This window comes from Thermoactinospora rubra, assembly GCF_002093975.1.
In the GTDB taxonomy this organism is placed as follows: domain Bacteria; phylum Actinomycetota; class Actinomycetes; order Streptosporangiales; family Streptosporangiaceae; genus Nonomuraea; species Nonomuraea rubra_A.
Window position 1 is genome coordinate 1 of the sequence record NZ_MSZZ01000066.1, and the last position, 46,203, is coordinate 46,203.

Here is a 46,203-nt window from a genome sequence, read left to right on the forward strand (position 1 = left end):
CCTCTCCAGTCTCACAGTCCTCAAGCGTTCGGTGGTCTTGTGGGTCAAGGAGGCGATGGGCCGGTGAGCGTGGCGGCCTTCATCTGCTCCCAGAAGACCGACCACGGCATCGACCACGCGACCTCCTGCCGGGCACTGGGGGTCTCGCCATCGTGGTTTTACAAGTGGAAGGGCCGTATCGGCGTGGCGGCGCCGACCGGGCGCGAGCAGCGCCGGGCCCGGCTGGATGAGGAGATCAGACGCCTGTTTGCGGCCTCGGGCGGCACCTACGGCTCGCCGCGGATCACCGATGACCTGCGCGAACTCGGCTGGAAGGTGTCGCCCAACACGGTCGCCGCTCGGATGGTCGAGCTGGGCCTGGCCGGACGCCCGTCGAAGAAGCGCCGATCGCTGACTCGGCAGGGCAAACCAGCGGCCGCGCCGGACCTGGTCGGCCGCCGGTTCACCGCGGTCGCGCCGGATGTGCTGTGGGTTGGCGACGGCACCCAGATCGACACCGACGAGGGGCCGCTCTACCTGGCCACGGTGGAGGACCTGTTCGCCCGACGCCTGCTCGGCTACGCGATGTCCGAGCATCACGACGCCGCCCTGACGGCCGCCTCGCTGCAGATGGCGGTGGCCACCCGCGGCGGGAACGTGGACGGGGTGATCTTCCACTCCGACCGTGGCTCGGAATATACCGCCGCCCGTTACCAGGCCGCATGCCGCACGCATGGGGTGGTGCAGTCGATGGGCCGGGTCGGCTGCGCGCTCGACAACGCCGCGGCCGAGTCGTTCAACAGCACGCTGAAGGTGGAGTTCGTGCACCGCCACCACTTCGCCACCCGGGCCGAGGCCCGCCTGAAGATCGCAACCTGGATCACCGACTTCTACAACACCACGAGGAGGCATAGCGCCAACGACGGGCTGCCGCCTGTCACATTCGAGCGTCAGATGATCGAGAAGAGACAAGCATCAACGGCCCCGCTGAGGGCCGCTGTGGCATAGAACCGTCTCCACGCTTTCAGGGGATTGACAGCCCACATGCGCGGTCGCCTTCCCATCCTTGCGATCACCGCTGTCATCGATCATCAGCACACTCGGGCGTGCGGCGCGGTCACTGAATCGCCCAGCAGCAGCTCCAACGCCGTGCGTTGACCCGCTCGGGATCCCAGCACGACTCGGACAGGAAGTACTGCACCTGTTGCGCCGCCGCACTCTTGGACCCCGACCATCGGCTCCGCGCCGGCCAGCGCCGCAACGGTCTTGTTACGCTCCAAAGGCGCCAGCATCCCGGTCACATACTCCCGGAACCCTCGTCGCTGCCCCACATACGTGAACAGGTCATCAAAGCGAACGGCGTACGCCTCCAGAGGCTCTGGCGCGGGTGGAGGCGGCTTGGGTTTGGTCATCGCCTGGATCCCTGTCTCACAAGCCCGCGACCCACCTTTACCCCGTCAGTTCTTGATCTAACGGACTATCGGTACCGCAGTAACCCCGCCGACGGCCTTCAGCTACTCGGTTTCACAACATGAAAGCGCTTCGGCGTTGGCCGCGGCCGTCGGAGGAAGATTGACGTAGTTGTGGGTGTTTGTCCGGTAATTGAGAACCCTCTTCAAGATCATTTCGCGGGTAATCCGGAAATTGTCGTATCCAGCCTTTATCTTCATCCTGTCGTGAAAGCCGGTTAGAGGAGGTACAGGTTTGCTGTGGGGGCATAGTCGGAATCGCCTTGGGCGGCGACATCCGTTGGTAGAACATCTGCGGGGGACTGCGGAGCTTGCCGCATGGTTCGCGGAGCCGTTTGAGGCTGCGCGGCTGGCGTGGTGGCTCGGGCTTCTGCACGATGTCGGGAAGGCCTCGTGCGCATGGCAGGACCGGCTGCTTGTGGTCGAGGGGACCGGGGAGCGTGTGGGGCTCGATCACAAGATGCTGGGCGTCAAGCTGGCGGCCGAGCTGGGGTTGGGCAAGTTCGCGATGGCCATCCACGGGCATCATGGCGGGCTGACTTCCCCTGAGGATGTCGGTGGGCGGTTGAAGCCTGCGCTGAAGGATGACGCCCAGACGCTGGCGGACGCGCTGCGCAGGTGCGAGCGTTCGCTTCCCGAGCTCGCGGCGCGGGAGCGGGTGCCGTTGCCTGATGGATGGGATACGTGGCAGCAGGCCGAAATGGGGTTGCGGTTGGTTTTCAGCGCCCTGTGCGACGCGGACTATTTGGATACCTCTGCGCATTTTGCGGGACGTAGGTTTCCCGATGTGCGCTCGGACGCCGATTTTCGCGGGTTGCGGGATGGCTTTGAGGCGGCGCGACGCGCGATGCTCGAGGAGCGGCGGGAGTATGGAGCGTCGAAGATGGACGCCCCGCGGGAGAAGGTCTATCAGGCGTGTGTCGCGGCGGCTTCCAAGGCGCCAGGGGTGTATCGGCTCGCGTCTCCCACGGGCTCGGGGAAGACGATCGCCGGGGCTGGCTTTGCCCTGCACCACGCCGCCGAGCACGGCATGAGGCGGGTGATCGTGGCGGTGCCGTTCCTGACCATCACGGAGCAGAACGCCGCCGTGTATCGCAGATTGCTGGACCCCGACGGTCGCGGCGAAGTGGTCTTGGAGCACCACAGCGGGGTGGACTTCGACCGGCCGGGGCAGCGCTGGGCGCGCCTGGCCGCGGAGAACTGGGACGCGCCGTTCGTCATCACGACCATGGTGCGTCTGTTCGAGTCCTTGTTCGACCGGCGCCCGGCGGCGATGCGTCGGCTCCACCGGCTGGCCGGGTCGGTCATCGTGCTGGATGAGATCCAGGCGCTTCCGCATGCGCTGCTGGTTCCGATCCTGGATGCGTTGCGTACCTTGGTCCGGCACTTCAAGGTGACCGTTCTGCTGTCTTCAGCCACGCAACCCGACTTCTGGCACCTGAGCCCGTTCCGGGATCTGCCGGCGTGCGACATCGTCAGCGATGCGACAGCCCTCGTGGGCGAGCTGCGCCGGGTGGAGTTCACGTGGGAGCCCGAGGAGCTGACGATCGCCGAGATGGCCGCTCAAGCGGCCGAGGTCGAGGAGCGGCAGGCCCTGGTGGTGGTCAACACGACGGCCGACGCCAAGGCCGTCTTCGACATCTGGGCGAAGAGTGTGCCAAGAGGGGTCGCCTGGCACCTCTCGACGCGAATGTGCGCGGAGCATCGGCGTCGTGTCCTCACCGAGGTGAACGGACGGCTGATGAAGGGGCTTCCCGTGCTGCTGGTGTCGACGCAGCTCATCGAAGCCGGCGTCGACCTCGACTTCCCGGTGGTGTACCGGGTGCTGGCGCCGGCGGACTCGCTGCTTCAGGCGGCAGGACGGGCGAACCGTGAAGGCAACCTTCCCCGTCCCGGCCGAGTGGTCATCGTACGGCTCAGCGACGGCGGGCAGCCGCCGGCGTACAAGGCCCTGGTAGGAGTGACGCGGACGCACTTCGGCCTCGGCAAGGCCGACCCGGACGACCTGGCCGCGCTCACGGCGTACTACCAGGGCGTCTATGACGCGCTGAATCTGGAGCACCCTGACCACAGGGGCATGAAGATCCAGGAGGCTCGCAAGGTGCTGGACTTCGAGACCGTCGCTTCCGGGCCGCTGGATGTGCGGACGGGGAAGCGCGATCGCAAGCTGGCCTTCCGCATGATCGACAGCAGTGGCGTCACCGTCGTCACTCCCCAGGCCGCCGAGCAACCGGCTGAGGCAGAGGCCTTGATCGACCGGGTTCGGAAAGCTCCTCAGCCGCAACTGGCCGACGTGCGCGCTCTCCAGCCGTACATGACGGCGATCCACATCAGCGCACTACGCAAGCAGGGCGTGACCGCGCTGCTACGCCCCATCCTCGGCGCCCCGGCGGATCCATCGGACCCCTCGGCCTGGGACGGTGTGCTGGCCGAGTGGCTCGGCCATTACGACCCGGACACCGGCATCGACCTCGACCCGCGAACGGAGGAATTCGTGGCATGACGTTAGGGCGAACTCCTATTGCCGCTCCTCGAGACGCGTTTCACGCTCCGTTTCTTAATCGATCTCTACGTGAGGACAAGCAGGCCATCGAACGCCGCGATCTGCTCGACAGTCTGGAGCGCGTCCTGTGCCAGAGAGCGGCGATGGGAATCCGTGATGCTTCGACTAGCGAGGACGAAGATGGCGAGCACCGCGAGAGTCGCAACCGGTCGGACCACGGCCAAGATCGCTGCGGTTGCCAACACAAGGGTGAGTCCAGACATGGCGGGCCACCATGATTCTTCGCCCGACCCTACATTTCATCTAGGTTGACCGAACCACCAAAGAGAGTACGCTCAGCGATACGGCGGTGTCTCGCCCAGTGGTGGATCAAGGATCTTGTCGTGTATCGCCCACTTGGACGAACGGGGCCGAAGGGGCGAGACGCTACACCACTCTGCGGGGTGCCACCTCGTGAACAGCGGCGGCTTGGGCCGCCGAGGGTCTAAATGGTCATCCTAGGTGCCAAGGCGCAAGCCTTAGCAGGGTCGCGGAGGCTGCGACTTCGTTTCGCAGCCCCGCCATCGACTTGTGAGGTCTTTCATGATCGAAAAGGCTCTCTCGCTACCGCGTTCGCGTGATGGGGCACCCCCGGTAGTCGTCCAGGTACGTGGCGATGCGGCGCTGTTCTCCCGACCGGAGATGAAGGCCGAGCGGCTGACCTACCCGGTGATGACGCCCACGGCGGCGCGCGGCGTCCTGGAGGCGATCTTCTGGAAGCCGTACATGAGCTACCGGGTCGTGGCGATCGAGGTGCTCAAGCCCATCCGGCAGTTCACGGTGCGGCGGAACGAGACGCACCGCGTGGTTCCGCTCGAGGCGGCCTTGCGGGGTGAGCGGGTGGACACGGCGGCTCATCGCGATCAGCGCAACGCGGTGTGCCTGCGGGATGTGGCTTACCGCATTCACGCGCACATTGAGGTCAAGCCGGGGGCGAAGCACAACGCGGCCGCCTACCGGGATCAGGTGCGTCGCCGGGTCAGCCGGGGTGCCTGCTTCCACCAGCCGTTCCTCGGCACCAAGGAGTTCAGTGCCGAGTTCGGCGATCCCGACGACACGCCCCGAATCCGGCGTTCGGAGGACCTGGGAGTAATGATTCACACGATCCACTTCGGGCCGCCGGTTCGGATGGAATGGTTCACGGCGCGGCTGGAGGACGGGGTGCTGTACGTGCCCGAGCGCGGCATCGAGGCGCCTGTGCCGAGCGTGGGGGCGTGATGCTCCTCCAGCGTCTGGTGGCGTACGGCCGCGCCGATGAGCATGTCGTACCGGCGTACTACAAGGACAAGCCGGTGCGCTGGGTCCTGGAACTCAGCGAGGACGGCGCTCTTGCCTCACCCGAGCTGATCTCGCTCGCCGATCCGGCCGATCCGCGGTCGAAGAACGGCGCCGTGCACACCGTTCCCTCGATCGTCAAGACGTCGGGCATCGCCCCGACGCTGGCTGTCGACACCCCGGAGTACCTCTTCGGCTGGACCGACGCCACAACCAAGAATCCCGAGCGTGTGGCGCTGATGCATCAGCGCTTTCGCGAACTGGTCGACGCATGGGTCGAGGCCGATCCCTGCGGGCCAGGTCGCCCCCTGCAGCGGTTTCTCGCGGAAGGACATCTGGCTCGTCTCCCCAAGCCTTCGGGATGGTCGCGGGGCGATTTGGTCGCGGTTCGGGTGCAGGGCCGCTTTCTGCACGCCACCGAGTCGGCGCGAGAGTTCTGGGCGAAGGTCGCAGGCTCACGCAAGAGCACGGGCCGGCAGGGGGTGTGCCTGGTCTGCGGGCAGGTGGGGGACCTGTTGGCCACGATTCCGCAGCAGTTGCCGGCCCGGCTTGTGCCCAAGGCAACTCAGAGTGCCTCGTTGGTCAGCATCAACAAGGCCACGCACGGGTTCGCCCTGCAGGAGCAGCTCCTGCACGCGCCCATCTGCGCGCGGTGCGGGTTACTGGCGATGGGGGCGCTGGAGCGTCTCCTGAATGATCAGTGGCACAACATGATCACTGGCCAGGATACCCGGCTGGTCTGGTGGGTGACCGAGGATTCCCCGCTGGACATGGGAGTGCTGACCGATCCTCCCGGACCTCGCGATGTGGCGCGGCGCCTGTCCGATGCGCTCAGAGGGCGGCCCCTGCCTGATGAGGACGACGAGGACGGTGAGGAGTGGGAGCGGTTCTGCGCGCTGGCGATCGGCGGCAACGTTTCCCGGGTGATGGTCCGAGAATGGATCGAGAGCCCGCTGCCGCGCATCGTACGGAACCTGAAGGCGTGGTTCGACGACCACGAGATCGCCGACATGTGGACCGGCGAGCCGCGGCTGTTCGGACCTGGAAGGCTCGTGTACGCCGCGGGCCGCTGGATCCGCGGCAAGGAGCGCCGCGCGGGCGCGTACGCCAAGCTTGGCGCCCCTGGGGCTGATCGGCCCGACGGCCTGTACTGGGGGCTGATGCGCAGCGCGCTGCTGGGCTCGCCCCTGCCGCCCAAGCTGATGGCCCATCTGGTCCACCGGATCAGCACCGACGGCCGCGTGGATGCCGAGCGCGCAGCCCTGCTGCGGCTGGCGCTCCGGCGTCACCGCCACCTTCCGCGAGCGGAAAGAGAGCTGTACATGCCCACGCTGAACCCCGAGAACAACAAGCCCGCCTACCTGTCCGGCCGGATCTTCGCGGTGCTTGAGGACATCCAGCTGTCCGCGGCCCGCGCCAACAAGGAAGAGCCGCCGAACACCACCTTCGCCGACAAGTACTGGGGCCGTGCCAACACCAGTCCCGCAGTCGCCCTACGAGCAGGCGCCGAGAAGTCGCGCGCCTGGCTCAAGCGCATGAACCGCCACAAGCCGAGCTGGGCGGCGAGTGCTCAGTTCCGCCTTGAGAACCTGATGGGCGAACTCGCCCTCGCCGGCGGCCCCCCGCATGGCGCGACGCTCGCCGACAAGACCGCCTTCATCCTCGGCTACTACCAGCAGTGCGCCGAACTCCGCAGTCGGCGTAGCGGCGACAAGCCCGACACCCCCAACCCCGACCCGCAAGGAGAGGCCTCGTGAACCCCCACCTCGACCCGACCGTCCGGCACGACGTCGTGCTCCTCTTCGACGTCACCGACGGCAACCCCAACGGCGATCCGGACGCGGGCAACCAGCCGCGCATCGACGACGAGACCGGCCAGGGCCTGGTCACGGACGTGGCGCTCAAGCGGAAGATTCGCGACGCCGTCCCCGAGCTCAGGCCGGGCGACCCGCGCTACGGGATCTTCGTCGAGGCCGGGCACGCGCTCAACACCCGCATCGAGCAGGCCAAGGCCGCCACCCCCAACGGCAGCGTCGAAGAACGGCAAAACTGGCTGACTGAGCGGTACTTCGACATCCGCATGTTCGGCGCGGTGCTCAGCACCGGACAGAAGGAGGAGAACAAGAAGAGCGCGGGCGCCGGCCAGATCCGCGGCCCCTGGCAGTTCACCTTCGCCCGCAGCCTTGACCCGGTGCTGCCGGTCGACCACGCGATCACCCGCGTCACCCAGACCCGTCCCGAGGACATCGAGAAGGGCGAGACCACCGAGCTGGGCTCCAAGTGGACCGTGCCCTATGGCCTGTACCGTGCCCACGCCTACTACTCGGCCAGCCGCGGCGGCAAGACCAAGGTCACGAGCGAAGACCTGGAAACCCTGTGGACCGTGGTGGCCATGATGTTCGATCACGACCGCTCAGCCGCGCGGGGCCAGATGAAGATGTGCGGCCTCTACGTCTTCAGCCACCCCAACGCCTTCGGCGTCGCCCCCGCTGCGAGCCTGACCGACCGCGTCAAGCTCACCCGCATCGACCCCGACAAGCCCGCCCGCCACCACACTGACTACCAGCGGCACATTGACGCCGACGGTCTGCCCGAAGGAGTCACCCTGTGGCGAGGCGTCGACCTGTGGGCCTGACCGTACCCCCGGGACAGGGAGATGACGAAATCCCCAGCATCCCCCTGTCCGCCCTCGAACACGTCGCCTACTGTCGGCGCCAGGCAGCCCTCATCCACGTCGAGGCGACCTGGACCGAGAGCACGGACACTGTCCGAGGCGACCTCGTCCACAGCGCCGTCGACCTCCCCGGCACCCGGCGCCGCCACGGCCTGGCCTCGATCCGAGCCCTCCCCGTCGCCAGCCGCCAGTACGGCCTCCACGGCGTCTGCGACCTCGTCGAGATCCGCGGAACGACCGCCGCCCCCGTGGAGTACAAGGTTGGCCCCTACAAACTGGACGGTCCTGCCGATCTCCAGGTCGCGGGTCAAGCCGTCTGCCTGATCGAGGCCGGATACGACGTGCCTGTGGGCTACGTTTACTCGGCGGCCTCCCGCCGCCGCCACGAGGTCCCCATCACCGATGAACTGGTCGGTCGCATGCAGAGCGCCGCCGAGGACATGCGCGCCATCCTCGGCGAAGATCGCCTCCCGCTCGCGCACAACGACCGCCGCTGTCGGCGATGCTCTCTACGCGACGATTGCCTGCCCGACGTCACCGCCGCCCCGCTCCCCACCCTTAACCTGTTCGCCCCCCGGCCACTGGGGACATGGCATGACTGAACTCCTTAACACGCTCTACGTCCAAACCCCCGGAACCAGCCTGCATCTGGATGGCGACACCGTCCGCATCGTCCATCCCGACACACCCGGCCGTCGGATCCTGCCCCTGGCCCGCATCGACCACGTCGTACTCTTCGGCGGCGTCACCATCACCGACGACCTGCTCCTGCGCTGCGCCGATGACCGTCGTACCGTGAGCTGGCTGACCGTCAACGGACGCTTCCGCGCCCGCCTCGGTGGCCCCACTGCCGGCAACCCCTTGCTCCGCAAGGCCCAGCACCTGGCACACGAGAACCTGCAGCACCGGCTACGGATCGCTCAGCACATGGTCGCCGGCAAGATCCACAACGCCCGCCAGACACTCCTGCGCGCCGCCCGCGACGCCACCGACCCTCGCCAATCCCGGCTGCGCCACGCCGCCGAACGGCACGCCGACCTTCTTCAGCAGGCCGGCGGCGTTCCCGACATCGACAAGCTCATGGGCATCGAAGGCACCGCCGCCCGCGAGTACTTCGCCGCGCTCCCCGCGATGTGCTCCCTGGCGCCGGACCCCTTCGAACGCAACCGCCGGCCTCCCACCGACCCCGTCAACTGCCTGCTGTCCTTCCTGTACGGAATGCTGCGCGTCGCCGTACACGGAGCCCTCGAACAGGTGGGCCTCGACCCGTACATCGGCTACCTCCATGGCGTCCGCCCGGGAAAGCCCGCACTCGCCCTGGACCTCATGGAAGAGTTCCGGCCCCTCCTCGCGGACCGCGCCGCGCTGACCCTGCTCAACCGCAAAGAAGTCACCGACGGCGACTTCGAGCGACTACCCAACCGCGCACTACGCCTCACCGAAGACGGCCGCCGTACCGTCTTGAACGCCTGGCAACAGAGCCGTAGCCGACTATGGCCCCACGCCCACCTCCGGCGCGACGTCCCCACAGCACTGCTGCCCCTCATCCAAGCCCGTCTCCTGGCCCGCCACCTCCGCGGCGACCTCGACCACTACCTCCCCTGGACCGTGAACTAGTGGACCTCCTCATCACCTACGACGTCGAAACCGTCACCCCCGCAGGCCAAGCCCGCCTACGCCGCGTCGCCAAGATCTGCGAAGCCTACGGACACCGGGTCCAGAAGTCCGTCTTCGAGGTGGTCTGCCGAGAACAGGACAAGCTCAAGCTCGTAGCGGAACTGCACGAGGTCATCGACCCCAAGCTCGACAGCATCCGCATCTATCACCTCCCAGCCCACGCCCTCGACGCTGTTGAACACCTAGGCCGACCACGCGAGGTCGATCCAAGAGGCCCCTTAGTGATCTAGGAACCCCAAATAGACACGCGACACGCCATGTGCTCCAAACCAATAATCGGACAGACGGAGCAACGTTGCTCTGCGAGATTCAAGTGCATCATCACCATTAGTGATAGTCCCTGATCGCAGACCGCAGCACCGGCCCTCCACGGCCGGTGAGGATCGCAACCTGATGGTGATTGTGTCGGCTAGAAGCTCGGGGTCGGAAGCAGCACCGGCCCTCCACGGCCGGTGAGGATCGCAACCCCACCCGGTCGTGCCCCCCTTCCGGCCGGGTGGGGGCAGCACCGGCCCTCCACGGCCGGTGAGGATCGCAACGGTCTGGCGTCGCCATGCGGCGGGGTACATCTGGGCGCAGCACCGGCCCTCCACGGCCGGTGAGGATCGCAACTTGGGGTCGCGGACGTCCTCCACGATGCCCCACCACAGCAGCACCGGCCCTCCACGGCCGGTGAGGATCGCAACACCTCGGGGGCGACGTGGGCGCCCGGGAAGGCTCGCAGCACCGGCCCTCCACGGCCGGTGAGGATCGCAACGCCAGGTAGCCGACCCCGACCGCGTACGGCTGCGACCAGCAGCACCGGCCCTCCACGGCCGGTGAGGATCGCAACCCGCGAATCGGCGAAGGCAGCCGCCAGACGGGTTGTCCGCAGCACCGGCCCTCCACGGCCGGTGAGGATCGCAACTGGTCGTCGTCGACCGGGTCGAGGGAGTCGGCGAGGCAGCACCGGCCCTCCACGGCCGGTGAGGATCGCAACATCAGCCGACCCCCCGCTCTTGGATCTCGGCGAAGCAGCAGCACCGGCCCTCCACGGCCGGTGAGGATCGCAACTGGGGCTGGGTGGGTCTTCGTAACCACTCCTCGGCCCGGCAGCACCGGCCCTCCACGGCCGGTGAGGATCGCAACCTCGGGCGTCATGGTCATGGCTGGTCCTGGTGGTCGGGCAGCACCGGCCCTCCACGGCCGGTGAGGATCGCAACGAATCCGAGCGGAGGGTCCGCAAGGTCCCTCTGACGGCAGCACCGGCCCTCCACGGCCGGTGAGGATCGCAACGACGAGACCATCGGCGCCTGGAGCGACGCCGCTGAGGGCAGCACCGGCCCTCCACGGCCGGTGAGGATCGCAACGTCCGGTACGTACGCGCCAACCTCACCAACATCGGCGGGCAGCACCGGCCCTCCACGGCCGGTGAGGATCGCAACAACCCCGGCGACCGCGTCCCTGTCGAGCACGTCGAGGCAGCACCGGCCCTCCACGGCCGGTGAGGATCGCAACAACGTCCAGGCGTGCACCTGCTCCAGCCCGCCGGGCTGCAGCACCGGCCCTCCACGGCCGGTGAGGATCGCAACACGGCTCTCACACCGGCGCCGCGTGAGGCCGTGCTCGGCAGCACCGGCCCTCCACGGCCGGTGAGGATCGCAACCCCGACACGTACGGCGATGAGGACGGCTGGCGCACGGGCAGCACCGGCCCTCCACGGCCGGTGAGGATCGCAACACCAGCGCACCGCCTGGTTTGTCCGTTGACAGGGGGCAGCACCGGCCCTCCACGGCCGGTGAGGATCGCAACGACTGGAGATCGTGCGCCTCGGTGTACGGCCCGTCCGTACCGCAGCACCGGCCCTCCACGGCCGGTGAGGATCGCAACCAGGCCGTTCTTGCGGATGTCCGCCACCAGCTCGGCGCAGCACCGGCCCTCCACGGCCGGTGAGGATCGCAACGGCACCGGCTTGCCGGTACGGTCGGTGCGCACGAAGGCAGCACCGGCCCTCCACGGCCGGTGAGGATCGCAACGACAAGCCCACCGACGAGAGCGTGGCCTCCTCGACGGCAGCACCGGCCCTCCACGGCCGGTGAGGATCGCAACCAGGAGATCTGCCTCCGGACGGGTGTCCGCGCGGCCGTGCAGCACCGGCCCTCCACGGCCGGTGAGGATCGCAACCTGTCCAAGCCGAGCCGCGCCGACATGCCGCTCCCACCTGCAGCACCGGCCCTCCACGGCCGGTGAGGATCGCAACAGGTGGATGGCCACCTGGTGGACGCGGACCTTGCCGTCGCAGCACCGGCCCTCCACGGCCGGTGAGGATCGCAACCTCGACCCCGCTCCACCATCCATCCGCTCCCAGGAGGGCAGCACCGGCCCTCCACGGCCGGTGAGGATCGCAACATGATTCGCGAGACTGGTGCGCGGCCGGTCATCGTTATCAAGCAGCACCGGCCCTCCACGGCCGGTGAGGATCGCAACAGGTGGATGGCCACCTGGCCCGGCTCGTCGCGGCGCGGGGCAGCACCGGCCCTCCACGGCCGGTGAGGATCGCAACAGGTGGATGGCCACCTGGCCCGGCTCGTCGCGGCGCGGGGCAGCACCGGCCCTCCACGGCCGGTGAGGATCGCAACGGCGAGCGGCTGCGACAGGCGGAGTCGGACCGGCGGGCAGCACCGGCCCTCCACGGCCGGTGAGGATCGCAACCAGCTGGACCTGCGCTTCAGACATCGGAACGGCTCTCCTGCAGCACCGGCCCTCCACGGCCGGTGAGGATCGCAACGAGACCGAGGCCGCCGGCGTCGCCCGCGTCTACAGGCAGCACCGGCCCTCCACGGCCGGTGAGGATCGCAACGAGACCGAGGCCGCCGGCGTCGCCCGCGTCTACAGGCAGCACCGGCCCTCCACGGCCGGTGAGGATCGCAACTTCCTGCCAGCGGGCCGGATCGACGGCCTGGGCGGCGGCAGCACCGGCCCTCCACGGCCGGTGAGGATCGCAACTTTTCGGGGCGGATGGTGCTCACCGCGTTGAAGCGGTATGAGCAGCACCGGCCCTCCACGGCCGGTGAGGATCGCAACTCACTACAGACCAGGTGGACGTTGTCCACCCACAAGGCAGCACCGGCCCTCCACGGCCGGTGAGGATCGCAACGGGATCGTCACTCATAGTGAGCTCCTGCGGTGATGGCAGCACCGGCCCTCCACGGCCGGTGAGGATCGCAACCTGCAGTACGCCCTCGCCCATGAGGAGCCATTTCGCCAAGCAGCACCGGCCCTCCACGGCCGGTGAGGATCGCAACGCTGGGGGGTGTCGGGTCGCTCTCCCAACACCACCAAGCAGCACCGGCCCTCCACGGCCGGTGAGGATCGCAACGTCAACTCCATGGCCGACCTGTTCCACAAGGCGGTGCAGCACCGGCCCTCCACGGCCGGTGAGGATCGCAACAAGGCGGACGGCTCCACGGTGCGGATCGACCCGGAAAGCAGCACCGGCCCTCCACGGCCGGTGAGGATCGCAACTAAGGGGAAGGTCGGGGTTCGAGTCCCCGGCGACGCAGCAGCACCGGCCCTCCACGGCCGGTGAGGATCGCAACGAGGTGAACCGCGCGCTGTTGCGGCAGGTGACCGAGGCAGCACCGGCCCTCCACGGCCGGTGAGGATCGCAACGGTTGGCGGTGGGGCGTGTACGGACTGGAGATCGAAGCAGCACCGGCCCTCCACGGCCGGTGAGGATCGCAACGTGTGCGACGCTCAGGGGACGCCCGCGACGATCGGGGCAGCACCGGCCCTCCACGGCCGGTGAGGATCGCAACGCCTGGGCGCGGCCCCGGTTGTGCTCGACCATGCCGTGGCAGCACCGGCCCTCCACGGCCGGTGAGGATCGCAACCATCGAGGAGCTCACGGAGCTGCTGGGCGTCGGCGCCAGCAGCACCGGCCCTCCACGGCCGGTGAGGATCGCAACCTCTGGTCATCCCGCCTCCTTCGTAGCGATCCGGTGACAGCAGCACCGGCCCTCCACGGCCGGTGAGGATCGCAACTTCCAGGTGGCCACGACCTGGTCGCCGTGCTTGGGCAGCACCGGCCCTCCACGGCCGGTGAGGATCGCAACACGAGGCGAGGGCGGCGGGCCGGGCGGGTGGCCCTCGCAGCACCGGCCCTCCACGGCCGGTGAGGATCGCAACTTCGGCATGCCGAGCTGGTGTGAGCTGATGCTCCGCAGCAGCACCGGCCCTCCACGGCCGGTGAGGATCGCAACACCAGCGCCCTGGAGCAAGTCGGCCTGGTCGGCGTGGATGCAGCACCGGCCCTCCACGGCCGGTGAGGATCGCAACCCGTGGCGCCGCCCGCGCTGTCCGGACCAGCTCGGTGCAGCACCGGCCCTCCACGGCCGGTGAGGATCGCAACCGCTCGATGCGCGCCTGGCGCAGCATCGCCGCCAACGCAGCACCGGCCCTCCACGGCCGGTGAGGATCGCAACACCGGCGGATCCGGCAGGGACACCTCCGGCAGCTTGGGCAGCACCGGCCCTCCACGGCCGGTGAGGATCGCAACGATCACCACGTGCGTGGGCGCGTCGTCGACCGTCGCGGCAGCACCGGCCCTCCACGGCCGGTGAGGATCGCAACGACACGCCTGGCCTCACCCCGATCGGGACGGCCGACTAGCAGCACCGGCCCTCCACGGCCGGTGAGGATCGCAACTCCGCGATGGTGAACGCCGTACCGGAGGTGCCGCCCGGCAGCACCGGCCCTCCACGGCCGGTGAGGATCGCAACGACTCGGGCGGCACCCAGCTGTTCACCACCGGCAACATGCAGCACCGGCCCTCCACGGCCGGTGAGGATCGCAACGCCGGGTGGTGTCGCTGTTCACCGACGAGCGGGAGGCAGCACCGGCCCTCCACGGCCGGTGAGGATCGCAACCTCGAATGGAGCATTGTGGAGCAGTGTGAACCATGACGGCAGCACCGGCCCTCCACGGTCGGTGAGGATCGCAACAGGCCGCCGGGCAGGAGGCGCTGGCTGCGGAGTTGGGCAGCACCGGCCCTCCACGGCCGGTGAGGATCGCAACGTCCACCCCCACACGCCGATCGGGCTGATGGTCCGCGCAGCACCGGCCCTCCACGGCCGGTGAGGATCGCAACGCCCCCACCTCCGGGCTGGCGACGACGAGCGTGCGGGGCAGCACCGGCCCTCTACGGCCGGTGAGGATCGCAACGCTCCAGTTCGGGGCGCCGACGGCACAGGGACACGCCTGGCCGGGCCACGTCCTCCCCACGCCCGTGGGGTGAGCCGACGCTCTGGGTGAAGTGGCAAATGTTGGCGGCCATAGGACCAGATCACTCGTTCTTGTTGATCCGTACGCGCTGCGCACGCTATGAAGCGCCCGACTATGGCCGGTATTGGTGGTTATGGCCAGGAGATTTGCCCTTTCGTGATCAAGGTGAGGGCGTGTCGCCTCGAGCTCAAAGCGGTCTTGCTGGCAATCCTGAGAAATCTGGCAGCGCGAGCGCGCCGGTCTCTCGCAGGCGTGCCCTCTACTCGGTTTGGAGTGATAGGGACGTTGGGTGAAGAAGTGGCGCACATCGACAGGCAATCCGATACGATCAGGCGCGCTGGCTGCCGGGTGGGTTTCGCGGCGGTGGCTGTCGGAGTCATCGTTGGTGCCGCCATCCTGAGCTCGGCTCCTGCGGATGCGGCCGTGGATCGGCGCGGGTGTCCCGACTTGAAGGGTGCGGCGGCCGCGACGTTCGACGAGAACAAGCTGTGCAGGAACGTCGGCCAGCAGATGGGCGAGAACGGGCGGGTGGACTGGGGCAAGGCGCTCAGGGAATCCGCCCGCCACCAGGCCTCGCCTGAGAGCACAACCAGCCCAGCCGACAACAGCGCGGCAAAGCGTACGACCAAGCCGCTACCGACGCCTGATGCTGTCCGGCCCGTGAGCCCACCCCATCGCAGGACGCGACCGGAAAGGCCGGTCGTGCCTTCCGACGCCTTTGGGAGCAGCCGTAAGGCGGATATTGAACGGTGGTTCAACGATCCCACGGCTGATCACGGACGACGGAACAAACCAGCAGCCCCACCCGGGGCCACCCGCTCAGAGCGGGAAACGTCAGCCCGGACCACCGTGACACCGCCTGCCACGACACCCACCGCACCGGACCCCCACGGCCAGCGGGTTGCCCCGGCGACGCCGGCCGTCCAGAAGCCGACCGACGAATCCATCGACGCGTTCCCAGCAGGTGTGTGGGAGCGGTCCTCGGGGGTGATAGGCGGTGCTGTGGGGGTCGCTGTCGTGCTCCTGCTGGGCGTCTGGGCGCTGGCGAACCGAGTGAATCTCGCGATAGCCGCATCCGCAGGGGTACGGCGTCGCGCTCGAAGAGCGCACTCCACGATGCCGCCACTCTCGCCGGAGCCCACGCATCAGCCCGTGATGGCTACCTTGGGCGCCAAGGACGGCACGCCCGTTGCGATCGACCTGACGCGTACGCGCGGGCTGCGCTTGCTGGGGCACGGCGCGCAGGCCGCCGAGCGTGCCTTGCTGGCCCAGCTGCTGGTCAAGGCGGGCCGCGGCGACTGTCGCGTCATCGCCACCCAGGAAAATCTCCACCGGCTGCTCGGAACCGAGATCGCATCCCGCATCGGCGGGATCGCCGGGCTGTACGTCGCCGCCTCGGCCGAAGACGCGCTCAACCAACTGGGCGCCGAACTCGTCCAACGGTCGCGGGAGGTGGACGAGGACCGAACCTCTCGGGAGAGGACGCTGATGCCGTTGGTGTGCTTCCTCGACCCAGGCGAGCACCGGGAGCGGCTGAAGGCGGATCTCGGCCTGGGAGCCTCCCGCGCGGTCGGCGCCGTCGTCCTGGGCGACTGGCCCCACGGGACAACCCTGACGATCAACAGTGACGGCGTAGTGGCGGATGCCGTCGGCCTGAGCTGCGACGGCTTGATGAACCTCCAGGTGGATCGCCTCCAGGAGGCCGACGTTGCCGACCGGCTGGCCGCCATCATCCCGGCCACAAGCAAACAGCCCACGGCCGCAGAAAAGCTACCCGACCGGCAGGACGCGACGGTGCCCGGTCCCCGGCCCGTCGTTCCGAGCGGCCCGCCTGGCCTCATCCGGCTGATCGGCCGGTACGAGGTCAGCGGGCCAGCCGGAGCCTGCGGCGTCCAGGCCGCCGACATGAGGGCGCTGCTGGCGCTCCTGGCCGAAAACCGCACCACCCTGGTCACCCAGGCGGTGATCGAGGACAAGCTGTGGGACGGGGAGCCGCCTTCCCGTCACCGGTTCAAGGTGCTGGTGAAGGCGACGCGCGGCAAGCTGTGCGACGCGCTGGGACTGCCGTCCAGCCAGGGCACGGCCGTGATCCGCAACACCGGCGGGTACGGCTACGCGATCAACCCGGAGTTGTTCACCTGCGATGTGTGGCAGCTCCGGGACCTGCTGACCAAGGCCGCCGCGCTCGCCGACGCCGACAAGGCCGCGGCGCTGGAAGCAGCGGTCGATCTCTACGTGGGACCCTATCTTCCCGACCTGCCGTACGGCTGGGCACACCACGACGCCCGCAACCTCGTCCGGGATGTCGTCCAGGCGCTGAGCCAGCTCGCCACCCTCGCGGACACTCGAGAAAGAGGTGTGGCCTACCTGGAGCGGGCCACCGGCATCGACCCGGCTGCTGAACATCTCTATCGTGCGCGGATGCACGCCTATACCGACCTCGGCCAGCTCACCGCCATCCACAACTGCTACGACCAGCTGGTAGAAGTGCTCAAGGAGCGTGGCCGCAGGCCCGAGGCGCAAACTGTCCAGCTCTATCGGCGACTGACGGACCCGAATTGACCTGCATCGCAGCAGATCCATCGCTGAGATGCCGACGGTCAGCAGCCGAGGCCAGCGATGACACTGCCCCTCGGCCAGGTCAGGACTCCTCATCCACCTTGATCAAAGTACCGGTGGGGCCACGTTCGTAGCGGCGGGCCTCGTTCTTGACCATCTTGGCCTCCACCGCCGACGCAAGGTCGATGCCGGACATCTCCGCAATGCTGGTGAGGAAGAGCAGGACGTCGGCGAGTTCCTCCCCGAGCGTCTCGGGATGCTTGCGGGCTGCCTCGAACGCTTCGGCCAGCTCGCCGTGAGCGAGGGCGAACTCCAGCGGCAGATCAGTCGTGTTGAACCCCTTGGCCAGCTTGTTCTCCCAGGTCCGCTTCTGGATGTCTCGGAGGTGCACCGATTCTCCTGTGGCCGTGGAGCCGCACGTGCTCCGTGAGGACGCGAACGGCTGTGAGCCTAGCGGCCGTGACCTCACGCGGCAGAGGAATCCGCATTGTCCACGGTGAGGACCTCCACATGTCGGGCCAGATCCGAGAACACCACAAAGTATCGGGCGACGACCGCGCGAAGCTCGTCAAGGGTGGGTGCCGCTCCGTCGCGGGCGAGCAGGCGGGCATGGATGTGTTCGGGTGTGGCGTGCAGATGGACGAGCACGCCGTGGCGCGTGTTCACCATGCTCAGCAGCTCGGCGACCTGCGCCGAGGTGAGGCGGCAGCGGCCATGCAGTAAAGGGCCGTAGACCAGCTCGCTCACGAAGCTGCGATCCATGACCAGACGGCCGGGCAGGGTCAGAATGGATCGGTGGCGCTGGAAGAGATCCGTCCCCTCGGGCGTGCGGTCGGCATGCACCCGCTGGTAGCCGTACCCGGTGGCCAGGGCCGCGGCGTAGGTCGTCTTGCCCACGCCGTCGCACCCCTCCAGAATGATCACCTCGTAGCGGTCAGCCCACATGGCAAGGTCGGCTGGCATCAGACCTCCAGGTGTTTGACGAGTTCGTCCAGGTCGCTGAAGGTGCCGGTCAGGCCGTACTGGATCATGAGGTTGCGGTAGTTGGGCTCGCGGCCGTGGGCGAAGGTCCACCAGCAGCCGGGTTCGGGGGCGTAGACGGGGCGGCCGGTGGCGGTGCAGGCGCCGATGACCAGCGCGGCGCCGGGCGGTGTCTCGGGTCCGCGGAGGTCCACCACGGCCAGGTTCGCCTGCCCCAGGGCCGACCAGTCGCGGACGGCTGCCAGCGAGGCGAACCGTCCGGCGCGGTACACAGTGAAGCCGTGAACATGCAGCGCATCGGCGACACGGCCGGTCCAGTCGTCGGCCCCGTAGGGAGAAGGCTCTAGGTAGGCGAGCCTTCGGCTGGTGGGAGGCGGCAGGGCGGGGCCTGGCATCAGTGAACCTGTCAAGGCGAGGGCTGTCTCGGTGGCCGCCGCGGTGACGGCGTGCAGGTTCTGGACGATGAAGCGCTCGAACCGGTCGCCCCCGCCGGCCGAGGGGCCCAGGCGCGGGACGGAGACGACGCGGCTGACGACGTGCTGGAGCAGGGGGTCGGGGAAGAGCAGCCGCAGCGTCGTGCCGGCGGTGGGCCCGTAGGTCTGGAAGTCGGTGGTGACGGCGATGACGGGAACGCCCCGGCTGGCGGCGTAGCCGATCTCCATGCACACGCCGTCGTCGAGGCTGGGGCCGTGCAGGATGGCCACCATGGCGTCGATGTGGGCGAGGCGTTCGCTGTCCAGCTCGAACAGGCGTCGGCCCTTGCACGGATGGCTGAGGTTCTCCTCGTCGGTGTCGCAGAAGGGAAGGAACACGGCGTCCTGCCCGAAACGGCGGGCGATGTGGTGCGCGACGTAGGCCGCCAGGGCACGGTCATGGGCGGCGAACAGGCGGTGAGCCACGTAGTAGAGCGCCACGGCGGAGCCTTTCTGCGGTCACGGGGGTTCATAGAGCAGGCCGGGACAACGCGTCTGGCGGGTGGCCGCGGCGACAGCCGCCGCCAGCGCGTCCGGCTCAGAAGTTCCCTGAAGGATTTCCGCGAGGAAGGTGCCGGCCAGCGTGTCCCCGGCGCCGGTCACCTCGACGACCGGGCCGCCGGCTGGCGTTTCGGAGCCGACCACCTGGCCGCGGCGGAGCAGGGTCACCTTGCGTGGTCCGTCGGAGACGACCACGTGGGTCAGCTCGAGGCCGTTCAGGAGCCGGTATTCGGCGGCGTTGACGAACACCACCTCGGCGTACGGCAAAGCCGACGCGGCGGCCTTGATCTGCTCTGTGGCAGAGGCGAGATGGAAGTCGAGGCTGAAGCGCCGCCTCATCGCCACCAGACGGTCCAGGACCTGGCCGACAGCCAAGGGACGACGGCAGCACACGTGCCAGTGGTCGCATTCCGACTGGCTGAGCACGGCGAGCGCGTGCGAGGTGAGTGCCGTGGCCACGCCGTACGCGGCGGTCAACCCGCTGACCTGGCCGTCGGCGTCGTAGGTGATGTCGAACCGGCAGGAAGGACCGGCGACGCGAGCCACATGGGACAGATCGAACCCCTCGGGCCGGGGGGTAGCCCGTAAGGAGGCGAGATCGTCGCCGATCACCGCGACGGGGCGAGCGGTCACGCCTGCTGCGGCTGCGGCCAGGGCGACGTGCAACGCGGCCCCGCCGACTAGCGTGTAGGTGCGGCCATCCGGGTACCGGGTGGTGTCGATCGAGATGTTGCCGATGACGCCGAGGACGGTCACCTGCCTACCTCCATCGTCGGTGCGGTGGGTGGTCGCAGTCGAGCACGGTGGGGCAGACGGGCCTGTTGCGGCACACTCTCGGGCTGGCGGGTGGGTTGAGGAACAGGCGCTTGAAATAGATCAGGACCAGGTGCAGCCACCACGTGGGGACCCTCTGGGAGGGAATCGTGACCCTGTGCCCGCGGGCGGTGACGAGGTCCCGATACCGGGAGGCGTCGGCGGCGGCACACGCCTCCAGCAGGAGCCTCATGCGCTCGTGGGCGAGTGCCCCTCTACCCACTTCCATGCCGAGCAGGGGAGCGAGCTTGCTCACCATGCCGGAGTCCACGGGGATGACCCCGCAGTGGTAGCCGCGGGCGTAGAGGGCGGCGCACTGGGCGACCTTGTAGGAGGCGCCCCGTACTTCGGCGGCGAAGGTCTGGATGAACGCGTCAACCGGCATGTCGAGCAGGCGCCGGCCGAGGGCTCGCGAGGTGGCGAGGAAGGTCTCCAGGGACCGCAGGTAGCGGACACGTGTGTCGACCAGGCCGAGCGGACGGACGAGGTCGGTGACCTCGTGGTCGTGGAGGGCAGTCAGGGCGTCCCAGCCGTAAGCGTCGGCCTTTTTCACGACATCGGCATAGACGCCGACCATGGCGTACGACACGCGGGTGCTCCATCCAGCCACGAGCATCCGAATCCGCCAGTCGTCCACGTGCAGGGGCCACCACTGGTTGGTGTCGTGGTTGGCCTCGACCGCCGCCTTCACCTCCTCCTGCGCGCTGGCGGCCGAGACCAGGTCGTACAGGCGTGGAGCCAGGTCGCGCGTCTCATCGGTCGGGTTCACAGGCGCTCCTGAAGGGCGTGCAGGGCGATGGCGGCGTTCGAGGAGGTCACGAACCGTCCCAGCCGCCGCCGCAGGATCTTGATGGTGGTACGGGTGGACCAGCCCGTGCAGGACAGTACGACCGCGTCCGCCTGCCGTACCGCCTCCTTGCCCAATCGGTCCACGAGCGCGACCTGTTGGTTGAGGGTGACGTCGGCGTACCCGTCGGTCAGGCCGAGGCTCGCCGAGCCGGTGACGGTGATGCCGCGCTCGGCGAACCGGGTGGCCTCGGCTTGGGTGACCTCATGGGGGTACGGCGTGGCCAGCGCGACCTTCCGCACGCCGTACGCGCGGAGCTGTTCCAGGATCGCGTCGAACGCGCTGACCACGCGCACCGGCGTACTGGCCGTGATGTCCGCGAGGCGGTCGAGATGGGTGAAGGCGGCTGAGGTGCACGCCAGGTACACCTGGGTGAGCGGGAGCCGGGAGAGCTGGTGGAGCGCCTCCGGGACGGCCTCGATCAACCCGGACAGGAAGTCCTCGTCCAGCGCCGTGCCGCCGTGAGCGGGCACCAGCCGGGCGTAGTGCCAGATCGTCAGGCCGCGTCCCCACTGCGGCAGTTCGGCCTCGACGACCTGGTTGGCCCAGGGCACCAGCACCCCGCGATGCTCAGGCGCCTGCTGGAGCGTCATCGCGTTCTCCGTAGACGTAGCGGGGCGCGTGGCCGGTGATGGTCATGTCGGCGACCTCGTACAGCGGGCGGATGGTGCCGCGCTCCACGACCTGGATCGGGTAGGAGCCGAGGCGCCGGTGCCAGGTGCCGCGGCTGGTGACGAAGAAGGAGTGCAGATTCGTGATCCTGCGGCCGGTGGGGTAGACCCGCTGCTTCATCGGCTGGTCGAAGATGTGGTCGATGTCGGCCTTCCAGCTTGTGAAGTGTTCGGCCGAGGGGAGCGGTTCCTGCTCCTGCAGCGCGGCCAGCGGGGTGCCGGGGTAGGCGCGGGCCTGCCGTACGTTGACGCGGTGGCAGAGCAGCCCCGCGTCGAGGACTCGGGTCAGCCCGGCGAGGTTCTCGTAGTGGGTGCGGTGGGTCTCGCCCGGCAGGCCGTAGATCAGGTTGAGGCCGGGCAGCAACATGCTCAGCCCGCCGGGGCCGACGCGGGCGCCTGCCTCGTTCACGTGCTCGACGGCCCGGACTAGGATGTCGGGCGTGCAGGTGAGGTTGTTGCGCTTGATGACCGCCGGGTCGAAGGACTCGATGCCCATCGGCGCGCAGTTGCCCTCGCTGCAGTACGTGGCGACCAGGTGGGCGATCTTCGCTCCCGTCGGCGAGGCCACGGCGAGCGGGTCGGCGTTGTCGATGTGCAGCGTCGCCAGCTCGGGAGCAGCCGACTCGCGGATGCCGGCGAGCAACCTCTCGATCGCCCCGGCATCGCGGTTCAGGTAGGAGAAGAAGCAGGTCTGCTGGCCGAGCCGGAAGTGCCGCACTCCGGCGGCATGCAGCGCGGCCACCTCGGCGAGAACGTCCTCGACCGGCCGGAAGTCCACCACGGGAGCCTTGACCGGCTCGTTGCAGAAGTCGCAGAACCGGCGCCGGGTACAGCCCCGATACAGCTCGATCTCGGCGACGGGCGTCCAGCACAACTGGCCGACCAGGTCACGGAAGTCGACGCGGTCGGCGGCCAGCCGCTCGTACGGCGCCGCTTGGCGCGTTCCAGAGGCGATGTCGGCAGAGGCGAGCGTGTGCGTGTGGACGGCGTCGAACAACCCGGCGTAGGCGGCGGGGTCGGCCAGGGCGTAGGACGCCAGGGGGCCGAGAAGGACGCGACGGCCGCGCGTGCACGCCAGCGCCCGCCCGATCTCCTCGGCCGAGCCGTTCTGCGCCTGGAGATGAACCGACGGGACCGCGTCCCCGGCGATCACCACGGTCAGAGCCGCGTCGCCGAGCAGGCGTAGGGCATCCTCCCTGTTCACGGTCGCCGAATAGGTGAGCCGGTCCGACAGCGGGGGCTGCTCGTACGGTCGGCCGCCGTTCAAACACCAGCGGACGTCGTCGATCGTGAGATAGGCGACCCGGGCGCCGGGGTGAGCGGTACGGAGCGCGCTGTAGGCCATGCGGGCGTAGGTGGACAGGTACGGCGGGACCCCTAACCCGGAGGGCTCCACGGTGTAGCAGTCCAGGATCACCAGGGTGGTGCGCGATGTTGTGCTCATGTGCACTCCAATCGTCAGCGTGCCCTCTCGGGACGGGGCTCGTCTGCTCTTGGTTCTCGCTCGCTTGTAGGTCTTCCCGCTCCGGCGCGGATGGGAAGCATGACCGCGTGACGCCGCTCAGGGGAGCTTTCCGCGGTGCTCGGGTGGCACGTTGTCCGCACCTGCATGGGAAGCGGCAGGGGACTGGTCGGCTGCTTGGCCGGGGGATACTCCCAGGGGAAGACGACCCAGTCGGCAACGTCCCAGACATACAGGTCTGGCACGCCGTCCTCGGCATCGGTATGGCGGCACAGGGCGGCGGTGCGGATCATGCTCCGGGGTTCGGCCAGCGAGCGCAGCGCAGCGGTGACGGCGGCCAGGGTGGCGCCGCTGCCGCAGATGTCACCCACGACCAGGAACGGACCCGTCAACGGCTCGACCCGGCTCAACGCCTGCAGGGAACCCAGGTCGCAGGCGATTTCGCCGGAGGTGTCGTGCTTGGCTGTCACGATGACGACCCGGGCGTCCACCTGCGTGCCGATCGCGTAGGCGGGGAGGCTTCCGCCGGTTCCCACGCCGACGACGAGCCGCACCTCACCCAGGTGGTCGCGGGCGGCGCGGGCCAGGAGCCGCGTGGCGGCCTGGAAGGCATCCGGGGTGAGTCGCCAGAGGCGCTGGCGGGTGAAGGCGTGTCTCATGCGGAACCGTCCGGATCGGTCAGGCCGAGGTCGGCTGCCCTTCCTACGGGGTGTGAGAGGGCCAGGATCTGATGGCGGGTGGCCACCCTGCGCGCGGCTGTCTCCACATCCGAGACGGGTGCATAGGCGTACTCGCGCCACCGGTCACCAGGACCGCTGTAGCGGCCGGTCCACCAGCTGAAGGAGTGTCCGTCGCACCAGATGACCAGTCCAGAACGGAGGTGCAGCAGGGCCACCTCGGTTCCTTCGACAAGGTCGGCGACGATGTCGAACTCGGCCAGGCGCTCCTGAAGCTGCCGGGCCGCGACGCCTGCCGTCGGTGGGGCGGCTGGTCGACGGGTGTGGAGGAGGGGGATCGTCATGGTGGCCTCGATGGGGTGCGACGGTGGTGGAGCCCACGACCCCGACAGAGGTCGGCGCACCAGTGGACAACCCCTCTGCCGTCTGGTGGTCGCCTTTCGAGCCGGGGCCGTGGGGGGCGGACCTGGCAGATCTCGTCCTGCCGGTCATCGGGGGGTGGGTGACGCGGCGGGAAGGGCGAGCGAGACCTGCCAGCGCTTTCGGGCGTGGGCGCGACATCACGAAGCCTGCTCCCGGTCATGAGCCGCCATGGCGAGTTGGACGATCTCGGCGAGCGGGCCGGGTAGCGGGCGCTGGACGAGCGCGCGGTAGTGCTCGGCGAGGCGCGCGGCCGCCGTTGCGGCGGTCCGCGCGTACGTCCACAGGGCGCTACCCCGCGTGCTCGGGTCGGGTGAGCGCCACACGATGGTCCGCCCGTCTGTGAAGGCCACCAGGTAGGGCCACAGCGAGCACACCGCCCGGTGCTCGTCACCCATCACGTGGGAGGGGACGTTCAGCCACTCCAGCTCGGCCTGCAGCTCGCACGCCATGGCAAGGGCCGAGGCAACGTTGGGCAGGCGCTCGGCGGAACAGAAGGGATACACGGCTCGGGCTCCTCATGGGGGTCGCGGTGCCGTACAAGCAAGCTGACGCCAGTAAAGGGCCTGAGTGATGGGGTGGTCACCCCGTGTGGCGACATGCTTTCTATGCATGGCATGCCTGCACTGACCTGCGTCTTTACCGCCACGGGGCGCGGTTCTATGTCGCCAGGACGGTCACTGTCCGTTTTGTTCGGTTGCGGAACCGGTACGCGATCAACGACTCTGCCACCAGAGCGCCTCAGCCCAGGGAGCCTCGTGATGAGCGGATGGAGCAAGAGGGACGTCAATCGGCTACGAACCCAGATGGCCAGTCAGGGCCGCGGGGTGGAGGAGATCGCCGAAGAGCTGCGACACCTGTGTCGATGCTCGCGCCTGGCGGCTTACCGCATGGCACACGGCCTCAGCCAACCCGAGGTCGTCGAGCGATACCGGCAGCACGCGCCGACGTCGTTCATGGACCAACCGCTGCTGTCGAGGTTGGAGGTTTTCCCAGCGGCCGGGTCACGTGCTCCTCTCGCTACTCAGATCATCACGCTCGCCAGCCTGTACGGCACCACGCCGCTCCGGCTGCTCGACCCCGCAGCGCTTGATCGGCTTGACCCGTCGGAACGGGACGTCCTGATCCGCTGCAACGCGGCTTTCACCACCACTCCGGCCGCCCCTACCGGGGAGGCCCTCGCACCAACGACACGGGCACGGCAACTGGTCCAGGCACCAGCATCCGACAGCCTGCAGAAGGAGGTAGAAATGGCCGCACGCCGGGCGTTGCGGTTCGCCGTCACTGCCGAGGGCAGCAACATCGGCCCCGAGACACTGGACCAACTACGCGCCGAGGTCGTCCGTCTGGCGCTCGCCTATCCCCAACAACCCCTGACCGCTCTGCTGGGCGACTTGATCGACCTGCAGGATGTTGCCTTCCGCCTGTTGGAGGGTCGGCAGCGTCCTGTGGAAGCCGCCGAGATGTACCTGCTCGCCGGCGTCATCAGTGGCATGCTCGCCAAGGCGAGTCACGATCTGGGCGACCCGCATTCGGCCATGACGCAGGCCCGTACCTCCTGGGTGTGCGCCGACAACGCCGGCCACGACGGGCTGCGTGCCTGGACACGTGGGCTGCAGTCGATGATCGCCTACTGGGCGGGCTGGCCGCACGAGGCCATCCGCTACGCCGAACTCGGTGCGGACGTCGCCGCACGTACCCGGGGCACCGCCGCCGTCTGGTTGTCGGCCCAGGAGGCCCGGGTATGGGCTGTGCTCGGCAACACCGACGATGCCCAGGCTGCGATCCAGCGGGCAAGCGACGCACGCGATCGCGTCGAGCCTGACGACCTGGACGCCTTGGGCGGCATCATGACCTTCCCACGGCCGCGGCAGCTCTACTACGCCGCCGACACGCACGTCTGGCTACCCGGACAGGAGCAGGAAGCCGATCGGATGGCCGCTGAGGCGCTCGCAGCCTACGGTGAGGCCAACCCGCAGGAACGTTCGTTCAGCGACGAGGCGGGTGCTCGCGCGGACCAGGCACTGGCCAGGACGGTGATGGGCGATCTGGACGGTGCCGCCGAGGCGCTGCGGCCTGTCCTGGACCTTCCCATTGATCAGCGGATCGGTGGCATCGTCGCCAGCGTGATGCGCGTGCATGCGGCCTTGCGCACCAGGACCTACCAGAGCGCTCCGGTGGCCCGTCGCCTCCAGCAGGAGATTGAAGCCTACGGGCAGGTTCCGGCTCGCGCCGCGCTGCCACGGGGCCGTTAAGGTCAGCAACTATGCGCCCTGTCCTGCTCACGGGTCCGCGGGTCTTGCTGCGGGAGTTCACGGCTGAGGATGTTGACGCCCTCACCGAGATCTACGGTGACCCGAAGGTCACCGAGCACATGTCCTTCGAGCCTCGGACCCGTGAGCAGGTGGCCGCCACCATCGCCGGGGTGATGCAGGCCGCACAGGCTGAGCCGCGGATTGAGTACTCGCTGGCTGGCGTTCTCCGGGATGGTCGGTTGATTGCTTTCGCCCGGCTGGCGGTGGACACCCAGCATCCGGGCCAGAGCAGCGCGCAGATCGGTTTCGCGCTGCGCGCGGACCGGTGGGGACAGGGGCTGGGGACCGAGGTGGTGCGGCTGCTGCTTCACCTGGGCTTCGACGAGCTGGGGCTGTATCGGATCTGGGGTGCGCGGAGCCCGCACAACCTTGCTTCTGCGCACCTCATGGCCAAGCTCGGCATGGTCGAGGAAGGCCGGATACGAGGGCACCTGCGGGTGCGTGGGCAATGGCGGGACTCCATCGTGCATTCGATCCTGCGCCCGGAGTGGAATGACGCCGAAACAGAATCCGGGGGAAGCAGTCAGCGAAACGCGCGCCCGTAGCGACCATCAGCCCGGCCTGATATTCGCGTAAGTTTCGCGGCCTTGACCTCTCCTGTCGAGTCGAGCGTTCATTGGTGTTCGATCCGCCCGTGTCATCCGGGCCGCGATGCGGCGACGGGCGGCGAGACCAGGAAGGACACTCGAGAAATGGGGAAAGGAAACTGGAGCTACGGCTCCGCCGCGCAATGGTTGCAGGGCCCCGATCCGATGACGTGGCGCAGGACCTACTCCGGGCGGCTCGACCAGGTCCCGGTGGCGCGGCAGTTCGCCGTGTCGCTGTTCGCCGGGTCCGGGCATGAGGGGGAGGTCGCCTTCATCGTCACCGAGCTGGCGTCCAACGCGGTCCGGCACACCCGATCGGGATCGTACGGCGGGTGGTTCGGCCTGGAACTGGTCTACGCCGAGGTGGCCTACATCGGGGTCACCGACCTCGGAGGCGGGCCTCGTCCGACCGTGCTTCCCGAAAGCGATCAGCTCGAGCAGGGGCGGGGGTTGCGGGCGGTTTCCGCGCTGGCCGTAGCCATCGGGATCCACGGCAATCCGGCGTACGGTCACACCGTCTGGGCCGACCTCGACCTGCGCACAACGGCGGTTCCCAAGCACGACCTCGCGGTGATGCTCGCAGGGTGAGGGCCCAGCCTGACGGTAACAGGCTGGCCCCTCAGGAGCCAGGATAGGGCTCATCCGGCCAGGGCTCTGGCCGTTTTCTGGAACAGAAACGGCCAGAGCCTCCTTGTCTGCCAGGCGGGCCATCCCCTGCAGGAGGTATGCGGGTCCGGGCCCGTCGGTGATCCGTTGATGCCCAGGCGATGGGGTACATGCTCAATCAATACCCCCCGCCAGTATCGTTGTCGCAGGCCAGGGCGCTGCACAGGCTGGCGAAACGCCTGGGCTCGCCTACGAAGGCGACCGCAAGGGCGTAGCGGTGTGTGGGTGGGGAGCCGGTCCCGTACTCCGTAATTCGAGTCGTTGTATTAGTAACCGAGCTTCTATTCTGGCTAAATGATGAATGGAATTGTTGTCCGGAGGGCGCTAGGATTTGATAGGCATCATTCGCCCGGCGTGTGACAAAATCAAAAGCCTGCCGCGATGGACGCATCGCCGAGGGCGGCATTGTTAGGTGAGCCTCTCCAGTCGTTTTGGCAATTAAAAATCATCGCGTCGGGGTTGATGTGGCGCGGGTATCGAGAAATGGTGGTATCACGGCACCGAAAAACCGGTGATGAAAATCCGTCACCGGCCCACACGAAAGGAAAAGAAAATGGCCGCGACAACCACCCTCACCGACACCGCCCCGGCCACCGTCACGCCCGCCGAGGCCGTGTGGAACGCCGTACTGGCCAACCCCGGCGCGACGGTTACCGTCATCGCGGACGCGGCGGGTGTCACCCGGACGGCGGCCAAGACCGAACTGGCGGCCCTGGCCGAGGCCGGTCGGGTCACGCGCGTCCCGGGCGGACAGGGGGACAACGGCCGCCGCCTGCCGGACACGTGGGTTCCGGCCACCGCCACGGACACGACTGACACACCGGACGTGGACGCGGACGGGGGCTCCGACGAGGCCAGCGCTCCGCCGTCCGGGCCGATGACCGTGGTGTCGCCCGACACTATCGCCGAGGCTATGCGGATCATGGCTGAGGAGGCCGAACGGCGGGCGGCGGCCGAGGCGGAACTCCAGCAGCGCCTGGCCGAAGAGGAGGCGCGGCGGGCCAAGATCCTGGCGGAACTGGAGAAGGCCCGCACCACGGAGAACACCCGCCGTGCGCTGGCTGACCTGCTGGCGGCGGTGACGTCCACCTACGCGGCGGTGGTGGCGGGGGACGACGCCGCGACGACGGCCGGGCTGGAGCTGATCTTCGCCGGTACCGAATCGGTCCGGGCGGCGACCGGTGCCGCTCCGGCTCGCGCCACGCGGACCCGTACGGGCAACGGCGGGGGTAGCGGGTTCCGAGCGGGCCGGGCTGCGCCCCGCCCGTTGCGGCCGGAGGTGATCGCGCACCTGCGCGCGCACCCCAACGCCGATTTCACCCCGGGTGAGATCGCCAGGGTCCTCGACCGGTCATCCGGCGCGGTCGCCAACGCGCTCGACACGCTGGTCAAGAGCGGTGAGGCGGTCATGACCGGTGAGCGCCCTGCCCGCTACCGGCTGGCCCCGGCCGCTCAAGCCGGTACGGACGGGGACGCGCCCGCCGCCGACACATCGGCCACGGACGGGACCGTGGGCGCGGTCGCGGCCGGATAGCGACCCGGGGTGGCATCCCGGGCCGGATGCCACCCCGGGCGGCCGTCGCCCCGTGTGGTGACGGCATGGGGGCGGGACCCGTGCGGGTCCCGCCCCTGCCCGTCTACGGGTACGGCACACGCGGCACCGGCACGCCGTGTGGCTCGCCCACCACCGAAGCCCTGCCGTACAGCGCGGCACCGGCACGCGGGGCTCGCCCCCTGTCCACGCGGGTGGCCGACGGCCGTTCCGGATGCCGCTGCCCGCCGTACGTGACGGTGGCTGGCACGCCCCGGGCCATGCCAGCCACGGCCACCCGGCACGCCGCGCCGGGGTGGGCAGCCCTGACGGAACCCGCCACCGGCTACCCGGGCGGTGTCGCCCCATCCCGCGCGGGCGCTGCGATGTGGCGACCGCGACCGTGCCTGGCGCGAAACGGTTCCCATCCCGCGCGGATGTAGCGATGCGCGGGCCGGGCACGGACGCCGTCCTCCAGCGGACCCCTCGGAAATTACTGTCAGTTCGATGCCATAACGGTAGGTGGCCAGTAAGGTGGTGTCGCCACTGGGCCGTGGGGGCGGGGCGTGAAGATTCACCTTCGCGCCCCAGGTCACTGCGCCCACGGGCGGGCGTAGCCGACGAGGCCAGACCGGTCACCGATGGGGCTGATGCGGACGGGCAACCCGGTGCGCGGCGCTTCGACCATGCGGCCGTCGCCGAGGACGATGCCGACGTGCCCTGGGGCGGCGGCGGTGCCGAGGGCGCCTTTGAAGAACACCAGGTCACCGGGCGCGACGGTCCCGGCCGGGACGTGCGGCAGGGTCCGCCATTGTTCCTGTGAGGTGCGGGGGAGGAGAACCCCGGCCTGGTACCAGGCGTAGCGGGTCAGGCCGCTGCAGTCGAACCCCACGATCCCGGCCCCGCGACCGAACCCTTCGGTCGGGCCGGACAACCCGCCGCCGCCCCAGGCGTACGGCGTGCCGACCCACCGCAGGGCGGCCCGGACGGCGATGGCCGCCCGTCCTGACGCGACGACGGGTATGCCTGCGCACGGGATGCCATCCCGGGCGTAGGCGGCGGCACAGTCCATGACCTTCTTCACGTACCAGTCGGCATGGTTGTAGGCGTAGATCGCGCGTTCCATGTCGGCCGGTGCGCCGTTGGCCCGCAGCAGGCGTGCGGCGGCCGGGATGGCATCGGCCGGATCGTAGACGTCCCGTCGGCCGTCGCCGTTGCCGTCCACCCCGTACCTCTGCCAGGTTCCGGGCATGAACTGCATGGGTCCGGCCGCCCCGGCCGGGTTGGTTCCGGCCCGGATGCCCGCCCCCGGTCCTCGGCCGTGGTCGGATTCCACCGCGCCGATCGCGGCCAGCACCGGCCACGGCAGGCCGTACTCGGTCCCGGCCTTCACATACAACGCGAGGTAGTCGGCCGGGATCTGGGCGGTCGCCGCCGGAACGGGTCCCGGGTGACAGGCGGCGACGCCGGGGGCGGCCGTACCGGACATCCCGCCGATCACTCCGAGAAAGACCGCCAGCACCATCACCGCGACGGCGGCGACCGCGATGACCAGGGCCATCAGGCGCGCGGCCGGTCGGGTGCGTCCCACGCGTGCGCCAGGGCGGCCAACCGGCGGCGCGGTCCGGTCACCCCGACCGGGAGCCATACGGCACCGGCCGGGCCGTCCACCGACGACGGCGGGGTGTGGACGGCGGTGGCCACCGGGACCGGGGGCGTGCCCAGCGCCTTGCGGAGGTTGGCCTCACGGGCGGGGGTGGGCAGCCAGAACAGGACGGGCGTGGGGATGCCGGTGGACTCGGCCAGGGCGAGGTACCCCTCCAGTTTGGCCGCGACGCGGGACAGGGCGTAGCTGCCGGTGTCGTGCTCAAGAAAGAAGTCCACCTCGACCGGCCGGCCTTCGGGTCCGGCCTCGACCCAGCGGCCGAAGGCGTCGGGCCGGGCGTGATCACCCCACAGGCGGGCGCAGCGGTGTTCGTGCCACCACTCGGCCAGGGCGGTGCCGTCACGGCGTCGGCGCGCGTAGGCGTGCAGGCGGACGAAGAAGTCGTTCACCCCGATCTGGTGGCCGAGGCGCTGGGACAGGAAGAAGGCGATGGTCTTGTCCTGCCGGTACTTCAGGTCCTTGACCTCGATGCCGCGTTGGGCGGCGATGATGTGGGCACCGGCCGGGCCGAGGGCCCAGTGGTAGGGGTGGGTGCCCTGCTGGGCCTGTGGCCGGAAGCGGGTCAGCGCGTCGAACCGGTGGAGGATGGCCAGGCGGGGACGGGCGGCGCTGAGGCTGTGGAAGAACAGGGCGGCCAACTGGTCGGTGGTCAGCACGCGGTGTTCCCAGACCAGGTCGAGGATGGCGCGGTCTCGCTCGGTCAGCCGGTCGAGCAGGTCGAGGAGGAGGGTGGCGGGCACCTTCTGCCGCCGGGTGCCGGACGCGGTCGGGCGGGTCATGGGCTCTCCTTGGCGAAGGGATTCCTACGGGTGTCGATGGGCGCGCTGGATCGGGGCCGCTGACTTGGGGCGGATTGCGGAGCGGTGAAGCGCTGCCGCGATGCCGTACGGATCGCCTCCTGGCGGCCGGGGATGGGCTCGGGCAGGGGCCGGGTACGGAAGGTGAAGGCCGCAGTCGGCGCGTTGCCGCTGATGATGCGCCCGGCCGCCTGGTAGGCGCCCAGGTGCGCCAGGTCGTGCGGGGTGAGCAGAGGCGCCATGTGGTGGGCCAGATCGCGGGCGTCCTCGGGGGAGATGGCGAAGTACACCTTGTTGCGGGCGTCGGCCGAGATCGCTTCGCGCAGGTCCTTGGGCAGCTGGGACAGGTGCTGGTGGGCCAGGACCAGGGAGAGGCGGTAGGCGCGGGCTTCGGCCAGGATATCGGAGATGCTGCCGGGCAGGTTGAGGAAGTTGTGCGCCTCGTCCACGTAGATGGCCGCGTCCGGCCGGTCGTGCTCGGCGAGGTGGGCGCGTGGGGTGACGGCCTGCCAGGCGTGGGCGAGCAGCAGTGACCCCAGCAGGCGGGCGGCGTCCTCGCCGAGCACACCCTTGGGCAGGCGGGCCAGGATCAGGCCGCCGGTGTCGAGCAGGCGTCCCAGGTGGACGGTGGAGGCGGTGCCGGACAGGGCGTCGCGGACGAAGGGGCGCAGCAGGACCGCTCGCAGCTTGTTCATGACCGGGCTGATCACGGCCGCGCGGGCGGCCGGGGACAGCTCCTCGTAGCCGGACCAGAAGCCTTTCAGCAGTTCGTCGTTGAGCCGGTCGGTGATGCGCTGGCGGAAGGCGGAGTCGGTGAGGAGCTGGGGCACCTCGGCCAGGGAGGCCCGGTTGCCCTTCACGCGGGTGAGGGTCAGGCAGGCCGAGCGCATCAGATCGTCCAGCCGGGGTCCCCAGGCGGAGGAGAAGCAGCGGCGGAAGGTGGTGACGATCGACTCGACCGCGAACTGCGGGTCCGGCCCGGCCAGCACGTTGACGCACGGCGGCGGCCCAGGCTCGGAGGGGTCGAAGACCACTGTCCGGCCGATGGCGCGCTCGGGAAGCCGCTCCAGGACGTCGGTGACCAGGTCACCTTTGGGATCGATGACGAGCGCGCCCCGTCCGGCGTGCGCGTCGGCCAGGATCAGGTTGGCCAGGAAGGTGGACTTGCCGACGCCGGTCTGGCCGAGCACGTGCAGGTGCTGGCGTGCCCCGGCGACCGACAACGCGACCGGCCGGGGATGTCCGGCCTCGGCGTCGCCCAGCACCCGCACCGGCCCGTCGCTGAAGCTGTCAGTGGGTACGGCGGGCGAAGGGGCGACCGGGCAGGCTCCGGCCCGGCTGACCCCTGGGGCGCCGGGATCGTAGGGCAGGTGGGCGAGCGCGGCCAGTTCGGGCACCGACAGCAGATAGCCCCTGGCCAGGCGGCGCGCCGCCATCTGGGCAGCTGGGAACCGGAGCCGCCTGCGGCGCAGGAACTGGTGGCCAGAGGAGAACAGCGCGAAGGTGGCGGCGATCCGATGGGCGTGGCCGCGCAGCCATCCCTGCGCCTCGGCCCGACGCTGTGTGGCTACGGCGTAGCAGATCTGCACCTCAAACCGCGGCTGACCGGCCTTGCCGAGGATCGCCCGCACCTGCTCGGCCCGCTCCGGATGCAGGCGAGTCAGCTCACCGGCAGATCCGGTCATGCCGGGAGTTAGCAGATCGAACACCATGCCCGCAAACCCGGCCGAGCCGCCGCCCTGCAGAGCCGACGCGGCCCGATAGGCGCGGTGGAGCCGCCGCCCGACAACGGGCCGAGCCAGGATCTGGACAGCGGCATACTCACCCCCGCCCAGACCGGAGACCGCGCCGAGCAGCGCCCGCAACGGATCGGCCTGGTGCTCACACGCGAGCGGGAAATGCTCCGGCCGCGCCAGCACCAACCGCCCTCCAGCCGAGGCCGCCTCGCACGGAATCGGAGGTACGGCGGGGCCGGTGCTGACCGTCGCCCCGGGCCAGGCCGAACGGACCGCCTTCTCTACCACGCCGGGCGGTACGGTGCCCGGCACCCACACCTGGATGCGCAGCCCGGAGGCGTCGGCGACGTACTCGAAGGCGATGTGCGGCTGGCCGAACAGCACACGCTTCCACCACGGCGCGGCTAGACCGACCAGATGCCGCCACCAGGCGGCGGCGCTGGTCGCCTCCACACTCGGAGGCACCGCGACGTGGACCAACCGTGCGCCGTGGCACAGGCGACGGTGCCGCCACCGCCACACCCCGGCACGCACGGCCGCCCACGCTGTTGCCGTACCGAACACGACAGCGACGGCGGTCGGGCCGTACCGGAGGGGAACCCCGATGCCACCCAGGTCGGGGAACACCGCGTTGACCAGGTCCTCCCAGAACCTGATCAGCTCCTCCCAGGAGTCACCGGCATCCGACAGGGGGACGACGGGAAGGCTCACCGCGGCTCTCCCGCCAGTTCGGCCGGGTCGGTGGTGGCCAGATCGTGCTCGAACTCGCTGGCCTGGGCGACGAACGCCGCCCGGTCCCCGGCCTCGCCCCCGCACAGCAGGCCCTCGCCCCGCTCGGCGGACAGCAGGAACGCCCGCTCGCCCCCGGTGAGGCCGAAGGCGTCGGCGACCTGGTCGATGACCTGGGGTGCCTGGCGCAGCAGGATCTGGGTGGCGGCGTTGGCGACGACCGCGCGGCCCAGATCGGAGCCGAGCAGGTCGGCGGCGTCCTGGGTCACCACCGCCAACCCCGCCCAGTGCTTGCGAGCCGATTTGGCCAGCCGATACAGGAACCTGGCGCCCTCAACCTGCTGCATCAGAGTCCACGCCTCGTCCACCACCACGAGGCGACGCCGCCGCTCGGCCGGGTGGGAGACCCGTCGCCAGATCGCATCCAGCGCGAGTAGCATCCCCACCGGCCGGACCTCATCGGCCAGGTCCCGCAGCGAGAAGACGATCAGATGCCCCTCGGGCCGGGTGGTGGTCGGGGCGGCGAACAGACCCCGATAGGAGCCGGTGACGTACGGCGCGAGCCGGGCCGCCAACGCAGCGGCCTCGGCGGACTCGGCTTGGTCGAGCCGGGCGGTCAGGTCGGCCAGGACCGGCGCCGTACGCTTCCAGGTGCGCGGGTCGGAGGTGATGCCCGTGGCCGCGTAGGTGTCGATCACCGCCCGGTCGAGCACCGCCCGCGTGGTGGGGTCGAGCGGCTCGCCGAGCATGGTGGAAATCAGCGTGTGCAGGAACAGCGCCCGCCGGGTGAGGGTGTCCTCGCCCTGCGCGTCCGGCAGGTCGAAGGGGTTGACGCACACCCCGGGCGTGCCGAGCCCGATGTGGGTGCCGCCGACCGCGTGCGCCAGGCGCCGGTACTCGTCTTCTGGGTCGATCACGGCGATCTCGACGCCCTGGTACAGCAGCCGCAGTACCTCCAGCTTGGTGAGGTAGGACTTGCCGGCGCCGGAGCGGGCGATGGTGACGGAGTTGTGGTTGTCCTGGGCGAAGCGGTCCCACAGCACCACCCCGGCGGAGAACAGGTTCAGCCCGTACAGCACTGGCACCTCCCCCAGTCGGGGGTGCAGGTCGGGGGAGGTGAACGGGAAGGCGGCGGCCAGGGCCGCGGTGTCGAAGGTACGGCGCAGCCGCAGCGTGTCGCTGGCCAGCGGCAGCGTCGCGGTCCAGCCCTGCAGGGCGCGGAAGGTGGTGGGGTGGGCATCCAGCAGCAGCGAGGCCGCCAGGCCGCGCACCCGCTGCATCTCGGCTTCCAGGCTGTCTTCGTCGGGCGCGTGGACGGTCAGGTACAGGCCCACCCGGAACAGCCGCCCGTGCCCGCGCGCCAGCGAGGCGGCCAGCTCGGCCGCGTCGTCGGCGGCGGCCTCGGCCGCGAAGTCGGTCAGCCGTCCGTGTTCGGCGTCCGCGCGGGAGGTGGACTCCAGCCGGGCGAGCTGGCGGCGGAGCCGTTGCGCGGCCACCAGGGGCGGGATCGGCTCGATGTGCAGGGACACGTCCAGGTGGCCCGGGTAGGTGAGCAGGGGCTCCAGCCACCCCGCGCCGACTTCTCGCGGGTAGCCGGACACGGCGAAGGAGGCGCACACGCCGCCGGGCAACTCCACCGACCGGGCGGTGACCCGCAGCGCGGCAGGTGCGGGCACGTTCGTCGGCTGATCCGTGGAGGATGTCATCGTCGAGGTGCCTCCTTCGGCTGGCGGGCGGTGATGAGGTCATCCGGCCGGGCCAGGCCGGAAAGCGGCGCCTCGGCGGGGGACAGCGCCTCGGTGAGGACCTGGACGCAGGCGTCGGCGTCCAGCACGTATGCGGTGATGCCGAGCGCGGCCAGCGCGCGGACGGCTTCCTCGGCCCGGCGCAGCACCACGGCCGCCCCGGCCTCCCGCCTGGCCCGCCGTGAGCGGGGGCGGCTGGCCGTCTGGCCGGGAAGGTCGTCGCGGAGCACCAGGAGGACTTCGCGCACCAGCAGCTCGCGCGAGTCGTTCAACGCGGCCAGGAACGCGGCGTGCTCGCGTGCGGCCCGTTCCAGCGCCGGGTCGGCCAGGGCCGAGGCGGCGTGGCTGACGTGTTCGACGAGCGCGGACAGGTCAGCGGCCCGGGCGCGTACCAGGATCTGCACCGGCGCGTCCAGGGAGTTGAGCCATCGCCCGAAGGACGCGACTAGTGCGGCCTGTTCGGCGGCCGTCCGCAGCGCGAAGGGGAGAGTCCCGGTCCGCACCAGGACGGCGGTCCCGCCGTCGGCCAGGTCCATGACGCCGTCGTCGCGGACCGCCCGCACCGGCAGCCGCAACGGCGCCGGAAGCCGCCCGCGCACCCGGCACCAGGCCGGAGGCGGCAGGACGCCTTCCGGCGCCGACACCTGATGCTTTGGCGCGCGCAGGTAGGCCAGACCGGCCAGGATGAACCGGTCCAGGCTCATCCCGTCCCGGCGGGCGATCGCGAGCACGATGCCCCCGGCGACGAGAGGGACCAGGGCAGCCGCGAGCACCGGGAGCGGCATCCAGGGCGAGGCCACCAGATAGATCCATGCGGCGACCAGCCCGGTCCCGGCGAGGACGACCAGCTGGCGGGCCGCCAGACCATAAACGATCTTGTCTGGTTGGTCGACGTCGGCCGGGATCTTCGCAGTCCACGGCTCGCCGTCCGGATGACTCATCGCCGCTCCTTCGTCGTGCGCGGCGGCTTGGCTCTCCGCACCGGCTCCAGCCGGACGGCGGTCCCCAGCCGGTTGGCGCCACCGGCAGCGCGCAGGCGGCTCATCACCTGGCCGGTCCTGAGCACCACCCGCCGGGTGATCGGCACCTTCACCGTGACGGCCTGGGCGCGCGGCCGGGGCGGGGTGTTATCGACGCCTCTTCTGGAGGCGGGGCGTGGGGCCGAGACCTGGGAGATCCGCGGTGTCCGTGGCGATGCCGCGGGTGGAGCCGAGGGGGAGGAACCGTTGGCGCCTGGCGGCTGCTGTGTTGGTGCGGCGCGAGGGCGTGGGCCGTAGCCGGTGTGGTAGCCGCCCGCAGGACGTCCGTGGTGGTGCCCGCCGTGTCCGGCCGGGCCGTACGGGTGCCTTCCGGGTGTGTGTCGAGGCCGCCCGCCGTGAGGTCCGCCACCCAGAAGACCGGGGCCGCCCCCGCCGGGGCCACCGGGACCGCCGCCTGGACCGCCGAAGCCACCAGAACCCGAACCGCCCGGGCCGCAACCGGCTCGCCCGCCCCGGCCGCGCCGTCCGCTGCGGACCGTACGGCCGACCGCGCCCAGAGCCGTACCAACAGTACGGTAGATCAGGAAGGTCTTGATGAGCTGGCCGAGCATGCGGGGCTGCGCGTTGCGCCAGATCGTCCGGGCGACCCAGGCCGGGATACGGATCATCATCCACAGCAGGCAAATGATCAGCAGCAGGTCGATCGCATCCGCCTTGGTGGCCGGCATCCCGGCAAAGGCGGCACTGTGCTCGGGCCGGCTGAACAACACTCGCAAGGCGGTGACGAACACCAGGCTCTGGCACACCTGGATGGCGAGCATCCCGGTGATCGCGCGCCACCACAGCTTGGCCAGCCCTTCGGTCTGTGGCAGCGCGTGGAACATCAGCGCGAGCGGCGCGGCGGCGATGAGCACCATCGTGATCGCCAGGCGGACGATGTAGATGAAGCCGACGATGACGGCCAGGATGATGGCCACCAGCGCCAGCAGCACGAAGAAGGCCCCGACCGTCTGGATCGACGCCTTGATCCCGTTGGCCAGGGTGTCCGCCGCGGCGGCAGGATCGATCTGGCGTCCGCCGTCGGCGAGGAACGCCCGCGCCAGCCCGTTGGCGAAGGAGATCCCGTACCCGATCAGCGGCAGGCTCAGGTTGACAGCCAGGAACGCCAGCACCACACGGGGCAGCAGATCCTTGACGGTGAGCTCGCCGGGCAGCGACTGCCCAGCCATCAGCAGCACCCCGGCCAGGGTGACCAGCAGCACGAAACAGGTGTTGGCGATCACCCGGGAAGTGCCCCACACCTCGCGCGGACGCCGCATCTCCGCCGAGTCGATCTCGGGAGTGCCGAAGATGGTCGCGGACAGCAGCCGGAACACCGGCCTGCGCGCGGACTCCACCAGGTCCCTGAACCAGCCGGTGACCGCCTCCTTGGCCATGCAGGCCAGGTCGAGCACGCCGCAGGCGCTGTCGGAGGCAGGCGTGGGAGGAGGCAGGTGACCGAATCGGGTCAGCGGCACCCACTGGCCCGGCGCCTGTTCGCACAACACCTCCGGCGTCGCCATCCCCGGCGCGGACACCACCTTCGTCCGGCCCGGGCAGGAGGTGAGCTGCGGCGTCGGGACCGGCGAGGGTGAAGGCGGGACGGTCGCGGCGCGGGCGGCGGAGATCCCCATAGCCAGCAACCCGGCGGCGAGCACTACCAGCAGGGCGAGGAGCACCGGCACCCGGAGGCGGGGACTCATGTCAGGCCCCCACGATCTGGCGCAGCAGCCGCACCAACACCGGGGCCAGTACGGCGACGCCGTACCCCAGCGCCGCGTACCGCAGCGTCTTCTTGGCCGCCTCCACCTCGCCGGGGTCGCCACCGGCCAGGATGTAGCGGACGCCGCCGATGGTGGCGAACAGCGTCGCCAGCCCGACGAGCAGTCCCACGATGACGTTGCGCAGGTTGGTGATGACCTGCTCCAGCGAGGCGGCGGCGAGCAGCCGCGTGCTGGCCTCGGCGATGCCCGGGACGGCGAGTGTGACGGCCACGCACCCGGCCGTCCACACGGCCGTGGCGATGAGGCGCCGGGTGAGGCTCACTTCGGGTCGTGGCCGGATGCGGAACAGGCCACGCCAGGGCGGCCGAGGACGATGCCCAGTCACGGCAGGAACCTCCACAAAGGATCGGGACACTGGGGCGAGAAGCGGGAGCGGCCGGGCCACGGGTGTCCTCCTCAAGGCACTCGTGTGGTCGGCGGATGCGGCGGGGACCGGGTGGATCGACCGGCCCGAGCCGTCCCGTGATCTCGTTGGGCGGCTATGAAGCACCCGGCGGCAGGTGAGAACCGGAAAGGCAGCCGGTGATGTTTGCCGAGACTTGGCCGTCGCGGATCGCCTGGGCCAGGCGCGTCTCGGCGGCCTTGCGCATCTTGCGCAGCCGGTCTTCTGGGACGCTGCGGGCGGCGGCGTAGGCGCGCAACGTCACCCCTTCCAGCCGCGTCGCGTTGATGAGCGCGGCGGCGGCCGGAGTGATGACCTTGGCGCGTACCGCCTCGGCGAGCACCTCGATCGGATCGACCGCCGAGCCGACGCAGGTCATGGCCAGGTCGGCGGGGTACGGCTGGGCCTGGCGCGATTCGCGGTCCCGGACACGCAGCGCGGCCTTGCGCGCCCACCACAGCAGCCGGGTGGCGATCCGCTGGCTCTGGACATCGACCCGGCGCAGTTGGGCGACAAACTCGGTCAGCAGCTCCGAGACGATGTCGTCGGCCAGAAAGGCGGGGCTGGTGCGGATCACCCGGGCGGCGATGTTCTTCAGCCCCGGCATGGCCACCCCGACGCACCCAACCACCCAGGCCGGATCGCCGGTGTGGGCGCGTCGTACCAGCTCGGCCCAGGCCGCGTCCTTGAGCGTGTCGGTCGCGGCCGGGGCCAGCAGCAGCCTTCGCAGCTCGGCGAGATCGACCAAGCGGGCGGGAAGCCCGCGCCCGATGAGCCGCCCGTCGACCGCGAGCGGGTGGGGTCCGGTGGTGAGCAGGCGGAAGCTGGCCTCGGCGGCGGACAGCGCGTTACCTGAGCAGGCGGCACTCTGGCGGTGGGTCATGACGGCTCCCGAAGGTCGTGGCGGGATCGATCGCCGTCAGGTGTGCACCACCGGATGAACGGATCAGGGACAACCCAGGAACGATCCGGGAGGGCAGGCGCGTGTACGGAGTCGCGCCGAAGTTTGTCCAAAACGGTCTGACCTGCGGAAACCGCTTGGAGTGGGTGGGAAGGGGCGAGGTGCGTAAAGCTCGGGTAGACGCCGGAAAGCGGCTTTGACCTGGCCGAATAGCAGAGTCGGGAGAACTCGGTAATAGTGCGATCAACAAGTGCGGCACGCCGGAGACACGGTGAGCTTCGCCGGTGTTGACGGTCAAGGTTCTTGCAACGGCTGCGGGTACCTGTGCGTCCCTGGGATGTGGAGTTCGAGGATTTCGTCCGTGCCCGCGGACCGGCGCTGTTGCGGTATGGCCTGGTGTTGACGGGCAACGCCGACGACGCCGCCGACCTGGTCCAGGAGGCGTTACTCAAGCTGAGCTCCTCCTGGCGGCGGGTCCGCAACAAGGACGATCCCGAGGGCTACATCCGGACGATCATGGCCAGGCAGCACGTGAGCTGGTGGCGCAGGCGGCGGCGGGAACAGCTCACCGACGAGGTCCCGTCCCCGGTCCGTGAGGACGAGCACGACTTGCGCGAGATCTGGCAGCGCCTGCGCGCCCTGCCGCCCAAGCAGCGCGCCGTGCTGGTGCTGCGCTACTACGAGCAGCTTGCCGACGATGAGATCGCGGCGATCCTCGGCGTCTCGCCGGCGACCGTCCGCAGTCAGGCCTCACGCGGGCTGGCCACGTTGCGCATCAGGGCACAGGCGCTCATCGGGAGATGGTGATGAGGACCGAGGAAGAACTGGCCAGGGTCCTGCGGACGATCGCGGAGCGGGCCGAGCATGTGGATCTGCTGTCCGGCGTGGTGGCCAAGCGGCGCCACCGTAGGCGGTTGAGGGCGCGCGTGGCGCTGGCATCGGCCTGCGTGACCATCCTGGGGTGGGGCGCGGCGGCCTGGTGGCCTTCACCGCCCCGGCCGGTGGTGGGTACGGCAGCGCCGGCAGCGACGGTCGACCAGGTGTGGCCGCGGGCCGTGTTCACCATGCCGGGACGGTATCGGCCCTTGGCGGCGATCAGTGCCACGGAGCTGCTGGTATGGGGCGAGCAAGGGACGATCGAGGTCTACGACGCCACCACCAGGCGCTTCACCGTGGTGGCCCGCCTTCCCCAAGCTCCGCGGGACGTGGCTGTCGGCAGCGATCGGGTGGCCTGGCTGGCGGAGGATTACGTGTGGGTCGCACCCTTGCGCGGCCGTGGGGCGGCCCGAAGGGTCGGGCCGGTCAAGGGAACCAGTGTCGATCGGGTCACACTCGCGGGCGACCATGTCGCCTGGTCCTCCCCGCTGGATGGCGTGTGGCGCATGAAGGTCGATGGCGGAGCTCCTGAGAAGGTGGCCAAGGGGCTACAACTGCTGGACTGGCCGTGGGCGATCGACGAGCCTCTCGATATCCGGACCAATCCCACCAGGGTCGTCAACCTGGAGACCGGGCGAACCTTCAGGATCACACCGGCGCGGGGGGTGGAGGGGCTGCGCTGTGGACCCACCTGGTGCCTGGGGATGCGGGATGACGACTCGGTCGTGCAGCGGATCGACGGGAGCCAGGTGCGTGTCCGTCAGGGGCTCCGCGGTCATCCGTACAGAGACTATCCGTACAAGGACCGGTTCTTCAGCGGCGGCATGGCGATCTATGACGCCCAAGCGGACCGGATGGTTCCCTTCCAGGCTGCCGACGGGGGGTGGTCGGAAGGGCAGGGCGTCATCTTCTGGCGGCAGAGCGGCCAGCTGCGCGGGGTGAACCTGGCCGCCGTTCCCCCGGCTCAGTAGCGCGGGAGCTTCCGACCCCGAGGCGGGGTTGCGCGTGGGCGGCGTCGGCCTTCCCCGGATGCTCCGCGTCCTTCCGTTGCTGACTGGCCTGGGAAGACGAGGGGAGGGAACAGGAAGGGTGTCGGATTTTGCCGGGCCTTTGCAGGGTCGGTGTTCCGAAACGCTCCGAGTGTGAGTGCTTCATAGGCGCATGGGGATCGGGTGATCGTCTCGGGTCACCCCACGATGAACAACACGCCTTCCCGCACGGATCGGCGGCTGGTGCCGATGACGGTGTGGCTGTGCTCCGACTCCGACACTGAAGATTCCGGACTGGAACGCCACGCCACAACGGGCGCACCCGCCGCCCCCGACCCCAAGAGCCGGATCTGCTCGCGGCACTGGCAGGCGGTCGGGCGCGAACTCGCCCGGCATCTGATCACCTCCTGCACCGTGGAGGAGGAGGTGGTGGTCGACGCCTTCGCCACGGGCGAGGCCGTGTCGGCGACCGCAGCCGCCCTGGGCCGGCGAGCGGTGGCCCCGGTGCCGCACTTCCCGCTCGCCCAGCATCTCAGCGCCTGGCTACGCACCAACTTGGATCATCAGCAGCGTGCGAGAGTCGCGTTGCGGCCCTGCCGCCCGGACCAGATGGCGCGCGGGCTGGCCGACCATCTGGGCAGGGTGGCTTTGGTGATCGCGGCGCCGCCGCCGTATGAGGTCGGTGGGCGGCTGTTGAGCCAGCGGCCCACACCAGCCTGTCCCGCCTGCCAGGCTCACCCGTGGATGCTGGAACACCACCAGCTCGGCGCGTTCCTGGCCGCGGCCTGGCAGGTGCTGCGCCCGGGCGGGTACCTGGCCTTGGTCACCAACGCGCGCCGCCAGGACAACGGCCGCCTGCTCGACCCGGCACCCGCCCTCATCCGGCAGGCCAGCGTGCTGGGGTTTCGCTACCTGCAGCATGTGATCGCCCTGCGGGTGCCGATCGAGGGCGACACCCTCGTCATCCAGGCCCACCCCACCAACTTCGCCGAACTCCAAGACGCGCGGTCCGGGGCGTTGCCGCCCGTGGTGTCGGTGCACGCGGATGTGTGCCTGCTGGTCAAGCCGTGGGGCCATGCCAGCCGGGGTGGTGCCCGATGAGCCACTGCTCCGCGCCTCGTCATGGCCGTGTCCTGGCCTCGGTGCTGGCCACAGCCCAGCAGCCCTCCGCCGTCCAGCGCCAGGGCCGGTATGTGCCCGAGTCGATGCGGCACCCGGCCAAGATGCTCCCGGCCATCGCCGCGCAGGTCATCGACGCCTTCACCCGCCCCGGCGAGCTGGTGCTGGATCCGATGTGCGGGATCGGCACCACCCTGGTGGAGGCCATCCACCTGGGACGTGATGCCGCCGGTATGGAGTACGAGCCCGATTTCGTGCGCCTGACGGCGCAAAACCTCCTGCATGCCCGTGCCCAGGGCGCCACCGGGCAGGCGCGGCTCGTCGGCGGAGATGCCCGCAACATCGCCACCGTGTACGGCGCGCTGGCCGGTCGGGTGGCGTTGGTGCTCACCTCGCCGCCGTACGGCTCGCACACCCACGGGCATGTCCGCTCTGGCGACGGCCGGGTGGAGAAGTGGAACCAGCGTTACAGCCGCGATCCGGCCAACCTGGCCCATCGCAGCCTGGGCGAGCTGCTGGAGGGTTTCGGCCAGATCCTCACGGGATGCGTCACGCTGTTGCAGCCGTCCGGGGTGGTCGCGGTCACCGTCCGGCCCATCCGGATGGGTGGCGAGCTGGTGGACCTGCCCGGCCGCGTCATCGAGGTCGCCGAGCGGGCAGGTCTGGTGTTGACCGACCGGCTGGCGGCGCTGCTGTGCGGCATCCGGGACGGCCGTCTGGTGACCCGGGCGTCGTTCTTCCAGATCCTGTGCGCGCGAGAAGCACGCCGAGCGGGCATCGCCGCCTGCACCACCGCCCATGAGGACCTGCTGGTCTTCCAGGCTGCCCGCGACCTGGACGGAGATCCGCGATGAACACGCGCCAGCCAGGCCGTCCCCGATGGCCGGGACTCCGCCTGGGTCGGGATCGAGTCGCCGAGCTGCTGGACCGCCTCCAGCTCGGCGCCTGCCTCGCCTGCGGCCGGGCGACCTATCGCACCCGCCGCCACGCCCGCCACGCCGCCCGCATCGCCGCCCCCGGCGTCAGGCTGCGCGCCTGCCGGTGCGGGGAGTTCTGGCACCTGGCCGCCCCCGCCGGCCGTCCGCCATGGACGGCATGGCCGGTCACCGTCTGCGCGCTCCGATCACCAGCCAGATCCGGCCTTGACCTTCGCGCCGAAGACGAGCGGTCATATTGGGGCCGCCACGGCGGCGGTCCCCGGCCCCGGGCCAGGGATCGGCGGCGGGAGCACACCGGCACGCCTCGGGGCGAGCGGTGACCGGCCAGGAGACCGATCAGGAGACGACACCGCGCGTGGCCGTCCCGGCCGAGCCGCTCCGGCTCACCCCCGGCGCGGCCCGCGTGCTGCTGCGCATCTTGGTCAAAGCCGCCGCCCGACGACGCCAATCGGAGACGACCATTCAGGGAGAGTGTCAGTGGAGGACCGGCAGCCCGCCATCCGTTTCGCCTTCTACGGACGGGTCTCGACCGAGGACAACCAGGACCCCGAAGCCTCCCGTGCCTGGCAGCTCGGCCGAGCCCGGGCGCTGATCGAACCGCGTGGCGGTCAGATCGTCGCCGAGTACTTCGATGTGGACAAGTCCCGTTCGATCCCCTGGTCCAGACGCCCATATGCGGCAGCTCTCATCGAGGAGTTGAAGGACCCGGGCCGGGGCTTCGACGCGGTGGTGATCGGGGAGCCGCACCGGGCTTTCTACGGCAACCAGTACAGCCTCACCTTTCCGATCTTCGAGCACTTCGGGATTCCGCTGTGGGTGCCGGAGGTGGGCGGGCCGATTGACCCGGCGAACGAAGCCCACGACATGATCATGGGCGTCTTCGGTGGCCTGTCCAAGGGTGAACGCAACCGCATCAAGATCCGGGTCCGGGCCGCGATGAGCGCCATCACCGCCACCGAGGGCCGCTATCTGGGCGGGCGGCCACCGTACGGTTACATGCTGGTGGACGTCGGCCCGCACCCCAACCCGGCCAAGGCCGCCGACGGCAAGCGGCTGCGCAAGCTGGCCGCACACCCGGTCCACGCGCTGATCGTCAAGTGGATCTTCGCCGAGTTCATCAAGGGCAGGGGCATGTATGACCTGGCCGAGGATCTCACCCGCCAGGGAATCTTGTCACCGTCGGCGAGCGATCCGGAGCGTAACCGTCACCGCCGCCAGATCGCTTGGTCCAAGTCGGCCGTACGGGTCATTCTCACCAACCCGCGCTACACCGGCCGCCAGGTGTGGAACAAGCAGCGCAAGACCGAGGTCCTCCTCGACATCGACGACGTGGCGCTGGGCTACACCACCAAGATGCGCTGGAACGATCCTGGCGCCTGGATCTGGTCTGAGCACGAGGTCCACGACGCCCTGGTGTCACTGGAGGACTTCCACCGCGCTCAACAGATCCTCGCCTCTCGCGGGCGGGGTCCAGCCACGCACAAGCCCCACCGCACTCGTACCAACCGCGCCTACGTTTTTCGGGGCGTGCTGTTTTGCGGCTACTGCGAACGCCGGATGCAGGGGAACTGGAACAACAAGCAGGCCTACTACCGCTGCCGGTTCCCCGACGAGTACGCCCTGGTCAACAACATCGTCCACCCCAAGGTCGTCTACCTGCGCGAGGCTGAGATTCTCAAGCCCATCGACCAATGGCTGCAAACCGCGTTCGGACCCGACCGCATCCAGTCCGTCATCCACGCCCTGACCGCCTGCACTCCAGACACCGACGAGGCCGCCAGGACTGACCTCACCAAGAAGATCACAGCCTGTGACCGCAAACTCACCCAGTACCGCGCCGCCCTGGATGCCGGGGCCGACCCCGTCGAGGTCACGCGATGGATCAACGAGACCAAGCAGGAGCGCGCCCGGCTGGAAGGCGATCTGCGCACGACCCCCCGCCAGCAGCGCCTCAGCCAGGAGGAGATCATCGAGCTGCTCCAGCGGGTTGGCGATCTGGCTCAAGCGGTCGTGGCCGCCGACCCCGGCGACAAGGCTGAGCTGTACAAGCAGCTCGGCCTGAAGATGACCTACTACCCCCAGAGACAGCTAGTGGAGGCTAAGCGGCATTCCAGAAGTTCCGCTTGTAACCGGCGGGCAGC

The 46,203-nt window shown here is 69.7% G+C and carries 38 protein-coding genes and 1 CRISPR repeat array; of the genes, 19 read left to right on the forward strand and 19 right to left on the reverse strand.

Features of this window, described 5'->3' with window-relative positions:
* Positions 1-63 precede the first annotated feature (63 nt).
* From BSB02_RS35295 to BSB02_RS40225, 9 genes are all read left to right on the forward strand, one after another.
* Entirely contained in the window at positions 64-987 is a 924-nt protein-coding gene (locus tag BSB02_RS35295) for an IS3 family transposase (protein WP_143591578.1), read from the forward strand.
* A 741-nt stretch (positions 988-1,728) separates the two neighbouring features.
* Complete coding sequence (gene cas3 / locus BSB02_RS35300) at positions 1,729-3,951, forward strand: CRISPR-associated helicase Cas3' (RefSeq protein WP_206185058.1); 2,223 nt, start codon at positions 1,729-1,731, stop codon at positions 3,949-3,951.
* A gap of 582 nt (positions 3,952-4,533) precedes the next feature.
* Positions 4,534-5,208 (forward strand): type I-C CRISPR-associated protein Cas5c, encoded by a 675-nt coding sequence (cas5c, locus tag BSB02_RS35310; RefSeq protein ID WP_084965354.1) that lies wholly within the window; start codon positions 4,534-4,536, stop codon positions 5,206-5,208.
* Positions 5,208-7,022 carry a type I-C CRISPR-associated protein Cas8c/Csd1 gene (gene cas8c, locus BSB02_RS35315; protein WP_240506948.1) on the forward strand — a complete coding sequence of 605 codons (1,815 nt, stop codon included), beginning with the start codon at positions 5,208-5,210 and terminating at the stop codon, positions 7,020-7,022. The genes cas5c and cas8c overlap by 1 nt, the downstream gene beginning before the upstream one ends.
* A complete protein-coding gene (gene cas7c / locus BSB02_RS35320; RefSeq protein WP_084965356.1) occupies positions 7,019-7,900 on the forward strand; it encodes a type I-C CRISPR-associated protein Cas7/Csd2 in 882 nt (293 codons plus the stop codon). The genes cas8c and cas7c overlap by 4 nt, the downstream gene beginning before the upstream one ends.
* Positions 7,891-8,541: a CRISPR-associated protein Cas4 gene (cas4, locus tag BSB02_RS35325; RefSeq protein WP_206185059.1), complete on the forward strand. Its 651-nt coding sequence runs from the start codon at positions 7,891-7,893 to the stop codon at positions 8,539-8,541. Before cas7c ends, cas4 begins: the two co-directional genes overlap by 10 nt.
* On the forward strand, positions 8,534-9,556 hold the full coding sequence (cas1c, locus tag BSB02_RS35330; protein WP_084965357.1) for a type I-C CRISPR-associated endonuclease Cas1c: 1,023 nt from the start codon (positions 8,534-8,536) through the stop codon (positions 9,554-9,556). Before cas4 ends, cas1c begins: the two co-directional genes overlap by 8 nt.
* Positions 9,556-9,846, forward strand: a complete 291-nt coding sequence (gene cas2 / locus BSB02_RS35335) for a CRISPR-associated endonuclease Cas2 (RefSeq protein ID WP_143591580.1) — start codon at positions 9,556-9,558, stop codon at positions 9,844-9,846. Before cas1c ends, cas2 begins: the two co-directional genes overlap by 1 nt.
* Positions 9,847-9,969: 123 nt before the next feature.
* Positions 9,970-14,818: a CRISPR direct-repeat array (repeat unit 37 nt; unit sequence GCAGCACCGGCCCTCCACGGCCGGTGAGGATCGCAAC).
* A gap of 1,224 nt (positions 14,819-16,042) precedes the next feature.
* On the forward strand, positions 16,043-17,440 hold the full coding sequence (locus BSB02_RS40225) for an AfsR/SARP family transcriptional regulator (protein ID WP_158088829.1): 1,398 nt from the start codon (positions 16,043-16,045) through the stop codon (positions 17,438-17,440).
* 79 nt (positions 17,441-17,519) lie between these two features.
* Here BSB02_RS40225 and BSB02_RS35345 read toward each other — a convergent pair whose 3' ends face one another.
* The 10 genes from BSB02_RS35345 to BSB02_RS35390 all read right to left on the reverse strand — a co-directional run bounded on the left by BSB02_RS35345 (position 17,520) and on the right by BSB02_RS35390 (position 24,788).
* Positions 17,520-17,828, reverse strand: coding sequence for a MazG nucleotide pyrophosphohydrolase domain-containing protein (locus BSB02_RS35345; protein WP_084965359.1), 309 nt, complete (start codon positions 17,826-17,828; stop codon positions 17,520-17,522).
* Between the two features lie 74 nt (positions 17,829-17,902).
* Complete coding sequence (locus BSB02_RS35350) at positions 17,903-18,400, reverse strand: hypothetical protein (RefSeq protein ID WP_084965360.1); 498 nt, start codon at positions 18,398-18,400, stop codon at positions 17,903-17,905.
* Positions 18,400-19,332 carry a nucleoside 2-deoxyribosyltransferase gene (locus tag BSB02_RS35355; protein ID WP_084965361.1) on the reverse strand — a complete coding sequence of 311 codons (933 nt, stop codon included), beginning with the start codon at positions 19,330-19,332 and terminating at the stop codon, positions 18,400-18,402. The genes BSB02_RS35350 and BSB02_RS35355 overlap by 1 nt, the downstream gene beginning before the upstream one ends.
* Positions 19,333-19,350: 18 nt before the next feature.
* Complete coding sequence (locus BSB02_RS35360; RefSeq protein ID WP_084965362.1) at positions 19,351-20,148, reverse strand: carbohydrate kinase family protein; 798 nt, start codon at positions 20,146-20,148, stop codon at positions 19,351-19,353.
* A gap of 4 nt (positions 20,149-20,152) precedes the next feature.
* Positions 20,153-20,974 (reverse strand): hypothetical protein, encoded by an 822-nt coding sequence (locus BSB02_RS35365; RefSeq protein ID WP_084965363.1) that lies wholly within the window; start codon positions 20,972-20,974, stop codon positions 20,153-20,155.
* Positions 20,971-21,645, reverse strand: a complete 675-nt coding sequence (locus tag BSB02_RS35370; RefSeq protein ID WP_084965364.1) for an aspartate racemase/maleate isomerase family protein — start codon at positions 21,643-21,645, stop codon at positions 20,971-20,973. Before BSB02_RS35370 ends, BSB02_RS35365 begins: the two co-directional genes overlap by 4 nt.
* On the reverse strand, positions 21,623-23,167 hold the full coding sequence (locus tag BSB02_RS35375; RefSeq protein WP_084965365.1) for a radical SAM protein: 1,545 nt from the start codon (positions 23,165-23,167) through the stop codon (positions 21,623-21,625). The genes BSB02_RS35370 and BSB02_RS35375 overlap by 23 nt, the downstream gene beginning before the upstream one ends.
* Before the next feature lie 14 nt (positions 23,168-23,181).
* The gene (locus tag BSB02_RS35380; RefSeq protein WP_084965366.1) at positions 23,182-23,844 is read right to left on the reverse strand and encodes a phosphoribosyltransferase family protein; all 663 of its coding nucleotides are present in this window, start codon (positions 23,842-23,844) and stop codon (positions 23,182-23,184) included.
* A complete protein-coding gene (locus BSB02_RS35385; RefSeq protein WP_084965367.1) occupies positions 23,841-24,206 on the reverse strand; it encodes a hypothetical protein in 366 nt (121 codons plus the stop codon). Before BSB02_RS35385 ends, BSB02_RS35380 begins: the two co-directional genes overlap by 4 nt.
* Before the next feature lie 216 nt (positions 24,207-24,422).
* On the reverse strand, positions 24,423-24,788 hold the full coding sequence (locus tag BSB02_RS35390) for a hypothetical protein (protein ID WP_084965368.1): 366 nt from the start codon (positions 24,786-24,788) through the stop codon (positions 24,423-24,425).
* Positions 24,789-25,043: 255 nt separating this feature from the next.
* Here BSB02_RS35390 and BSB02_RS35395 point away from each other — a divergent pair, with 255 nt between their 5' ends.
* The 4 genes from BSB02_RS35395 to BSB02_RS35410 all read left to right on the forward strand — a co-directional run bounded on the left by BSB02_RS35395 (position 25,044) and on the right by BSB02_RS35410 (position 29,384).
* Complete coding sequence (locus BSB02_RS35395) at positions 25,044-26,537, forward strand: NsdA family TPR-like regulatory protein (RefSeq protein WP_240506943.1); 1,494 nt, start codon at positions 25,044-25,046, stop codon at positions 26,535-26,537.
* Between the two features lie 11 nt (positions 26,538-26,548).
* A complete protein-coding gene (locus BSB02_RS35400; RefSeq protein ID WP_084965369.1) occupies positions 26,549-27,142 on the forward strand; it encodes a GNAT family N-acetyltransferase in 594 nt (197 codons plus the stop codon).
* Between the two features lie 147 nt (positions 27,143-27,289).
* Positions 27,290-27,772: an ATP-binding protein gene (locus BSB02_RS35405; RefSeq protein WP_143591586.1), complete on the forward strand. Its 483-nt coding sequence runs from the start codon at positions 27,290-27,292 to the stop codon at positions 27,770-27,772.
* A 631-nt stretch (positions 27,773-28,403) separates the two neighbouring features.
* Positions 28,404-29,384, forward strand: coding sequence for a hypothetical protein (locus BSB02_RS35410; protein WP_084965371.1), 981 nt, complete (start codon positions 28,404-28,406; stop codon positions 29,382-29,384).
* A 103-nt stretch (positions 29,385-29,487) separates the two neighbouring features.
* Here the strand turns inward: BSB02_RS35410 and BSB02_RS40875 are convergent, their stop codons facing one another.
* From BSB02_RS40875 to BSB02_RS35450, 9 genes are all read right to left on the reverse strand, one after another.
* Positions 29,488-29,652 carry a hypothetical protein gene (locus BSB02_RS40875; protein ID WP_158088830.1) on the reverse strand — a complete coding sequence of 55 codons (165 nt, stop codon included), beginning with the start codon at positions 29,650-29,652 and terminating at the stop codon, positions 29,488-29,490.
* Between the two features lie 321 nt (positions 29,653-29,973).
* Positions 29,974-30,972 (reverse strand): C40 family peptidase, encoded by a 999-nt coding sequence (locus BSB02_RS35415; RefSeq protein ID WP_158088831.1) that lies wholly within the window; start codon positions 30,970-30,972, stop codon positions 29,974-29,976.
* Positions 30,942-31,826 carry a replication-relaxation family protein gene (locus tag BSB02_RS35420; RefSeq protein ID WP_084965373.1) on the reverse strand — a complete coding sequence of 295 codons (885 nt, stop codon included), beginning with the start codon at positions 31,824-31,826 and terminating at the stop codon, positions 30,942-30,944. Before BSB02_RS35420 ends, BSB02_RS35415 begins: the two co-directional genes overlap by 31 nt.
* Positions 31,823-34,291: a DUF8128 domain-containing protein gene (locus BSB02_RS35425; RefSeq protein ID WP_143591588.1), complete on the reverse strand. Its 2,469-nt coding sequence runs from the start codon at positions 34,289-34,291 to the stop codon at positions 31,823-31,825. Before BSB02_RS35425 ends, BSB02_RS35420 begins: the two co-directional genes overlap by 4 nt.
* Positions 34,288-36,015: a VirB4 family type IV secretion system protein gene (locus BSB02_RS35430; RefSeq protein WP_084965374.1), complete on the reverse strand. Its 1,728-nt coding sequence runs from the start codon at positions 36,013-36,015 to the stop codon at positions 34,288-34,290. The genes BSB02_RS35425 and BSB02_RS35430 overlap by 4 nt, the downstream gene beginning before the upstream one ends.
* A complete protein-coding gene (locus tag BSB02_RS35435) occupies positions 36,012-36,995 on the reverse strand; it encodes a PrgI family protein (RefSeq protein WP_084965375.1) in 984 nt (327 codons plus the stop codon). Before BSB02_RS35435 ends, BSB02_RS35430 begins: the two co-directional genes overlap by 4 nt.
* On the reverse strand, positions 36,992-38,776 hold the full coding sequence (locus BSB02_RS40880; RefSeq protein ID WP_158088832.1) for a TrbL/VirB6 family protein: 1,785 nt from the start codon (positions 38,774-38,776) through the stop codon (positions 36,992-36,994). Before BSB02_RS40880 ends, BSB02_RS35435 begins: the two co-directional genes overlap by 4 nt.
* A 1-nt stretch (position 38,777) precedes the next feature.
* Positions 38,778-39,119, reverse strand: a complete 342-nt coding sequence (locus BSB02_RS35445; RefSeq protein ID WP_240506945.1) for a pilin — start codon at positions 39,117-39,119, stop codon at positions 38,778-38,780.
* Between the two features lie 217 nt (positions 39,120-39,336).
* Positions 39,337-40,122: a hypothetical protein gene (locus tag BSB02_RS35450; RefSeq protein ID WP_084965376.1), complete on the reverse strand. Its 786-nt coding sequence runs from the start codon at positions 40,120-40,122 to the stop codon at positions 39,337-39,339.
* A 342-nt stretch (positions 40,123-40,464) separates the two neighbouring features.
* Between BSB02_RS35450 and BSB02_RS35455 the strand changes: the two genes are divergently transcribed.
* From BSB02_RS35455 to BSB02_RS35475, 6 genes are all read left to right on the forward strand, one after another.
* Complete coding sequence (locus BSB02_RS35455; RefSeq protein ID WP_240506947.1) at positions 40,465-40,947, forward strand: SigE family RNA polymerase sigma factor; 483 nt, start codon at positions 40,465-40,467, stop codon at positions 40,945-40,947.
* Positions 40,947-41,987, forward strand: a complete 1,041-nt coding sequence (locus BSB02_RS35460) for a hypothetical protein (RefSeq protein WP_084965378.1) — start codon at positions 40,947-40,949, stop codon at positions 41,985-41,987. The genes BSB02_RS35455 and BSB02_RS35460 overlap by 1 nt, the downstream gene beginning before the upstream one ends.
* A 201-nt stretch (positions 41,988-42,188) precedes the next feature.
* Entirely contained in the window at positions 42,189-43,106 is a 918-nt protein-coding gene (locus BSB02_RS35465; protein WP_143591590.1) for a hypothetical protein, read from the forward strand.
* Positions 43,103-43,978, forward strand: a complete 876-nt coding sequence (locus BSB02_RS35470) for a TRM11 family SAM-dependent methyltransferase (RefSeq protein ID WP_084965380.1) — start codon at positions 43,103-43,105, stop codon at positions 43,976-43,978. The genes BSB02_RS35465 and BSB02_RS35470 overlap by 4 nt, the downstream gene beginning before the upstream one ends.
* A complete protein-coding gene (locus BSB02_RS40230; RefSeq protein WP_143591592.1) occupies positions 43,975-44,382 on the forward strand; it encodes a hypothetical protein in 408 nt (135 codons plus the stop codon). Before BSB02_RS35470 ends, BSB02_RS40230 begins: the two co-directional genes overlap by 4 nt.
* A gap of 157 nt (positions 44,383-44,539) precedes the next feature.
* Positions 44,540-46,203 (forward strand): recombinase family protein (locus BSB02_RS35475; RefSeq protein ID WP_206185060.1); only part of this gene is annotated, 1,664 nt, incomplete at its 3' end.

Excerpts from the sequence above, each read along its gene's own strand:
- cas5c (WP_084965354.1), top strand. The coding sequence starts at position 4,534 with ATGATCGAAAAGGCTCTCTCGCTACCGCGTTCGCGTGATGGGGCACCC.
- cas8c (WP_240506948.1), top strand. The coding sequence starts at position 5,208 with ATGCTCCTCCAGCGTCTGGTGGCGTACGGCCGCGCCGATGAGCATGTC.
- cas1c (WP_084965357.1), top strand. The coding sequence starts at position 8,534 with ATGACTGAACTCCTTAACACGCTCTACGTCCAAACCCCCGGAACCAGC.
- BSB02_RS35350 (WP_084965360.1), bottom strand. The coding sequence starts at position 18,400 with ATGCCAGCCGACCTTGCCATGTGGGCTGACCGCTACGAGGTGATCATT.
- BSB02_RS35370 (WP_084965364.1), bottom strand. The coding sequence starts at position 21,645 with ATGACGCTCCAGCAGGCGCCTGAGCATCGCGGGGTGCTGGTGCCCTGG.
- BSB02_RS35375 (WP_084965365.1), bottom strand. The coding sequence starts at position 23,167 with ATGAGCACAACATCGCGCACCACCCTGGTGATCCTGGACTGCTACACC.
- BSB02_RS35380 (WP_084965366.1), bottom strand. The coding sequence starts at position 23,844 with ATGAGACACGCCTTCACCCGCCAGCGCCTCTGGCGACTCACCCCGGAT.
- BSB02_RS35385 (WP_084965367.1), bottom strand. The coding sequence starts at position 24,206 with ATGACGATCCCCCTCCTCCACACCCGTCGACCAGCCGCCCCACCGACG.
- BSB02_RS35395 (WP_240506943.1), top strand. The coding sequence starts at position 25,044 with ATGAGCGGATGGAGCAAGAGGGACGTCAATCGGCTACGAACCCAGATG.
- BSB02_RS35400 (WP_084965369.1), top strand. The coding sequence starts at position 26,549 with ATGCGCCCTGTCCTGCTCACGGGTCCGCGGGTCTTGCTGCGGGAGTTC.
- BSB02_RS35405 (WP_143591586.1), top strand. The coding sequence starts at position 27,290 with ATGGGGAAAGGAAACTGGAGCTACGGCTCCGCCGCGCAATGGTTGCAG.
- BSB02_RS35410 (WP_084965371.1), top strand. The coding sequence starts at position 28,404 with ATGGCCGCGACAACCACCCTCACCGACACCGCCCCGGCCACCGTCACG.
- BSB02_RS35420 (WP_084965373.1), bottom strand. The coding sequence starts at position 31,826 with ATGACCCGCCCGACCGCGTCCGGCACCCGGCGGCAGAAGGTGCCCGCC.
- BSB02_RS35430 (WP_084965374.1), bottom strand. The coding sequence starts at position 36,015 with ATGACATCCTCCACGGATCAGCCGACGAACGTGCCCGCACCTGCCGCG.
- BSB02_RS35435 (WP_084965375.1), bottom strand. The coding sequence starts at position 36,995 with ATGAGTCATCCGGACGGCGAGCCGTGGACTGCGAAGATCCCGGCCGAC.
- BSB02_RS40880 (WP_158088832.1), bottom strand. The coding sequence starts at position 38,776 with ATGAGTCCCCGCCTCCGGGTGCCGGTGCTCCTCGCCCTGCTGGTAGTG.
- BSB02_RS35450 (WP_084965376.1), bottom strand. The coding sequence starts at position 40,122 with ATGACCCACCGCCAGAGTGCCGCCTGCTCAGGTAACGCGCTGTCCGCC.
- BSB02_RS35460 (WP_084965378.1), top strand. The coding sequence starts at position 40,947 with ATGAGGACCGAGGAAGAACTGGCCAGGGTCCTGCGGACGATCGCGGAG.
- BSB02_RS35470 (WP_084965380.1), top strand. The coding sequence starts at position 43,103 with ATGAGCCACTGCTCCGCGCCTCGTCATGGCCGTGTCCTGGCCTCGGTG.
- BSB02_RS40230 (WP_143591592.1), top strand. The coding sequence starts at position 43,975 with ATGAACACGCGCCAGCCAGGCCGTCCCCGATGGCCGGGACTCCGCCTG.